At 67.0% G+C, this 54,668-nt stretch carries 58 protein-coding genes (2 of these 58 running past the window's edge); 28 read left to right on the top strand and 30 right to left on the bottom strand.

Translation table 11 applies throughout. From position 1 onward, the window contains the following. On the bottom strand, nucleotides 1-242 hold the 5' portion of the coding sequence (locus QZ749_RS15170; RefSeq protein WP_296948527.1) for a hypothetical protein. It extends 4 nt beyond the left edge of the window; 242 of the gene's 246 nt are visible here — the first part of the coding sequence; it begins with the start codon at nucleotides 240-242; its stop codon lies off the left edge, out of view. Between the two features lie 74 nt (nucleotides 243-316). Here QZ749_RS15170 and QZ749_RS15165 point away from each other — a divergent pair, with 74 nt between their 5' ends. Next, nucleotides 317-2,413, top strand: a complete 2,097-nt coding sequence (locus QZ749_RS15165) for a TonB-dependent receptor domain-containing protein (RefSeq protein WP_296948526.1) — start codon at nucleotides 317-319, stop codon at nucleotides 2,411-2,413. A 131-nt stretch (nucleotides 2,414-2,544) separates the two neighbouring features. On the opposite strand, the gene QZ749_RS15160 is transcribed toward QZ749_RS15165, so the two are convergent. Genes QZ749_RS15160 through QZ749_RS15150 form a run of 3 tightly spaced genes read right to left on the bottom strand, consistent with a single transcriptional unit; the run spans nucleotide 2,545 to nucleotide 3,982 of the window. After that, the gene (locus QZ749_RS15160; RefSeq protein ID WP_296948525.1) at nucleotides 2,545-2,913 is read right to left on the bottom strand and encodes a Fur family transcriptional regulator; all 369 of its coding nucleotides are present in this window, start codon (nucleotides 2,911-2,913) and stop codon (nucleotides 2,545-2,547) included. A gap of 3 nt (nucleotides 2,914-2,916) precedes the next feature. Then, nucleotides 2,917-3,165 (bottom strand): MbcA/ParS/Xre antitoxin family protein, encoded by a 249-nt coding sequence (locus tag QZ749_RS15155; RefSeq protein WP_296948523.1) that lies wholly within the window; start codon nucleotides 3,163-3,165, stop codon nucleotides 2,917-2,919. 31 nt (nucleotides 3,166-3,196) lie between these two features. Further along, complete coding sequence (locus QZ749_RS15150; protein WP_296948522.1) at nucleotides 3,197-3,982, bottom strand: PhzF family phenazine biosynthesis protein; 786 nt, start codon at nucleotides 3,980-3,982, stop codon at nucleotides 3,197-3,199. Between the two features lie 92 nt (nucleotides 3,983-4,074). Between QZ749_RS15150 and QZ749_RS15145 the strand changes: the two genes are divergently transcribed. Next, entirely contained in the window at nucleotides 4,075-7,260 is a 3,186-nt protein-coding gene (locus tag QZ749_RS15145; RefSeq protein ID WP_296948521.1) for an error-prone DNA polymerase, read from the top strand. A 37-nt stretch (nucleotides 7,261-7,297) separates the two neighbouring features. On the opposite strand, the gene QZ749_RS15140 is transcribed toward QZ749_RS15145, so the two are convergent. After that, the gene (locus QZ749_RS15140; protein ID WP_296948519.1) at nucleotides 7,298-7,771 is read right to left on the bottom strand and encodes a hypothetical protein; all 474 of its coding nucleotides are present in this window, start codon (nucleotides 7,769-7,771) and stop codon (nucleotides 7,298-7,300) included. A 130-nt stretch (nucleotides 7,772-7,901) separates the two neighbouring features. Next, nucleotides 7,902-9,653, bottom strand: coding sequence for a methyl-accepting chemotaxis protein (locus tag QZ749_RS15135; protein WP_296948517.1), 1,752 nt, complete (start codon nucleotides 9,651-9,653; stop codon nucleotides 7,902-7,904). Between the two features lie 318 nt (nucleotides 9,654-9,971). Between QZ749_RS15135 and QZ749_RS15130 the strand changes: the two genes are divergently transcribed. Beyond that, entirely contained in the window at nucleotides 9,972-11,282 is a 1,311-nt protein-coding gene (locus tag QZ749_RS15130; RefSeq protein WP_296948515.1) for an amidohydrolase, read from the top strand. Nucleotides 11,283-11,437: 155 nt separating this feature from the next. On the opposite strand, the gene QZ749_RS15125 is transcribed toward QZ749_RS15130, so the two are convergent. The 4 genes from QZ749_RS15125 to QZ749_RS15110 form a co-directional block, all read right to left on the bottom strand. Further along, nucleotides 11,438-11,839: a PRC-barrel domain-containing protein gene (locus QZ749_RS15125; protein WP_296948513.1), complete on the bottom strand. Its 402-nt coding sequence runs from the start codon at nucleotides 11,837-11,839 to the stop codon at nucleotides 11,438-11,440. 88 nt (nucleotides 11,840-11,927) lie between these two features. Beyond that, nucleotides 11,928-13,532: a methyl-accepting chemotaxis protein gene (locus QZ749_RS15120; protein WP_296948512.1), complete on the bottom strand. Its 1,605-nt coding sequence runs from the start codon at nucleotides 13,530-13,532 to the stop codon at nucleotides 11,928-11,930. 151 nt (nucleotides 13,533-13,683) lie between these two features. Then, on the bottom strand, nucleotides 13,684-14,664 hold the full coding sequence (locus QZ749_RS15115; protein ID WP_296948510.1) for an IS1595 family transposase: 981 nt from the start codon (nucleotides 14,662-14,664) through the stop codon (nucleotides 13,684-13,686). Between the two features lie 156 nt (nucleotides 14,665-14,820). Further along, nucleotides 14,821-16,572 (bottom strand): methyl-accepting chemotaxis protein, encoded by a 1,752-nt coding sequence (locus QZ749_RS15110; protein ID WP_296948707.1) that lies wholly within the window; start codon nucleotides 16,570-16,572, stop codon nucleotides 14,821-14,823. A 274-nt stretch (nucleotides 16,573-16,846) separates the two neighbouring features. Here QZ749_RS15110 and QZ749_RS15105 point away from each other — a divergent pair, with 274 nt between their 5' ends. The 6 genes from QZ749_RS15105 (at nucleotide 16,847) to QZ749_RS15080 (ending at nucleotide 22,068) form a co-directional block, all read left to right on the top strand. After that, nucleotides 16,847-18,541: a CTP synthase gene (locus tag QZ749_RS15105; protein ID WP_296948507.1), complete on the top strand. Its 1,695-nt coding sequence runs from the start codon at nucleotides 16,847-16,849 to the stop codon at nucleotides 18,539-18,541. Next, nucleotides 18,538-19,389 carry a 3-deoxy-8-phosphooctulonate synthase gene (gene kdsA / locus QZ749_RS15100; RefSeq protein WP_296948505.1) on the top strand — a complete coding sequence of 284 codons (852 nt, stop codon included), beginning with the start codon at nucleotides 18,538-18,540 and terminating at the stop codon, nucleotides 19,387-19,389. The genes QZ749_RS15105 and kdsA overlap by 4 nt, the downstream gene beginning before the upstream one ends. 160 nt (nucleotides 19,390-19,549) lie before the next feature. Beyond that, complete coding sequence (eno, locus tag QZ749_RS15095; protein ID WP_296948503.1) at nucleotides 19,550-20,836, top strand: phosphopyruvate hydratase; 1,287 nt, start codon at nucleotides 19,550-19,552, stop codon at nucleotides 20,834-20,836. Between the two features lie 91 nt (nucleotides 20,837-20,927). Next, on the top strand, nucleotides 20,928-21,287 hold the full coding sequence (gene ftsB / locus QZ749_RS15090; RefSeq protein WP_296948500.1) for a cell division protein FtsB: 360 nt from the start codon (nucleotides 20,928-20,930) through the stop codon (nucleotides 21,285-21,287). A 4-nt stretch (nucleotides 21,288-21,291) separates the two neighbouring features. Further along, nucleotides 21,292-21,561, top strand: a complete 270-nt coding sequence (locus tag QZ749_RS15085; RefSeq protein WP_296948497.1) for a hypothetical protein — start codon at nucleotides 21,292-21,294, stop codon at nucleotides 21,559-21,561. Between the two features lie 189 nt (nucleotides 21,562-21,750). Continuing rightward, nucleotides 21,751-22,068, top strand: a complete 318-nt coding sequence (locus tag QZ749_RS15080) for a hypothetical protein (protein ID WP_296948494.1) — start codon at nucleotides 21,751-21,753, stop codon at nucleotides 22,066-22,068. Nucleotides 22,069-22,084: 16 nt separating this feature from the next. On the opposite strand, the gene QZ749_RS15075 is transcribed toward QZ749_RS15080, so the two are convergent. The 5 genes from QZ749_RS15075 to QZ749_RS15055 form a co-directional block, all read right to left on the bottom strand. Beyond that, the gene (locus QZ749_RS15075) at nucleotides 22,085-22,516 is read right to left on the bottom strand and encodes a PAAR domain-containing protein (protein WP_296948490.1); all 432 of its coding nucleotides are present in this window, start codon (nucleotides 22,514-22,516) and stop codon (nucleotides 22,085-22,087) included. Nucleotides 22,517-22,756: 240 nt separating this feature from the next. After that, the gene (locus QZ749_RS15070) at nucleotides 22,757-23,536 is read right to left on the bottom strand and encodes a hypothetical protein (RefSeq protein ID WP_296948489.1); all 780 of its coding nucleotides are present in this window, start codon (nucleotides 23,534-23,536) and stop codon (nucleotides 22,757-22,759) included. A 156-nt stretch (nucleotides 23,537-23,692) separates the two neighbouring features. Next, complete coding sequence (locus QZ749_RS15065; protein ID WP_296948486.1) at nucleotides 23,693-24,178, bottom strand: Dps family protein; 486 nt, start codon at nucleotides 24,176-24,178, stop codon at nucleotides 23,693-23,695. Nucleotides 24,179-24,392: 214 nt separating this feature from the next. After that, complete coding sequence (gene hslO / locus QZ749_RS15060; protein ID WP_296948483.1) at nucleotides 24,393-25,349, bottom strand: Hsp33 family molecular chaperone HslO; 957 nt, start codon at nucleotides 25,347-25,349, stop codon at nucleotides 24,393-24,395. A gap of 3 nt (nucleotides 25,350-25,352) precedes the next feature. Beyond that, on the bottom strand, nucleotides 25,353-25,877 hold the full coding sequence (locus tag QZ749_RS15055; protein ID WP_296948482.1) for a gamma carbonic anhydrase family protein: 525 nt from the start codon (nucleotides 25,875-25,877) through the stop codon (nucleotides 25,353-25,355). A gap of 181 nt (nucleotides 25,878-26,058) precedes the next feature. On the opposite strand from QZ749_RS15055, the gene QZ749_RS15050 reads away from it, so the two are divergent. The 8 genes from QZ749_RS15050 (at nucleotide 26,059) to bamC (ending at nucleotide 33,133) form a co-directional block, all read left to right on the top strand. Then, nucleotides 26,059-26,937, top strand: coding sequence for an alpha/beta fold hydrolase (locus QZ749_RS15050; RefSeq protein WP_296948480.1), 879 nt, complete (start codon nucleotides 26,059-26,061; stop codon nucleotides 26,935-26,937). 107 nt (nucleotides 26,938-27,044) lie between these two features. After that, nucleotides 27,045-27,875 (top strand): 3',5'-nucleoside bisphosphate phosphatase, encoded by an 831-nt coding sequence (locus tag QZ749_RS15045; RefSeq protein ID WP_296948478.1) that lies wholly within the window; start codon nucleotides 27,045-27,047, stop codon nucleotides 27,873-27,875. A 110-nt stretch (nucleotides 27,876-27,985) separates the two neighbouring features. After that, complete coding sequence (gene htpX, locus QZ749_RS15040) at nucleotides 27,986-28,885, top strand: protease HtpX (RefSeq protein ID WP_296948475.1); 900 nt, start codon at nucleotides 27,986-27,988, stop codon at nucleotides 28,883-28,885. A gap of 27 nt (nucleotides 28,886-28,912) precedes the next feature. Further along, the gene (locus tag QZ749_RS15035; protein ID WP_296948473.1) at nucleotides 28,913-29,536 is read left to right on the top strand and encodes an L-threonylcarbamoyladenylate synthase; all 624 of its coding nucleotides are present in this window, start codon (nucleotides 28,913-28,915) and stop codon (nucleotides 29,534-29,536) included. A gap of 188 nt (nucleotides 29,537-29,724) precedes the next feature. After that, entirely contained in the window at nucleotides 29,725-30,381 is a 657-nt protein-coding gene (locus QZ749_RS15030; RefSeq protein WP_296948470.1) for a site-2 protease family protein, read from the top strand. A gap of 43 nt (nucleotides 30,382-30,424) precedes the next feature. Further along, a complete protein-coding gene (locus QZ749_RS15025; RefSeq protein WP_296948468.1) occupies nucleotides 30,425-30,994 on the top strand; it encodes a bifunctional 2-polyprenyl-6-hydroxyphenol methylase/3-demethylubiquinol 3-O-methyltransferase UbiG in 570 nt (189 codons plus the stop codon). Between the two features lie 64 nt (nucleotides 30,995-31,058). Next, the gene (gene dapA / locus QZ749_RS15020) at nucleotides 31,059-31,955 is read left to right on the top strand and encodes a 4-hydroxy-tetrahydrodipicolinate synthase (protein WP_296948465.1); all 897 of its coding nucleotides are present in this window, start codon (nucleotides 31,059-31,061) and stop codon (nucleotides 31,953-31,955) included. A gap of 44 nt (nucleotides 31,956-31,999) precedes the next feature. Continuing rightward, the gene (gene bamC / locus QZ749_RS15015; RefSeq protein ID WP_373896825.1) at nucleotides 32,000-33,133 is read left to right on the top strand and encodes an outer membrane protein assembly factor BamC; all 1,134 of its coding nucleotides are present in this window, start codon (nucleotides 32,000-32,002) and stop codon (nucleotides 33,131-33,133) included. 320 nt (nucleotides 33,134-33,453) lie between these two features. Here the strand turns inward: bamC and QZ749_RS15010 are convergent, their stop codons facing one another. The 3 genes from QZ749_RS15010 to QZ749_RS15000 all read right to left on the bottom strand — a co-directional run bounded on the left by QZ749_RS15010 (nucleotide 33,454) and on the right by QZ749_RS15000 (nucleotide 35,632). Then, complete coding sequence (locus QZ749_RS15010; protein ID WP_296948460.1) at nucleotides 33,454-33,738, bottom strand: hypothetical protein; 285 nt, start codon at nucleotides 33,736-33,738, stop codon at nucleotides 33,454-33,456. Between the two features lie 275 nt (nucleotides 33,739-34,013). Beyond that, on the bottom strand, nucleotides 34,014-34,493 hold the full coding sequence (locus QZ749_RS15005) for a hypothetical protein (RefSeq protein ID WP_296948457.1): 480 nt from the start codon (nucleotides 34,491-34,493) through the stop codon (nucleotides 34,014-34,016). 17 nt (nucleotides 34,494-34,510) lie between these two features. Further along, nucleotides 34,511-35,632, bottom strand: coding sequence for a cupin domain-containing protein (locus tag QZ749_RS15000; protein ID WP_296948454.1), 1,122 nt, complete (start codon nucleotides 35,630-35,632; stop codon nucleotides 34,511-34,513). A gap of 81 nt (nucleotides 35,633-35,713) precedes the next feature. Between QZ749_RS15000 and QZ749_RS14995 the strand changes: the two genes are divergently transcribed. Further along, nucleotides 35,714-36,262, top strand: coding sequence for a peptidylprolyl isomerase (locus tag QZ749_RS14995; protein WP_296948453.1), 549 nt, complete (start codon nucleotides 35,714-35,716; stop codon nucleotides 36,260-36,262). 53 nt (nucleotides 36,263-36,315) lie between these two features. On the opposite strand, the gene QZ749_RS14990 is transcribed toward QZ749_RS14995, so the two are convergent. Continuing rightward, the gene (locus QZ749_RS14990) at nucleotides 36,316-37,332 is read right to left on the bottom strand and encodes a hypothetical protein (protein ID WP_296948452.1); all 1,017 of its coding nucleotides are present in this window, start codon (nucleotides 37,330-37,332) and stop codon (nucleotides 36,316-36,318) included. After that, entirely contained in the window at nucleotides 37,332-39,983 is a 2,652-nt protein-coding gene (gene mutS, locus QZ749_RS14985; protein WP_373896824.1) for a DNA mismatch repair protein MutS, read from the bottom strand. Before mutS ends, QZ749_RS14990 begins: the two co-directional genes overlap by 1 nt. 557 nt (nucleotides 39,984-40,540) lie before the next feature. Between mutS and QZ749_RS14980 the strand changes: the two genes are divergently transcribed. Continuing rightward, entirely contained in the window at nucleotides 40,541-41,854 is a 1,314-nt protein-coding gene (locus QZ749_RS14980) for an integrase arm-type DNA-binding domain-containing protein (RefSeq protein ID WP_296948446.1), read from the top strand. 5 nt (nucleotides 41,855-41,859) lie between these two features. On the opposite strand, the gene QZ749_RS14975 is transcribed toward QZ749_RS14980, so the two are convergent. From QZ749_RS14975 to QZ749_RS14930, 10 genes are all read right to left on the bottom strand, one after another. Then, the gene (locus QZ749_RS14975; protein ID WP_296948443.1) at nucleotides 41,860-42,165 is read right to left on the bottom strand and encodes an AlpA family transcriptional regulator; all 306 of its coding nucleotides are present in this window, start codon (nucleotides 42,163-42,165) and stop codon (nucleotides 41,860-41,862) included. Nucleotides 42,166-42,249: 84 nt separating this feature from the next. Then, nucleotides 42,250-42,798: a hypothetical protein gene (locus QZ749_RS14970; RefSeq protein WP_296948441.1), complete on the bottom strand. Its 549-nt coding sequence runs from the start codon at nucleotides 42,796-42,798 to the stop codon at nucleotides 42,250-42,252. Nucleotides 42,799-42,903: 105 nt separating this feature from the next. After that, the gene (locus tag QZ749_RS14965) at nucleotides 42,904-43,731 is read right to left on the bottom strand and encodes a DUF932 domain-containing protein (protein WP_296948438.1); all 828 of its coding nucleotides are present in this window, start codon (nucleotides 43,729-43,731) and stop codon (nucleotides 42,904-42,906) included. Nucleotides 43,732-43,816: 85 nt separating this feature from the next. Next, complete coding sequence (locus tag QZ749_RS14960; RefSeq protein WP_296948435.1) at nucleotides 43,817-44,314, bottom strand: hypothetical protein; 498 nt, start codon at nucleotides 44,312-44,314, stop codon at nucleotides 43,817-43,819. A gap of 24 nt (nucleotides 44,315-44,338) precedes the next feature. Further along, nucleotides 44,339-45,379 carry a relaxase/mobilization nuclease domain-containing protein gene (locus QZ749_RS14955; protein ID WP_296948433.1) on the bottom strand — a complete coding sequence of 347 codons (1,041 nt, stop codon included), beginning with the start codon at nucleotides 45,377-45,379 and terminating at the stop codon, nucleotides 44,339-44,341. Beyond that, complete coding sequence (mobC, locus tag QZ749_RS14950) at nucleotides 45,369-45,932, bottom strand: plasmid mobilization relaxosome protein MobC (RefSeq protein WP_296948431.1); 564 nt, start codon at nucleotides 45,930-45,932, stop codon at nucleotides 45,369-45,371. The genes QZ749_RS14955 and mobC overlap by 11 nt, the downstream gene beginning before the upstream one ends. 193 nt (nucleotides 45,933-46,125) lie before the next feature. Beyond that, nucleotides 46,126-46,452, bottom strand: a complete 327-nt coding sequence (locus tag QZ749_RS14945) for a hypothetical protein (RefSeq protein WP_296948429.1) — start codon at nucleotides 46,450-46,452, stop codon at nucleotides 46,126-46,128. Then, on the bottom strand, nucleotides 46,453-47,562 hold the full coding sequence (locus QZ749_RS14940; protein WP_296948427.1) for a ParB/RepB/Spo0J family partition protein: 1,110 nt from the start codon (nucleotides 47,560-47,562) through the stop codon (nucleotides 46,453-46,455). Beyond that, nucleotides 47,559-48,344: a ParA family protein gene (locus tag QZ749_RS14935; protein WP_296948426.1), complete on the bottom strand. Its 786-nt coding sequence runs from the start codon at nucleotides 48,342-48,344 to the stop codon at nucleotides 47,559-47,561. Before QZ749_RS14935 ends, QZ749_RS14940 begins: the two co-directional genes overlap by 4 nt. Next, complete coding sequence (locus QZ749_RS14930) at nucleotides 48,341-48,658, bottom strand: TrfB-related DNA-binding protein (RefSeq protein ID WP_296948424.1); 318 nt, start codon at nucleotides 48,656-48,658, stop codon at nucleotides 48,341-48,343. Before QZ749_RS14930 ends, QZ749_RS14935 begins: the two co-directional genes overlap by 4 nt. Before the next feature lie 154 nt (nucleotides 48,659-48,812). Here QZ749_RS14930 and QZ749_RS14925 point away from each other — a divergent pair, with 154 nt between their 5' ends. The 9 genes in view from QZ749_RS14925 to QZ749_RS14885 are tightly spaced (at most 29 nt apart) and all read left to right on the top strand, a layout consistent with a single transcriptional unit that may run on beyond the window. Further along, nucleotides 48,813-49,250, top strand: coding sequence for a hypothetical protein (locus QZ749_RS14925; RefSeq protein ID WP_296948422.1), 438 nt, complete (start codon nucleotides 48,813-48,815; stop codon nucleotides 49,248-49,250). Beyond that, entirely contained in the window at nucleotides 49,247-49,540 is a 294-nt protein-coding gene (locus QZ749_RS14920; RefSeq protein WP_296948420.1) for a TrbC/VirB2 family protein, read from the top strand. The genes QZ749_RS14925 and QZ749_RS14920 overlap by 4 nt, the downstream gene beginning before the upstream one ends. A gap of 1 nt (nucleotide 49,541) precedes the next feature. Further along, entirely contained in the window at nucleotides 49,542-49,922 is a 381-nt protein-coding gene (locus tag QZ749_RS14915) for a type IV secretion system protein VirB3 (RefSeq protein WP_296948418.1), read from the top strand. Then, nucleotides 49,909-52,383 carry a VirB4 family type IV secretion/conjugal transfer ATPase gene (locus QZ749_RS14910; protein ID WP_296948416.1) on the top strand — a complete coding sequence of 825 codons (2,475 nt, stop codon included), beginning with the start codon at nucleotides 49,909-49,911 and terminating at the stop codon, nucleotides 52,381-52,383. Before QZ749_RS14915 ends, QZ749_RS14910 begins: the two co-directional genes overlap by 14 nt. Continuing rightward, nucleotides 52,380-53,033, top strand: coding sequence for a type IV secretion system protein (locus QZ749_RS14905; RefSeq protein WP_296948413.1), 654 nt, complete (start codon nucleotides 52,380-52,382; stop codon nucleotides 53,031-53,033). The genes QZ749_RS14910 and QZ749_RS14905 overlap by 4 nt, the downstream gene beginning before the upstream one ends. A 29-nt stretch (nucleotides 53,034-53,062) precedes the next feature. Then, nucleotides 53,063-53,344: an EexN family lipoprotein gene (locus tag QZ749_RS14900; RefSeq protein WP_296948410.1), complete on the top strand. Its 282-nt coding sequence runs from the start codon at nucleotides 53,063-53,065 to the stop codon at nucleotides 53,342-53,344. Between the two features lie 9 nt (nucleotides 53,345-53,353). Beyond that, nucleotides 53,354-54,355 carry a type IV secretion system protein gene (locus QZ749_RS14895; RefSeq protein WP_296948407.1) on the top strand — a complete coding sequence of 334 codons (1,002 nt, stop codon included), beginning with the start codon at nucleotides 53,354-53,356 and terminating at the stop codon, nucleotides 54,353-54,355. 7 nt (nucleotides 54,356-54,362) lie between these two features. Continuing rightward, a complete protein-coding gene (locus QZ749_RS14890) occupies nucleotides 54,363-54,512 on the top strand; it encodes a hypothetical protein (RefSeq protein WP_296948405.1) in 150 nt (49 codons plus the stop codon). A 9-nt stretch (nucleotides 54,513-54,521) separates the two neighbouring features. After that, nucleotides 54,522-54,668: the 5' portion of a virB8 family protein gene (locus QZ749_RS14885; protein WP_296948403.1), read on the top strand. It continues 720 nt past the right edge of the window; the window shows 147 of its 867 coding nt (coding positions 1-147); the start codon lies at nucleotides 54,522-54,524; its stop codon lies off the right edge, out of view.

The following is a 54,668-nucleotide window of genomic DNA, read 5'->3' as shown; positions in this document are numbered from 1 at the left end:
CGGACCCGGCGGCGCCTGCGGCGGCGCTTGCGGCGTGTGCGGTCGCGCCGCCGTGCCGCCGCGCCGCGCCGGCTGGTCCAGATGAACCAGGCGCCCAGCAGCAGGTAGCACAGGACGATCCACCCCGCACCGTCCATTTCCGCGTCGGACAGGACATGGGAATGGGGCGTGCCGGCGTGCGCATCGCCGGGATGCGGAGGCGGGGGGATGGGCGGCGTGGTGGGCGGCATGGTGGCAATCATGGCGGGCGATGGCTTGAGCCTTTAATGATAATGACTTATCATTACCAAATACAATCGTAAAAGGAAGCCACCTCATGCACGTCCCGACCTGCCAACCGAAACCGCTCGCGCTGGCGATCCTGTTCGCCTTCGGCGTTCCCCTGGCTGCGCACGCCCAAACCGATGGCCGCCTGCAGGGCGACCCCGACAGCGTGCCCACCGTCGTGATCTCGGCCAGCGCGCTCGGCCTGGTGGACGACGACATGGTCACGCCGGTGACGTCGCTGTCGGGCGGCGCCCTGGTGCGCGCGCGCGAATCGACGCTGGGCGAGACGCTGGCCAACCAGCCCGGCATCACGTCGAGCCACTTCGGCGCCGGCGCCAGCCGTCCGGTGATCCGCGGCATGGATGGCCCGCGCGTGAAGATCCTGGCGGACGGCGCCGAGGTGCAGGACGCCTCCACGATCAGCCCCGACCACGCGGTGGCGTTCGAGCCGATGCTGGCCGAGCGCATCGAGGTGCTGCGCGGCCCGTCGGCGCTGGCCTATGGCGGCGGCGCCGTCGGCGGCGTGGTCAACATCATCGACCGCAAGATCCCCACCGGCATGCCGGGCAAGCCGGTGGAGGGCAGCGTCGAGCTGCGCGCCAATTCGGCGGCGCGCGAGAAGGCCGGCGCGTTCGAGCTGACCGGCGGCGCCGGCAACGTGGCGGTCCATGCCGAGGGCGTCAAGCGCGATGCCGATGCCTACAAGGTCGGCCGCGGCTGGAGCGAGGGCGGGCGCGTCCTGGGCAGCGACAAGGAGACCGAGACGGGCAGCGTCGGCCTGTCCTGGATCGGCGCGCGCGGCTACCTGGGCGCGGCCTTCACCAAGGAGCGTACCGAGTACGGCATCCCCGGCCACAACCACGAGGCCGAGGGCTGCCATCCGCACGGCGACCACCTGCATTGCGGCGGCCACGGGGACGAGGAGGGCCACGACCACGAGGGCGAGGACCACGAGCACGAGCACGAGCACGCGCATGGCGAGGTCCCGGTGGTGAAGCTGGACAGCAATCGCTGGGACGTGCGCGGCGAATACCGCGATCCGCTGGCCGGCATCCGGCGCGTGAGCCTGCGCGCCGCGTTCACCGATTACCGGCACGACGAACTCGAGGACGGCGCCGTCGCGACGCGCTTTCGCAACAAGGGCCACGACGTGCGCGTCGAGGCCGAGCACGCACCGCTGCAAGGCTGGCGCGGCGTCGCGGGCCTGCAGACCACGCGGCGCGACTTCGACGCGGCGGGCGAGGAAGCCTACGTGCCGCCGACGCTGACGAAGAAGCACGCCGCCTTCCTCACCGAGGAATACCGCGTCGGCGCCTGGCGCTTCGAAGCGGCCGCGCGCCACGAATGGCAGGACATCGACGTCGACAGCGCGACGCGCAAGGACACCAGCGCCAGCGGCACGTCGCTGTCGGCGGGCGGGGTCTGGAAATTCCATCCGCAGTATTCGCTGGGCGCCTCGCTGTCGCGCAGCCACCGCCTGCCGACCGCCGAGGAGCTGTATGCCGACGGCGCGCACCTGGCCACCAGCACCTACGAGATCGGCAACGAGAACCTGGGCAAGGAGACGTCGAACAACGTCGACGTCACGCTGCGCAAGTTCGCCGGCGCGACCACGTTCTCGCTGAGCGCCTTCCACAACCGCATCGACAACTACATCTATGCGCACACGCTCGACAGCCACGAAGGCTTCCAGCTGATCGAATACGCCCAGCGCGACGCCACGTTCACGGGCCTGGAGGGAGAATTGCGGCACAAGTTCTCGCCGTCCTTCGCCGGCACGCTGTTCGGCGACTATGTGCGTGCCCGCTTCGACGACGGCGCCGGCAGCCGCGACATCCCGCGCACCCCGGCCGCGCGCCTCGGCGTGCGCCTGGACGGCGAATGGCAGGCCTGGCACGGCATGGTCGAGGCCTACCGCGTCGGCAAGCAGGACAAGGTGGCGGACTACGAAAGCCCGACGGCCGGGTACAACATGCTCAACATCGGCACCCACTACACGACGCGCATCGGCGGCGTGCCGGCGCAGTTCTATGCGCGCGTGAACAACCTCACCAACCAGCTGGCGTTCAGCCATACCTCGTTCATCAAGGATGCGGCGCCGCTGGCGGGGCGGAACCTGACGGCGGGCGTGCGCTTGCTGTTCTGAGTCCGCGAAGGGCCGGTGCGTACTACGACTCCGTTCAACACCGGGGTCAGAGCCCTTGGAAAATCAACACCGGGATCTGACCCCCGGGTGCGCTCCCCGAGCGCGCCCTGCGTGGCGTTATCGGCCGGTACCTACCGGCACTGGCTGCACAAGCCGTACAAGGTCAGCTCGTGCGACTCCAGCTGGAACCCGTCCGGCGCCAGTTTCTGCATGTCGCCCGGGCAGGCGTGCACCTCGTACACGCGGTCGCAGCCGCGGCAATGGAAATGGTGGTGGTGGCCGTGGCCGGCGATCTCGTAGCGGTCGCCGCCGCCCGGCAGCGCCACGGCCGCGATGTCGCCCGCCTCCAGCATGATCTTGATGTTGCGGTAGACCGTCGCCAGGCCCATGCCCGGCACGGCGCCCTGCGCCGCTTCCAGGATTTCCTGCGGCGACAGCGGGCGGCCGGCATCGACGAGGCATTGCTGGATCGCCTTGCGTTGGCGGGTATTGCGTTCCATGGCTCAGCCCAGCGTGCGCACGTGCGCCAGCACCTCGTCCTGGCGGCCCTGGCCGACCAGTTGCGCCGGCGTGGCGCCGTCGAAGGCGGGCAGGGGCGTGTTCATCCAGGCGTCGGCGGCATCGTCGCCGCCCAGGATGGCGCGCATCGCGTGCATGACGGTGTAGTAAGCCTGCGCCTTGCGCGACTGTTGCTGGAAGCGTTCGCGCAGCGCGGCGAAGGCGTCGGGATGGAGGGGTGCGTCGTTGGCCATGCCGCAGTGTAGCAGAGCGCCGCGCGCGAGCCTACCCGGCCGGCTGCGCGGCGCCGCCGACCAGCAGCGCCGCGCCGTCGATGCGCGTGCGGATCAGGCAGTCGCGGCCGGCCGCGCGGCCCTGGCGCAACACCAGGTCCGTTCCCAGCGATGCGGCGAGCGCGCCCGCCGCCACGCCCGTCGCGGCGTCTTCCAGCGCCGGGTCGAGGTGGTTGAAGTTGCGTCCCTCCAGCGCGCCGTCGGCGCGCCGGCACCAGGCGTAGATGCCGTTCACCCCATGTTCCTTGCCCCAGGCCGCGATGCCGGCCAGGTCCGGCGCCAGCGCGTACAGCGCGTCCGTATCGGCCACTTCGACCAGCAGCTTGGGACTGCCGACCGATGCCGTGCGCGGCGCGGCGGCGGGCACGAAGCCCGGCGCGCGCAGCAGCGCCGCCAGTCGCGCCGGTGCGATGTCGACGGCCGGCGCCGGCTGCGGCGCGAGGCGCACGAAATAGTCGCCGCCGTCGCGCAGCAGCGCCAGGCGCTGGCCGTGCATGGCCGTCTCGACCGCGATCGCGGCGGCGTCCGGCCGGCGCGCGAACAGCAGCGCCGCCACCGCCAGCGTTGCGTGCAGGCACAGCGGGCTGCGCGCGTGCGGATACCAGTAGTCGACGCTTCGCGTGCCGTCGGCGCCGGTGTCCACGAAGACGCAGGTGGTGTCGCGCGCGTGCGCCAGGCGCCGGCGCGCGTCCGGGTCGGCGGGCGCGCCTTCTACCACCAGCGCCGGATTGCCTTGGCCCGGGCGCGCGCCGAAGCAGATCAATTCTTGGGTGTGCATGGTTCTCGATTGTCGGGTTCGCAGTATATACTGTGTTTTTATACAGTATTCCATGATGCCAACATCATTCTAGCGCTCGAGCGACCCGTACGATGCCCACCGACCCGCCACGCCTGCCAGGAACGCAGGGACTGCCCGCCTACGCGGAGCTGTTCTGCCTGACGAATTTCTCCTTCCTGCAGGGGGCCTCGCATGCGGAGGAACTGGTGGCGCGCGCGGTGGAGCTGGGCTACTCGGCGCTGGCGGTCACCGACGAGTGCTCGCTGGCCGGCGTGGTGCGCGCCCATGCGCAGGCGAAGCGGGCGAAGCTGCCGCTGATCATCGGCGCCCACTTCCACCTCGAACACGCGGACGGCACGCGCGCCCTGTCGCTGCTGCTGCTGGCGCAGAACCGCAACGGCTACGGCAACCTGGCGGAACTGATCACCCTGGGCCGCATGCGCAGCAGCAAGGGCAGCTACCTGCTGCGCCCGGCCGACCTCGACGCGCCGCCGGATGGGGCGGTCCACCTGGCCGGCATGCCGGACTGCCTGGCCATCCTGCTGCCGGCCTATCCGGGCCACGAGGCGGCCGACGTCGACCGCCTGCACGCGCAGGCCGCGTGGATGTCGCAGACCTTCCCGGGCCGCGCCTGGATCGGCCTGAACCTGCTGCACCGCGCCGTCGACGAGGCGCACCGCATGGCCGTCGAGGAAGTGGGCTGGCAGCACGGGCTGCCGATCGTCGCGCTGGGCCACGTGACGATGCACGTGCGCTCGCGCAAGCCGCTGCAGGACACGCTGTCCGCCATCCGCATCGGCAAGCCGGTCGGCGAGTGCGGCTACCGGCTGGCGCAGAACGCCGAGCAGCACCTGCGCTCGCGCCTGCGCCTGGCCAACATCTATCCGCGCAAGGCCCTGCTGGAGACGCTGCGCATCGCGCGCCTGTGCACGTTCTCGCTCGACGAGCTGCGCTACGAATACCCGGACGAAGTGGTCCCGCCGGGCCACACGGCGGCCAGCTGGCTGCGCCGCGAAACCTGGAACGGGGCGCACCGGCGCTTCCGCGCGGGCATCCCGGCGCGGGTGCAGGCCCAGATCGAGCACGAGCTGGCGCTGATCGCCGAAAAGGCCTACGAGCACTACTTCCTGACCGTGTACGACATCGTGCGCCACGCGCGCTCGCAGGGCATCCTGTGCCAGGGGCGCGGCTCGGCCGCCAACTCGGCGGTGTGCTACTGCCTCGGCATCACCGAGGTCGACCCGGCCAAGGGCAACCTGCTGTTCGAGCGCTTCATCTCGCGCGAGCGCAACGAGCCGCCCGACATCGACGTCGACTTCGAGCACCAGCGCCGCGAGGAAGTCATCCAGTACATCTACGCCAAGTACGGCCGCGCGCGCGCGGCGCTGGCGGCGGTGGTCATCAGCTACCGTCCGCGCAGCGCGCTGCGCGACAGCGGCCGCGCGCTGGGCGTGGACCTGGCCATCGTCGACAAGGTCTGCAAGCAGCACCACTGGTTCGACGGCAAGGCCGACCTGCTGAACCGGCTGGCCGAGAGCGGCCTCGATCCGCAGGCGCCGCTGTCGCAGCAGTGGGCCGCGCTGGCGCAGCGCCTGCTGGGCTTTCCGCGCCACCTGTCGCAGCACCCGGGCGGCTTCGTGATCTCGCGCGGGCCGCTGTCGCGCCTCGTCCCCATCGAGAACGCGGCCATGGAAGAGCGCAGCGTGATCCAGTGGGACAAGGACGACCTCGAGGAGCTGGGCCTCATGAAGGTCGACGTGCTGGCGCTGGGCATGCTGTCGATGCTGCGCCGCGGCCTCGAGCTGGTCGGGCAGCGGCGCGGCGCCGCGTTCGAGATGCAGGACATCCCGCACGAGGACCAGGCCACCTACGACATGATCTGCCGGGCCGACACCATCGGCGTGTTCCAGATCGAGTCGCGCGCCCAGATGAGCATGCTGCCGCGCATGAAGCCGCGCGCGTTCTACGACCTCGTCATCGAGGTGGCCATCGTGCGCCCCGGACCCATCCAGGGCGGGATGGTGCATCCCTACCTGCAGCGGCGCGCGCAGCCGCGCCTGGTGCGCTATCCGAGTCCGGCCATGAAGACGGCGCTCGAGCGCACGCTGGGCGTGCCCATCTTCCAGGAGCAGGTGATGCAGGTGGCGATCCTGGCCGCCGGCTTCACGCCGGGCGAGGCGGACGAACTGCGCCGCGCGATGGCGGCCTGGAAGCGAAAGGGCAACCTCGAGCACTACTACCAGCGCATCGTCGGCGGCATGCTGGAGCGCGGCTACGAGCAGGCGTTCGCCGAACAGATCTTCCAGCAGATCCAGGGCTTCGGCGAATACGGCTTTCCCGAATCGCACGCGGCCAGCTTCGCGCTGCTCGCCTACGCCAGTTCCTGGCTGAAGTGCCACGAGCCGGCCGCCTTCCTGTGCGCGCTGCTGAACAGCCAGCCGATGGGCTTCTACAGTCCCGCGCAACTGGTGCAGGATGCGCAGCGCCACGGCATCGAGGTGCGTCCCGTCGACGTGGCCGTGAGCGGCTGGGAATCCACGCTGGAAGAGCGCGGCGACGATCCGCGGGTCCAGCCGGCCGTGCGCCTGGGCCTGCACATGCTGCGCGGGATGGGCCGCGCGGCGGCCGAGCGCATCGAACTGGCGCGCGCCGTGCGCCCGTTCGCCGGCGTGGCCGACCTGGCCCGGCGCGCCGCGCTGGAACGCCACGACCTGCAGGTGCTGGCCGGCGGCAATGCGCTGCTCGGCCTGGCCGGCCACCGCCGCCAGGCCCTGTGGGAGGCGGTAGGCGCGGTGCCCGACCGCGACCTGCTGCGCCCTACGCTGCCGGACGAGGAAACCCCGGTGCTGCCGGCGCCGGGCGAGGGCGCCGAGATCGTCCACGACTACCGCGCCCAGGGCCTGACGCTGGGCCGCCATCCGCTGGCGCTGCTGCGCAAGCAGTTGCTGGCCAGGCGCTTCCTGCCGGCCGACGTGCTGATGGATTTCCAGAACGGCCAGCTGGCGCGCGCCTGCGGCATCGTCACCGTGCGCCAGCGCCCCGGCACGGCCAAGGGCGTGCTGTTCCTCACCATCGAGGACGAGACCGGCAACGTCAACGTGATCGTCTGGCGCACGCTGGTCGAGCAGCAGCGGCGCGAGGTGCTCAATGCCGCGCTGCTGGGCGTGTACGGGATCTGGCAGCGCGAAGGGGAGGTGCGCCACCTGGTGGCCAAGCGCCTGGTGGACATGTCGCACCTGCTCGGTGGGCTGGATACGCGCAGCAGGGATTTTTGCTGATCGCGGCGGCGTGGCGGCGCCGTTCACGTCCGGTGCGCTATTGCAGCCTGTCGGCCGCCTCGTTCAGGGCGCGCAGGCCGTCCTCGTTGTCGTCGACCCACTGCTTGATCCGTTCACGGGTACGCTGCCCGCGCTCCCGTCGCGCCGCGTCCGCGCGGCGCTGGTCCCATAGCTCCGCCAGTTCGTTCCAGCGCCGGGTGGCCTGCGCTGCCTCGCGGGAGCCGTGCGCGATGCGGCACTCCCTGAGGAAGCCCGCGAGATCGAGGTCGGCGTCGCCGGACAGGCGCAGCCGCGTGGATTCGTTCTTCACGGCGAACAGCCGGGGCGGGGCGCCGTCCGCTTCCACCTCGCCGCAGACGGCATCCGATTCCGCCGGGGCCAGCGAGGTCGTCGTGATGGTCGCGATGGGAAAGCGCTTGAGGACCACGGCCTTCGCGTGCTGTTCCGGGCGCACCGTGCAGCCGGCGGCGGCGACGGTCGCCGCGAGTAGGAAAAAGACGATTCGGTTCACGATTGTTGGGCGGGCTTCTGCGTGGCCATGCCGTCGTACTGTAGCACGGTATGGTTGCCCCAAAAGCCTGCCAGACATAAAAAGCGCCGCACGATGGCGGCGCTTCGGGCACGTCGTACGGCGTGCGGGATCAGAATTCTTCCCAGTCGTCCGCACCGGCCGCGGCCGCCTGCTTGGCCGGCTTGGCCGGCTTGTCCCGGTTGGTCGCACGCGCCGCAGGTGCCGCCGGTGCCGTCTTGACGGGCTGCGATCGCGCCACGACGGCGCGGCCCGCCGCCGGCCTGGCCAGCGCGCGCTGCACCGGCGCCACCGGCGCCGCCAGGCCGTGCGCCCGGTCCAGCTTGAACACGCTGACCACGTCCGCCAGCTTGCCGGCCTGGTCTTCCATCGATGCCGCCGCGGCGGCCGCTTCCTCGACCAGCGCCGCGTTCTGCTGCGTCACCTGGTCCATCTGGCCGATGGCGCCGTTGACCTGCTCGATGCCGCCGGTCTGTTCCTGGCTGGCGCTGGTGATCTCGCCCATGATGTCGGTCACGCGGCGGATCGACGTCACCACCTGTTCCATCGTGGTGCCGGCCTGGTCGACCAGCTTCGCGCCGGTGTCGACGTTCGCCACCGAATTGCCGATCAGTTCCTTGATTTCCTTGGCGGCGGCGGCCGAACGCTGGGCCAGCGTGCGCACCTCGCCGGCGACGACCGCGAAGCCGCGGCCCTGCTCGCCGGCGCGCGCCGCTTCGACGGCCGCGTTCAGCGCCAGGATGTTGGTCTGGAAGGCGATGCCGTCGATGACGGTGATGATGTCGACGATCTTCTTCGACGATTCGTTGATGGCGCTCATCGTGGAGACGACCTGGCCGACCACGGCGCCGCCCTGGGTCGCGACCTGGGAGGCGGCGATGGCCAGCTGGTTGGCCTGGCGCGCGTTCTCCGCGTTCTGGCGCACGGTGGTGGTCAGCTCTTCCATCGCGGCGGCCGTCTCTTCCAGGCTGCTGGCCTGCTGCTCGGTGCGGGCCGACAGGTCCAGGTTGCCGGCGCTGATCTCGCGCGACGCGGTGGCGATGGTGTCGGTGCCGCTGCGGACCTGGCCGACGATGCCGACCAGGCTGTCGTTCATGTGGCGCAGGGCGCGCAGCAGGGCGCCGGTCTCGTCCTTGCCGTCGGCGTCGATCACGTGGGTCAGGTCGCCGCCGGCGACGGTCTCGGCCACGATGACGGCATCCTGGATCGGGCGCACGATGCCGCGGGTCAGCAGCCAGGACAGGATGGCGCCGGCCACCACGGCGCACACGCTCAGCACCACGATCATGCGCGTGCTGCGCATCGCGTTCTCGTCGATGGCGCGGGCGGTGGCGTCGATGCTGGCGCGCTGCATCGTCACCAGGTCCTGCAGCAGGTCCTGGTAGACCTTGGCGGCCGGGGTGAATTTCTGCTCGAGGATGGCGGCGGCTTCCTCGACGTTGCCGTCGGCCTTGGCCTTGACGGCGCCGTCGCGGCCCGCGCTGTAGGCCTTGCGCTGCTCCAGGATGCGCGCGAACAGGTCGTGCTCCGGACCTTCGGTGGCGATCAGCGGCTCGATGCCCTTCATCAGTTCGGCGGCCTTCTTGACCGAGGCGGCCGAGTCTTCCTTGAAGTAGGCGCCCAGCGACGGGTCCGAGCTCTTGACGATCGCGGCGGTGCGGCGGATCGACGCGAAGTTCAGGCTGTACCAGTCGGTGATCATGCGTTCCTTGGCCAGCGGCGCGTCCATCATGGCGCGGGTCGAGCCGGCGACCTCCACCAGGCGCCAGACGCCGACGACGGCGATGACCACCGTCATCGCGAGGATCAGGGAGAAGCCCAGTCCAAGGCGCTTACCGATCTTGATGTTTGCAAATAGACCCATTACGACAATCCTTAGTTATGCGAAGACGGTGCCAGCGGCGCGTGCAGGATCCTGCTCGAATCTCGGGAGCATGGGACACGGAAGGGGCTGGCAGGAAGGTGAACATTCTACGATGCCAAGTTCCTTAAGGATATATAAAATGCTGTTGGGAATCTTTTTTGCCACATTTATGTAGGTATTTTCCGACATTTCCCATAGGAGATTGTTAAATCATGCTTCAGCTGTTAGGCTGGAAATGAGGCTCCCAGCTATTCGAGCCTTTTATGGCACCTTTCTTTCCCCTCGCTGAAGTGAAATAACCTGATGACGTCATCCCGCATGCTCCGCAACGCCCTGTTCCTCGCCGGCCTCGCCGGCGCCGCCGCCCACGCCGCCTCGCTGCCGGCCCCGTTCGCGGCCCAGCTGAACGCCGACTACCCGAAACTCGAGACCTTCTACCAGGACCTGCACGCCAATCCGGAACTGGGTTTCAACGAGCACCGGACCGCGGCCAAGCTGGCCGAACACGCCAAGGCGCTCGGCTTCGAGGTCACCACCGGCGTCGGCGGCACCGGCGTGGTGGCGATCCTGCGCAACGGGCCCGGCCCGACCGTGATGCTGCGCACCGAGATGGATGCGCTGCCGGTGCTGGAAAAGACCGGCCTGCCGTTCGCCAGCAAGGTCACCACCAAGAACGCCGCCGGCGACACGGTGCCGGTGGCGCACGCCTGCGGCCACGACCTGCACATGTCGGCCTGGTACGGCACGGCCAAGCTGCTGTCGGAAAACCGCAAGGCCTGGAGCGGCACGCTGATGCTGGTCGGCCAGCCGGCCGAGGAACCGCTGACCGGCGCCGCCGCGATGCTCAAGGATGGCCTGTTCACGCGCTTCCCGAAGCCGGACTACGCGCTGTCGATGCATGACGACGCCAGCATGCCGTCGGGCACCATCATGTGGCATGCCGGGCCGTTCCGCGCCTCGGCCGACACCGTCACCATCACCATGTTCGGCCAGGGCGGCCACGGCGCCGTGCCGCACGAGACCCGCGATCCGGTCGTGATGGCGTCGCGCCTCGTGCTGGCGCTGCAGACGCTGGTCTCGCGCGAGAACAATCCGCTGGATCCGGTCGTCATCACCGTCGGCAGCATCCAGGGCGGCACCCAGGCCAACATCGTGCCGGACCAGGTCAAGCTGGCGCTGACCGTGCGTACCTTCCGTCCGGAAGTGCGCCAGCGCGTGCTGGCCAGCATCGTGCGCGAGGCGAAGGGCGAGGCGATGGCGGCCGGCGCGCCGAAGGAACCGCAGGTCGACATCAAGCCGGGCACGGATTCGGTCTACAACGATCCGGAACTGATGGCGCGCGCGGTGAAGGCCGTGACGGCGGCCGTGGGGCCGGAATTCGTGAAGGAGATGCCGGCCAAGATGACGTCGGAAGACTTCGCGATGTATGGCCAGCAGCCGGGCGTGAAGGCGCTCCTGATCCACGTCGGCGGCGTCGACGCGGGCCGCCTGGAAGCGGCGAAGAAGGCGGGCCAGCCGCTGCCGGGCACCCACTCGCCGCAATGGGCGCCGGACCTGAAGCCGACGCTGACCAATACCATCAAGGCCGAGACGGCGATCCTGCTCGACCTGATGGCGCCGAAGAAGTAATCCTGCCGCGCGCCGTCGCACCTGGCGGGTACGCGACGTGATATTGCACGTCGTCCCGGCGCAGGCCGGGACCCGACGTGCAAGCGTCGCGGCGGCGCCCGGAAACTGGGCCCCGGCCTGCGCCGGGGCGACGGCTTGCGCTCAGCGAGCGTCGGTCACGCCGGCGCGGTGCCGTAGTAAGCGTGCACTTCCCCCATCCAGCGCTGGTCGGCCATGTCCGGCCAGTGGTCGGTGTCGAATCCCGGCGCCTGCTCGATGCGCTCCTTGGCGATGTCCATCGTGAAGCGCTTGTGCGCGGGATCGAGCGTCAAAGCCTGCCAGGGCACGGCGAACAGCTTTTCGCCGAGTCCCAGGAAGCGGCTGGCCGACATCACGGCATAGGCGATCGCGCCGGTGCGCATGTCCACCATGAATTCCTTGATCACGCCCAGGTGCTCGTTCTGCAGGTTGTGCACGTGGTCGCCCAGCAGCGTGTGCGCGCCCATCAGTTCCGGTCCCGGTCCCTTGCCGTGCTTGTTCTTGTACATGCCGTAGTCGTCGCGTTCCTCATAGGACATATTTTTCTCCTGTGTTCGGAAGCGCAAGGATAACGCTTGCGGGCGGAAATTCGGTTCGGGCGCACACAGAGCGCGCCCGGGACCGCGCCTAGGCGCGCGCGAGCGCCAGGCGGTCCGGCCGCGCCGCCCGCGGTCCGGCCGCGGCCACGTCCATGCGGAACACGCCGACGGCCTCGGCCAGCCGTGCCGCCTGGTCCTGCAGCGAGCCGGCGGCGGCGGCGGCCTGTTCGACCAGGGCGGCGTTCTGCTGCGTGGTCACGTCCATCTGGCCGATCGCCTGGTTGACCTGCTCGATGCCGTCGGTCTGTTCCTGGCTGGCCGCCGAGATCTCGGACATGATGTCGGTCACGCGCTGGATCGACTCCACCACCTGGGCCATCGTGGCGCCGGCCTGGTCGACCAGCCGGGTGCCGGCGTCGACCTTGCCGACCGAGGCCGTGATCAGTTCCTTGATTTCCCGGGCGGCGGCGGCCGAGCGCTGCGCCAGCGTGCGCACCTCGCCGGCGACGACCGCGAAGCCGCGGCCCTGTTCGCCGGCGCGGGCCGCTTCGACGGCCGCGTTCAGCGCCAGGATATTGGTCTGGAACGCGATGCCGTCGATGACGGTGATGATGTCGACGATCTTCTTCGACGATTCGTTGATCGAGCCCATCGTCTGGATCACCTGTCCCACCACCTGGCCGCCCTGGGCGGCGACGCTGGATGCGGCGATGGACAGCTGGTTGGCCTGGCGCGCGTTGTCGGCGTTCTGGCGCACGGTGTCGGTCAGGTGGGCCATCGAGGCGGCCGTCTGTTCGAGCGCGGCGGCCTGCTGTTCGGTGCGGCTCGACAGGTCCAGGTTGCCGCTGGCGATCTCGCCGGCGCCGCCGTGGATGGCGCCGGTACCGCCGCGCACTTCGCCGACGATGGACACCAGGCTGTCGTTCATGTGGGCGAGGGCGCGCAGCAGGGCGCCGGTCTCGTCCTTGCCGCGGACGTCGATGCGGCGCGTCAGGTCGCCCCCGGCCACCGCCTCGGCCAGTTCGACGGCCTCGCGGATCGGACCGACGATGCCGCGCGTGAGGCGCCATGCGCAGACGACGCCGGCCACCAGCGCCAGCGCGCTGAGCACGCCGATCGTGCGGGCGCTGTCGGTGATCGTCGTCTCGATCTCGTCGGCGCTGGCGGCGATCTGTTCGCGCTGCATCTCGACCAGCCGGCCCACCGCGTTCTCGTAGGCCTTGGCGGCGGGCATGAATTCCTGTTCGAGCAGGCGCGCCGCCTCGTCGGCATTGCCTTCGGACTTGGCCTTGACGGCGCTGTCCTTGGCCACGGTATAGACCTTGCGCAGTGCGTTGATCTTGCTGAACTGCTCCCGTTCCTGCTCGTGCGACAGCAGCGGTTCGATCTGCTTGATCAATGCGCTGGCGCGCGCGGCGGTGGCGTCGGCATCGGCCTTGAAGAACGCGGCCAGGCTGGTGTCGGAACTCTTGACGACGGCGATCGTACGGCGCACGGCCCCGAAGGTCTGGGTGCGCCAGTCGGCGATCAGCGCCTGCTTGGCCATCGGCACCTCCAGCATCGTGCGCGTGCTGGCGGCCATCCTGTGCAGGTGCCAGACGCCGGCGGCGGCGATCACGAAGGTCATCGCCAGCACGAGGGCGAAACCGGCGCCCAGGCGTTTGCCGATATTGAGCGTTGCGAATACGGCCATGATTGTCCCCGGTAGATGTTGTAAATACTTTCGTCCATTCTACGGTTGTTTCTGGGAATAAACGTACTCAAACGTCGTGGCGTTACGTGGTTACAACAAAATTGCGAGTGACCGTTTCCGCAGCGCCCAAAAAAGGCGCTGTTCGCGTAAGTTAGTGAAGGGCGCCGCGGTCCGGCCGCTTGCCGAACTGGACCGCGGCCCGCAAGAGCAGCGCCGGTGTCGTCAACCGCTTGTCGTCCAGCATCCGCTGCCAGCCCGAGTAGTCGATCAGGTAGCGGCTGGCCACGCCACGAAAGCGCAGCAGCCAGGTCTTGAAGCGGCTGTGCCAGCCGTTCACGTTCTGCAGGTGGACCGCGCCGCGCGTGCGGATGCCGGCCCGCAGGTTGACCGCCTCGTGCGTGATGCCGGCCCTGGCGGCAAAGGTCTTGTAGGCTTGCGCTGCATCGCTGACCAGCAGGACATCCGGCGCCAGCACGGGCCGCAGGCAGCGCTCCAGCTGCGCCGCCGTCACCGGTCCGCGGCCGGTATGGAAATCGAGCGTTTGTCCGCTGCGATCGCGCGCTACCAACAGGCAGTCGTGTTCACGATTGACGCCACGGCGGCGCGCGACCCCGCCACGCTTGCGCGCCGGACGGTCCAGGGTGCGCGATCCCTTCTGCGACTCGAGCAGGTAGGTCTCGTCCGCCTCGACGATGGCCGACAGCGTCGGCGCGCGTGCGTGCATGGCGCCCGGAATGAAGCGGTGGCGCCAGCGAAAGCTGGTGGTGCGGTGCACGCCGGTGACGGCCGCGGCGTCGCGCACGGTACGCGATTCCAGCACGCACTGCAGGTATGCCAGCCATTTCTCCTTGAGGCGCAGGCGCGCCAGCGGCGTGCCGCTCAAGGCGTTGTAGCTGCGCCCGCAGCGGCAGCAACGATAACGCTGCAATCCGCTGGCGCTGCCGCAGCGATGGACGCGCGTGGCGCGGCAACGTGGACAGGGTGGCCGGCCGGCGGCCTGTTCGATGAGGGCGATGCATTCGCCGGGATCCGCGATGGAGGCCAGCAAACTGCGCAGGCGTGCGAGATCCTGCGTGCACAGCGGCAACGCTTCGAGCGCGGCAAGCACGTCGTCGAACGCCAGAGCCTGCATTGCTGCCTCCCCATGAGTTACCTCGACAACGGGTAAGACAGCCAGGACCGGATCCGGTTCGCACAATTAACGCGAACAGCGCCAAAAAACACCGCCGACCCCGGGCGGGGAGGGCGGTGCGTTCGCGCTGTCCCGGTCAGGCCGCCGGGCTGGCGTTCAGAATTCTTCCCACTCGTCGCCGCTGGTGGCGGCCGGGCGCCTGGCCGGTGCCGGGGCAGGCGTGGCGGCGGCCGGCTTCGGCGCGGCGATGGCCGGGCGCGGCGCCGCAGTCGGTGCGGGATCGGCGGCGGCGGCCGGCGCGGCCGGCGCCGCAGGCACGGCCCGTGCGGCGGGCGTCGTCATGCGGGCGGGCGCCGCGTGGCGGTCGACCTTGAACACGGCGACGGCCTGCGCCAGCTTGGCCGATTGTTCCTGCAGCGAACCGGCGGCGGCGGCCGCCTGTTCGACCAGCGCGGCGTTCTGCTGGGTGCCTTCGTCCATCTGGCCGATGGCGCCGTTGACCTGCTCGATGCCATCGGTCTGTTCCCGGCTGGCGGCAGCGATCTCGGACATGATGTCGGTCACGCGCTGGATCGCGTCGGCCACGTCGCCCATGGTGGCGCCGGCCTTGTCGACCAGGCGCGCGCCGGTGTCGACCTTGGCGACCGAGGCGGTGATCAGTTCCTTGATCTCCTTGGCGGCGGCGGCCGAGCGCTGCGCCAGCGTGCGCACCTCGCCGGCGACGACGGCGAAGCCGCGGCCCTGCTCGCCCGCGCGGGCCGCTTCGACGGCCGCGTTCAGCGCCAGGATGTTGGTCTGGAACGCGATGCCGTCGATGACGGAGATGATGTCGACGATCTTCTTCGACGACTCGTTGATCGAGCCCATCGTCAGGATCACTTCGCCGACGACGTTGCCGCCCTCGTTGGCGATGTTGGAGGCGGCGATCGAGAGCTGGTTGGCCTGGCGCGCATTGTCGGCGTTCTGGCGCACGGTGTCGGTCAGGTGGGCCATGGAAGCGGCGGTTTCCTCGATGGCGGCGGCCTGCTGCTCGGTGCGGCCGGACAGGTCCAGGTTGCCGCTGGCGATCTCGCCGGCGGCGCCGTGGATCGCGTCGGTGCCGCTGCGCACTTCGGTCACGATGCGCACCAGGCTGTCGTTCATGTGGCCGAGGGCGCGCAGCAGGGCGCCGGTCTCGTCGTTGGTATGCGCCTCGATGCGGCGGGTCAGGTCGCCGGCGGCGACGGTCTCGGCGAGCTCGACGGCATCGCGGATCGGCCCCACGATGCCGCGCGTGAGCAGCACGGCGCTGACGGCGCCGAGCGCCACGGCGAGGCCGGTCAGCGCCATGATCAGGGTGCGGTTGCCGGAAGTATCGTCCTGGAGGGCGGCGGCGGCCTTGCCGATGTTTGCCTGCTGCATCGCCACCAGTTCCTGCACGGCGTCCTGGTAGGCCTTGGCGGTCGGGGTGAACTTGCTGTCGAGGATTTGCGCCGCTTCCTCGACGTTGCCGTCGGCCTTGGCCTTGGTGACGGCGTCGCGCGCGCTCGAATAAGCCTTGCGCAGTTCGCCGATGCGGTCCCACAGCGCCTTTTCGGCGCCCGCTGCGATCAGCGGCTCGATCTGCTTGACGAGGTCGGCGGAGCGCTTGCCGGTGGCGGCGGCGTCGTCCTTGAAATAGGCGTTCAACGATGGATCGCTGCTCTTGGCGATCGCGGCGGTGCGGCGCACGGCGCCGAAGATCTGCATGTACCACTCGGTGACCAGGCGCTCCTTGGCCAGCGGCGCGGCCAGCACGGCGCTCGTGTGGTCCGCCGCTTCCTGCAGGCGCGACATGGCGAAGCCGGCGATCAGCACCGCCATCGCCAGGGTCACGGAAAAGCCGATCGCCAGGCGCTTGCCGATGTTGAGGTTGCTAAACAGTCCCATCATTGTCCCTATCCAGAAAATTCCATGTGGAAATACCTTTGAAATTGTACTGGTTGCGTGCGGGCAAGGTGACTTTTGGTGCACGCGCACACCAGGGTAGTGCGCATTTCCAACACTTTTGTGTTGTAAAGACTATGAATGCCATGCAGCATGACTTGAAACGCGCGGGCGGCCATGGAAGCGCAGTGGCTTGCCAAAGTGCAATGAGGAAGTATCGGCGCGATTAGGGTATAATTTCTATTTCCCGCGCGTGCCGTTCGGCACCTTCTGCACAATGACCAAATTCGTATTCGTCACTGGCGGCGTCGTGTCTTCCCTGGGTAAAGGGATCGCGGCCGCTTCCCTCGCCGCGATCCTCGAATCGCGCGGCCTCAAAGTCACCATGCTCAAGCTCGACCCGTACATCAACGTGGACCCGGGCACCATGAGCCCGACCCAGCACGGCGAGGTGTTCGTCACCGACGACGGCGCCGAGACCGACCTCGACCTGGGTCACTACGAGCGCTTCATCAGCACCCGCATGAAAAAGGTGAACAATTTCACCACCGGCCAGATCTACGAATCGGTGATCCGCAAGGAACGCCGCGGCGAGTATCTCGGCAAGACCGTGCAGGTGATCCCGCACATCACCAATGAGATCCAGGACTACATCCGCCGCGGCGCCGAAGGCGTCGATGTCGCGCTGGTGGAAATCGGCGGCACCGTCGGCGACATCGAATCGCTGCCGTTCCTGGAAGCGGCGCGCCAGCTGTCGCTGCGTTCGGGCCGCAAGTCGACCGCCTTCGTGCACCTGACCCTGGTGCCGTACATCGCCTCGGCGGGCGAGCTCAAGACCAAGCCCACCCAGCACTCGGTGCAGAAGCTGCGCGAGATCGGCATCTCGCCGAACGCGCTGCTGTGCCGCGCCGACCGCCGCATCCCGGACGACGAGCGCGCCAAGATCTCGCTGTTCGCCAACGTCGAGGAACAGGCCGTCATCTCGGTGTGGGACGTGGACACCATCTACAAGGTGCCGCAGGTGCTGTGCGACCAGGGCCTGGACGACATCATCCTGGACGCCCTCGACATCAAGGCCCCGCCGGCCGACCTGTCGATGTGGACCAGGCTGATCCACACGCTGGAAAACCCGAAGCACGAAGTAACCATCGGCATGGTCGGCAAGTACGTCGACCTGATCGAGTCGTACAAGTCGCTGACGGAAGCCCTGCGCCACGCCGGCATCCACACGGAAAGCCGCGTCAACATCGAATACATCGACTCGGAAGAGATCGAGTCGACCGGTTGCGCCAACCTGTCGAAGTACGACGCGATCCTGGTGCCGGGCGGCTTCGGCAAGCGCGGCGTGGAAGGCAAGATCATGGCCGCCCGCCATGCCCGCGAAAACAAGATCCCCTACCTGGGCATCTGCCTGGGCATGCAGGTCGCGCTGATCGAGTACGCGCGCCACATGGCCGGCCTGCCGAACGCCAATTCGACCGAGTTCGATCCGGAAACCGACCAGCCGGTCGTCGCCCTGATCACCGAGTGGCAGAACCACGACGGCAAGGTCGAGAAGCGCGACAACAATTCCGACCTGGGCGGCACCATGCGCCTGGGCGCCCAGACCTGCGCGGTGAACCCGGGCACGCTGGCCGCCGAGATCTACGGCAACGTCGTGACCGAGCGTCACCGCCATCGCTACGAGGCGAACAATTTCTACCTGCCGAAGGTCGAAGCTGCCGGCCTCGTGGTGGCCGCGCGCACCCCGAACGAAGACCTGTGCGAGATCATGGAACTGCCGCGTGAAGCGCACCCGTGGTACGTCGGCGTCCAGTTCCACCCGGAATTCAAGTCGACCCCGCGCAACGGCCACCCGCTGTTCAGCTCGTTCATCCGCGCCGCGCTGGCCCACCAGGCCGGCAACGCCCACCAACAAGCGGCCAACGGTCCGGCGCATGCGTCGGACGCCCTGCAAGGAGATGCAGCATGAAACTGTGCGACTTCGAGGTCGGTCTCGACCAGCCGATCTTCCTCATCGCCGGCACCTGCGTGATCGAATCGCGCCAGATGGCGATGGACGTGGCCGGCCAGCTCAAGGAAATCACCAGCGCGCTGGGCATCCCGTACATCTACAAGTCCTCGTTCGACAAGGCCAACCGGTCGTCGGGCAAATCGTTCCGCGGCCCGGGCATGGAAAAGGGCCTGGAGATCCTGGCCGACGTGCGCAAGGAAATCGGCGTGCCGGTGCTGACCGACGTGCACGACGAAGAGATGATCCCGCACGTGGCCAGCATGGTGGACGTGCTGCAGACCCCGGCCTTCCTGTGCCGCCAGACCGACTTCATCAACGCCTGCGCGCGTTCGGGCAAGCCGGTCAACATCAAGAAGGGCCAGTTCCTGGCGCCGGGCGACATGAAGAACGTGATCGAGAAGGCGCGCGCGGCCGCCGCCGAGGCGGGCCTGCCGGACCAGTTCATGGCCTGCGAGCGCGGCGTCTCGTTCGGCTACAACAACCTGGTGTCGGACATGCGCAGTCTCGCCATCATGCGCGAATCGAACTGCCCGGTGGTGTTCGACGCGACCCACTCGGTGCAGCTGCCGGGCGGCCAGGGCACCTCGTCCGGCGGCCAGCGCGAACACGTGCCGGTGCTGGCGCGCGCGGCCGTGGCTGCGGGCGTCTCGGGCCTGTTCATGGAAACCCACCCGAACCCGGCCTGCGCGCTGTCGGACGGCCCGAATGCGGTGCCGCTGGGCCGCATGAAGGAACTGCTCACGACGCTGGTCGACATCGACCGCATCGTCAAGAAGGCGGGATTCATCGAGTCCAACTTCGAATAAGTACTACACGCAAAACCGTCGCCCCCACGCAGGCGGGGGCCCAATTTTTACGCGCTGCCGTGATGCTCGCAAAATTGGGCCCCTGCCTGCGCAGGGGCGACGGTATCGAAGCCCAGGCTTCGATACCGTCGATTTCTTACTTTCTGGAGACTGAAGAACCATGAGTGCTATCGTTGATATCATCGGCCGCGAAATCATCGACTCGCGCGGCAATCCGACCGTCGAGTGCGATGTGCTGCTGGAATCGGGCGTGATGGGTCGCGCCGCCGTGCCGTCGGGCGCGTCGACCGGCTCGCGCGAAGCGATCGAACTGCGCGACGGCGATCCGAAGCGTTACTTCGGCAAGGGCGTGCTGCAGGCCTGCGAGAACATCAACACCGAGATCAGCGAAGCCATCATGGGCCTGGACGCCAACGAACAGGCCTTCCTGGACCGCACCCTGATCGACCTGGACGGCACCGAGAACAAGAGCCGCCTGGGCGCGAACGCGATGCTGGCCGTCTCCATGGCCGTCGCCAAGGCCGCCGCGGAAGAAGCGGGCCTGCCGCTGTACCGCTACTTCGGCGGTTCGGGCGCGATGCAGATGCCGGTGCCGATGATGAACGTCATCAACGGCGGCGCGCACGCCGACAACAACCTGGACATCCAGGAATTCATGATCATCCCGGTCGGCGCCCCGTCGTTCAAGGAAGCCATCCGCTACGGCGCCGAGGTGTTCCACACCCTCAAGAAGATCCTGCACAGCAAGGGCCTGAACACGGCCGTCGGCGACGAAGGCGGCTTCGCCCCGTCGGTGGCGAACCACGAGGAAGCCATCAAGCTGATCATGCAGGCGATCGAGCAGGCGGGCTACGTGGCCGGCCAGGACATCGCGATCGGCCTGGACTGCGCCGCCAGCGAGTTCTACAAGGACGGCAAGTACGTCTTGGCCGGCGAAGGCGGCCTGCAACTGTCGGCCCAGGACTTCACCAACATGCTGTCGACCTGGTGCGACAAGTACCCGATCGTCTCGATCGAGGACGCCATGGCCGAAGGCGACTGGGAAGGCTGGGCCACGCTGACCGCCGCGCTGGGCAAGAAGGTGCAACTGGTGGGCGACGACCTGTTCGTCACCAACACCAAGATCCTCAAGGAAGGCATCCAGAAGGGCATCGCCAACTCGATCCTCATCAAGATCAACCAGATCGGCACCCTGACCGAGACCTTCGCCGCCATCGAGATGGCCAAGCGCGCCGGCTACACCGCCGTGATCTCGCACCGCTCGGGCGAGACCGAGGACTCGACCATCGCCGACATCGCCGTCGGCATGAACGCCCTGCAGATCAAGACCGGCTCGCTGTCGCGCTCGGACCGCATGGCCAAGTACAACCAGTTGCTGCGCATCGAGGAAGACCTGGGCGACATCGCCAGCTACCCGGGCCGCGACGCGTTCTACAACCTGAAGTAACCGCCGTCGACGGAGAGGAAAGCGGTCCGACCGGCCCAGGCCGTGCGGACCGCTTTTCCGTATCCATCGGCGCATCACGTTTTCCGATTTCATGCGCATCATCTCGCTTGCCCTCGCCGTCCTGCTGTTGCTGATCCAGTACCCCCTGTGGCTGGGGAAGGGCGGTTGGCTGGCCGTGGCCGACCTGGAGGGGCAGCTCGACGCGAGCCGCGCCCGCACCGCGCAGCTGCAGGCGCGCAATGCCAAGCTCGAGTCCGAGGTGCGCGACCTGAGGGACGGCCTGGGCGCCGTCGAGGAGCGCGCGCGCTACGACCTGGGCATGATCAAGTCCAACGAGATCTTCGTGCAGGTGTTGCGCAAGGACGAGAAGCCGGCCGTCATGATGACCGTGCCGCCCCCGCCTCCGCCGCCGAAGGACAAGAAGAAACCGCAAGTGCCCCTCGACGACTGATGCCATGAACGACCAGCATACCTCCGACCCGGCGCCGCCGCTCGACACGCTCGACGCTATCGCCGCCTTCCTCGCCGCCGCCTTCGAGCGCGGCGATCCCGACGCCATTGCCGCCGCCCTGGCGGCCGTGGCGCGCGCCGACGGACTGCCGCACCTGGCCGCGGCCGCCGGCCTGCCGCGCGCCGGACTGGCCGCCGCGCTCGCATCCGGCGAGCTGGGCCTGGACGCCACGCTGGCGATCATGAAGGTGGTCGACCTGCATATGCCGGGATGATGTCGGCATGCATATGCCGACGACTTTTTGATAGCCCAATACACTTGTTCCCAAGATAAATAATTCTTGGGGAAACATGTCCAATCGCTGTTTCCACGCCTCGCTGCCCGTAGGGTGCCTGGTGTTCGCTTGCGTCGCCTCTGCCCGGGACAGAGGCGCCAGCGCAAATCCAGGTCCGGGCCAGGAAGAATGGGCAACCTGCCTTGCCGTGTCTTCCTGGACGCCCAGCGGCGCCTGCTGGGCTACCTGCCGCCGGAACCGCGCATGCTCGACGTCATGTACCGCGTCCGAGCGCGACGCCCGCTACGACGGCCTGAAGGCCTGCTTTCGCGACGGCGGCGGCAGCCTGCTGGTCGACGGCCGGCCGCCGATGCAGCGGTCGGCAGTGGCGCCGTGCCGACGTTCGATCCGGGCAAGGCGGCGGACGCAGCGGTGATCGAGTTCGCCGGGCCGCTCGACATCGTGACGATCGTCGGGACGGCGCCTTGCCTGGACGCCGGCGGCTGAGCGGGGCCGCCGCGACTCAACCGCCGGATTCCCTGGCCGGGAGCGCGTAGCCCGGATCCAGCAATCCGGGAATCGCGTCGCCTTCGTAGACGACGATCTCGCCCATGCTCTGCGCGCGCGCGACGATGCGGTCGCCATTGGCGACGTGGCTGCCGACCAGCGCGATCGGACGGTCGGCGAACGTCGAGGCATGGCCGGCGCCGGAGACGATCACGCTCTCGCTGCCGTCGGGATAGCGCACGCGGTCGCCCACGCAGGCGATGCGGAAATCGTCCGCATGCGGGTCGTGGCTGGCGAGCACCACTTCGCCGCCGCGGTCGGTGCGCGAGCCGAGCGTGGCGATCGGGTAACGGGCGACGACCTTGCGCGCCACCGTGGCGGCGCCGACGTCGATGGGTTTGCTTGTCTGTCCTGGTTCGCTGTCGTCGGCTGCGTAGGTTTGTTTCATCCTGGATCTCCAAAGCTGAATGGAAATGACCGCAATCATGTTTCCTTTGTATAAAAGCGACATGATGCCGGCACCTGATGCACGTACTCGTACACCGGTTCACATTGGAGCGCGATGTTGATTTTAGCCAATTGATTTTGCGCAAGTTAGCGCCCAACATCCGACGGATTCAGCACATTCCGACACCGGCCTTGCCGAGGTGCCGTAGCTCAACTACAACCGCTACCCATCCGCCGCGGCTCAGTCGACCAGCGTCTTGACCATCACGCGCCCGTCCGGCATCGGACTTTCCTGGCGCACCATCAGCTGGCTGCCTTTGGCGAACCAGAACGTCGACGCCGCGCCCGGCTGGTTGTAGTCGGTCTCGAGCACCCAGCAGTCCACGGGGCCGGCCGGGCCGGCGATCGAGGCCGAACCCGTCACGCGGAAGGTGTAGCGCTGCGGCGCCGCCTTGCCGCCCGGGTGGTAGAAATTGATGCGCGCGACGTAACCGTCGGCCAGGGGCAGCGCCTGCAGGAGTTCGATGTCGGTCTCGAAGTTGTAGGTCGGCTCGGGCGAGTGCACTGCCAGGTCCTTCTGGGTGTTGTCGGCCAGGCCCGGCAGGCCGGTGATCCTGTCCGGCGCAAACGCGAAGCCTTCGACGCTGCGCTTGCCGTCCTTGTCCAGCACGCGCTCGTGGGTGAGCGGGCGGAAGGTGCCGGCCTCGAACCAGGAATCGAAGGTGCGTACCGACGGCGCCGGCAGCACGGCGTCCCAGCGCTGCACGACATGCAGTTGCCGCTTGCCGTCGCGGTCCTCGAAGCGGACCTCGCGCATCCAGATGTCGATCGGCTGGCTGGCCCCGGTCGCGGGCACGCGCAGGAAGCGCAGGTAGTGGTGGGCGCCCGGCTTGAGCAGGTCGTAGCGCGGCAGCGGCGTGCCGACGTCGACGTCGTGCGGCGCGGCGAGGGCGGCGAAGGGAGAGGACAGGCCCAGGCTGGCGGCGAACGCGGCCAGCAGGCGTTGCGACGGGAAGGACATGGCGGCTCCATCGAAAGGGATGCCGACGAGTATCACGCCGAACGTCTTGCTATCGCAACAAAAAATGGATATGCATGCGGAGGAAGCGGCGCCGGACCCGGGGTCCGGCGGCTGCCGCCCGGGCTGGACCGCCCGGACGAGGGGGACGATGCGGAATTACGCCGGCTGGCCGCCGTTTTCCAGGAAGGAGCGTAGCATCCACGCGTTCTTTTCGTGGATTTCCATGCGGTCGCTCAGCATGCCGGCGCTCGGCTGGTCATTCGCTTCGTCGGCGATGCTGAAGGCATTGCGCACGGTGCGGATCACGGCTTCCTGGCCTTCGACCAGCTGGCGGATCATTTCCTGGGCGTTCGGCACGCCGGCTTCTTCCTTGATCGACGACAGTTCGACGAAGCGGGCATAGGTGCCCGGCGCGAAGTGGCCCAGCGCGCGGATGCGCTCGGCGATGTCGTCCAGCGCGTTCCACAGTTCGGTGTACTGTTCCATGAACATGACGTGCAGCGTCTGGAACATCGGACCGGTCACGTTCCAGTGGAAGTTGTGGGTCTTCAGGTACAGCATGTAGCTGTCGGCCAGCACGTGCGACAGGGCGTCAGCGATCTTTGCGCGGTCTTCGGTGGAAATGCCGATATTGATGCTCATTTGATGTTCTCCATGGCTGTTGAAGCTGCGGCAAAAACGCCGCGCCGATGAATGAAAGCTTATCACTATTGGCAAAGCGCGGTGGTTTATATTGCCAATCCGGAAGATAGGGTTTTTCGATGATCGCGCACGAAACAGCGGGGTCAGAGGCTTCGTTTGGGCAATTGCCAAAAACCGGGCTCTGACCCCGGCTCTGACCCCGGTTTGGGGGATGTCAATGCTTGACGTCGGATGCCGGCGCCACCGCGTCGGCCGTCGTGTCGCTGGCGAACAGCTGGGCGCAGTCGACCGCGTCGAAGCCGTAGTGCTTGCCGCAGAAGTCGCAGTTGATGCCCAGCTCGCCCAGGTCGTGCAGCGCGGAATCGACTTCTTCCTTGCCCAGCATCTTGAGCATGTTGCCGACCTTCTCGCGCGAGCAGCTGCAGTGGAATTCCGGGTGCAGCGGGTCGAACACGCGGATCGTCTCTTCCCAGAACAGGCGCTTGAGCAGGGTGGCGACGTCGGTGGTCAGCAGTTCCGGCTGCTTCAGGGTCTGGCCAAGCATCACGGCGCGGTTCCAGGTCTCGAGGTCTTCTTCCTCGGTGGCCTGCTTGACCTGGCCTTCGATCGCGCTGTTGCGCGGCAGCTTTTGCAGCAGCAGGCCGCGCGCCACCTGGTCGTCGGCCGCCAGCCACAGCCTGGTGTCCATCTGTTCCGAGCGCAGCATGTAGTTCTCGATGATGGTCGCGATATTGTCGCCCACCAGCGGCACCACGCCCTGGTACGGCTGCTGGCCCGGTACCTTGTCGCGCGGGTCGAGCGTGATCACGAAGCGGCCCTTGCCGCCGGCATTGAGCAGGTCGGTGACGGAGGCGTCGTCGGCCACCATGGCGCCGTCGCGCAGCTTGGCGGTGGCGCGCAGGTGCAGGTTGGCGTCGCAGTCGACCACCAGCAGCTTGACCGGGCCGTCGCCATGGATCTGCATCACGATCGAGCCGTCGAACTTCAGGTTGGCCGACAGCAGCGCGGCCGCGGCGACCATCTCGCCCAGCAGGGCGCGCACGGCCTTCGGGTAGTCGTGGCGCGACTGGATCTCGCGCCACGCGTTGGAAATCTCGACCAGTTCGCCGCGCACGGCGGCGTTGTCGAAGATGAATTTCTGCAGGATGTCCTTGCTGGTATCAGTCGTCATTCTTTATCCGATTTTCTTGAGTTCCGCCTTGAAGCGGCGGCCGCGTTCGACATAGTTCGCGGCGTTGCCTTGCAGGCGGAGCAGGTCTTCTTCCGTGAGGGTACGCACGGCCTTGGCCGGGCTGCCGATGATCAGCGAGTTGTCGGGAAATTCCTTGCCCTCGGTGACCAGGGCGCCGGCCCCGACCAGGCAACCCTTGCCGATCTTCGCGCCGTTCAGCACCACCGCCTGGATGCCGATCAGGGCACCGTCGCCGATCGTGCAGCCATGCAGCATCGCCTGGTGGCCGACGGTGACGTTCTTGCCGAGCACGAGCGGAAAGCCCATGTCGGTATGCATCACCGTGCCTTCCTGCACATTGCTGTTGGCGCCGATCGTGATGCGCTCGTTGTCGCCGCGGATCGTCACCCCGAACCACACGGTGGCGTTGGCTTCGACCGTCACCTTGCCGATCAGGTTGGCCGAGTCGGCGACATACGCCGATGCGTCGATCTCGGGCGCATGTTCGCCCAGCTGGTAAATCGCCATGGATGTGCTCGCGAAGAGTGGAAGGGTTGAATTGCCGCTATTTTACGTCCTCGCGTCCGCCACGGCCTCGTCTACGATCACCGCCATATGGGGCCATGCGGCGCGGCTTCAAGCGCTGCCTGCGTTCGCGCCGGGTTCGCGGGTATAATGCGAACGGTCGTACTTTTATTCGAGGCCCGCCATGACGCCATCCCGTTCCGACTTCCTGACCATCCGCGGGCTGCGCCTGCACGTGCGCCACTGGGGCAGGGAAGGGGCGCCGAAGCTGTTCATGGCCCATGGCTGGATGGACATGTCGGCGTCGTTCCAGTTCGTCGTCGACGCGCTGGAAGGCGACTGGCACGTGATCGCGCCCGACTGGCGCGGCTTCGGCCTGAGCGAGCGCACCGGTGCCGACACCTACTGGTTCCCGGATTATTTCGCCGACCTGGAGCGCATCCTCGACCACTATGCGCCGGACATCCCGGTGAACCTGCTGGGCCACAGCATGGGCGGCAACATCGTCAGCGTGTACGCGGGCGTGCGGCCGGAGCGGATCGCGCGCCTGGTGAACCTGGAAGGCTTCGGCCTGCCGGCCACGCGGCCCGAGCAGGCGCCGGGGCGCTATGCCAAGTGGCTCGACGAGTTGCGCACGCCGCCGGCGATGCGCGGCTATGCCAGCCTGGACGAGGTGGCGGCGCGCCTGCAGAAGACCAACCCGCGCCTGCCGGACGCGCGCGCGGCGTTCCTGGCCGGCCACTGGGCCGCGCGCAATGCCGAGGGCCTGTGGGAAATCCTGGGCGACCCCGCGCACAAGATGACGAGTCCGCTGCTCTACCAGGCCGAGGAAGTGCTGGCCTGCTGGCGCCGAATCACGGCGCCGGTGCTGTGGGTCGAGGCCGAGCATACGGACATGTGGCGCTGGATGGGCCCGAAGGAGCAGGCGCGCGCCGAGGTCGACCGCCGGCTGGCGCAGATCGCCGACGTCACGCCGCGCATGATGCCGGATGCGGGGCACATGCTGCACCATGACCAGCCCGCGTTGCTGGCGCGCATGATCGAGGAATTCCTGGCGGCGTAGGGGCGGCGGCGCTGCCGTCCACCCTGCGTCCCTGCCGGCGATACGTACACGTCCCGGGCGTTGCGCGTACAATGGGCTGTCCCGTCATCCGAACCGATCAGCTTGCCATGAAAGTCGACCTCCACTGCCATTCCAACGTCTCCGACGGCGTGCTCGCGCCGGCCGCGGTGGCCGCCTATGCGCGCGCGGCCGGCGTCGATGCGTGGGCGCTGACGGACCACGACGAAGTCGGCGGCATCAAGGAAGCGCGCGCCAAGGCCACGGAACTGGGCATGCGCTTCGTGGCCGGCGTCGAGATCTCCATCACCTGGGCCAACGAAACCGTGCACCTGGTCGGCCTGCAGGTCGACGAGGACGATCCGGTCCTGCAGCGCGGCCTGGCCGCCACGCGCGCCGGCCGCGATGCGCGCGGCCGCGAGATCGCCGCCCAGCTGGAGCAGGCCGGCATCCCGGACGCCTACGAGGGTGCGCTGAAGTTCGTCGCCAACCCCGACCTGCTGTCGCGCACCCATTTCGCGCGCTACCTGTGCGAAGTGGGCATCTGCGGCACGACGGCCGAGGTGTTCCGCAAGTTCCTGACCGAGGGCCGGCCCGGCTTCGTCCCGCACCGCTGGGCCACGCTGCCCGACGCGATGGGCTGGATCCGCGCCGCCGGCGGCATCCCCGTGATCGCCCACCCGGGCCGCTACCGCTTCGACGATACCGCCCAGGGCGCGCTGTTCGACGCCTTCCGCCAGCTGGGCGGCAATGCCATCGAGGTCGTCACCGGCAGCCACACGCCGGAGCAGTACGGCATCTACGCGGAGGTCGCGCGCCGCTACGGCTTCCTGGCGTCGCGCGGCACCGATTTCCATGCGCCGGGCGAAGCGCGCGTCGAGTTCGACAAGCTGCCGCCGCTGCCGTCGGACCTCAAGCCGGTGTGGCACGACTGGTTCTGAACGGGTACGCGTTCCGGACTGGATCGATCCTGCCTTGAATTTCCGGCAACCTGGCCTTATCTTGGCGGTCTGACAAGCAGTATCCACGATCAGCCCGGAGGTCAGCCACCATGAAACGCATCGTCCTGTTCCTTGCCACCAACCTCGCGGTGGTGCTCGTCCTGTCGGTCGTCCTGAACGTCCTCGGCGTCGCGCGTCCCGTCACCGGCGCCGGAATCGATGTGAACGCCTTGCTGGTGTTCTCGCTGGTGGTCGGCTTCACGGGTTCCTTCATTTCCCTGTTGCTGAGCAAGCCGATGGCCAAGTGGTCGACCGGCGCGCGCGTGATCGAGCAGCCGGCCAATGCCACCGAGCTGTGGCTGGTGAACACCGTGCGCGCGCTGGCCGAGCGGGCCGGCATCGGCATGCCGGAAGTGGCCGTGTACGACGGCGAGCCGAACGCCTTCGCCACCGGCGCCTTCCGGAACTCGGCCATGGTCGCCGTCTCGACGGGGCTGCTGGCGACTATGCAGCGCGACGAGATCGAGGCCGTGCTGGGGCACGAGGTCGCCCACGTCGCCAACGGCGACATGGTGACGCTGACGCTGATCCAGGGCGTGGTGAACACCTTCGTCGTGTTCCTGGCGCGGGTCGTCGGCTTTTTCGTCGACAATATGCTGTTGCGCAAGGGCGAGGGCGACCGCGGTCCCGGCATCGGCTACATGATCACCGTGTTCGTCTGCGAGATCGTGTTCGGCCTGGTGGCGTCGATCATCGTCGCCTGGTTCTCGCGCCAGCGCGAATTCCGCGCCGACGCCGGTTCGGCGCAACTGCTGGGTTCGCCGGTGCCGATGCAGCATGCGCTGGCGCGCCTGGGCGGCATGGCGCCGGGCGCGCTGCCGCAATCGATGGCCGCGTCCGGCATTACCGGCGGCGGCAGCGGCTGGGGCGCGTTGTTCGCCTCGCACCCGCCGATGGAAGCGCGCATCGCCGCCCTGCAGGCGCTGCGCCAGAGAGGATATGCACAATGAGCGCAACGAGCGCACGATGAAGGCACGATGACCCAATATTTCGAAATCCATCCCCAGAACCCGCAGCAGCGCCTGGTACGCCAGGCCGCCCAGATCATCGAATCGGGCGGCATCGTCGCCGCCCCGACCGATTCCGCCTATGCCCTGGTGTGCCGCCTCGACGACAAGAACGCCGTCGAGCGCCTGCGGCGCATCCGCGGCGTCGACGAGAAACACCACCTGACGCTGCTGGTGCGCGACCTGTCCGAGATCGCCCAGTACGCCCGCGTCGACAACCAGCAATACCGCCAGCTCAAGGCCGTCACGCCGGGACCCTACACGATCATCCTGGAGGCGACGCGCGAGCTGCCGCGCCGCGTGTCGCATCCGTCGCGCAAGACGATCGGCATCCGCGTGCCCGAGAACGCCATCCTGCTGGCGCTGCTCGACGAACTGGGCGCGCCGCTGATCGGCACCACGCTGCAGTTGCCCGACGACGAGCACGTGCTGTCCGATCCGGAAGAGGTGCGCGAGCGCCTCGGCAAGCAGATCGAGCTCGTCATCGACGGCGGCGCCGGCACGCTGGACCCGACCACGATCGTCGACCTGACCGGGCCCGAGCCGGTACTGCTGCGCGCGGGGCGCGGCGATCCGTCCGTGTTCGGCCTTTAGCATCGTCGTCCCGGCAAGGGCCGGGAGCCACGTGTGCATGCGTCTCGTCCGCGCGCGAGGAATCGGGGTCTGGCGAGGGCGGCCGGCGGGGTCCGGGGCGACGGCGATGACCGCGCCATCCGCCTCTTTAGTTGCTTTTACTTACCACTTGCGGCCGTCCGGCCCGCACGCTCTGATAGAATCGCGGAATGGATGAACTCATACGCAACCTAGCGGTCTACGCACTTCCCGTCCTCTTTGCGATCACGATGCACGATGCCGCCCAGGCTTTCGTCGCCAAGCGTTTCGGAGACAATACCGCCCACGCCGCCGGCCGGACCACCCTGAATCCGCTGGCCCACATCGATCCCATCGGCACCGTCGTCATTCCGGCCGTCATGTACCTGATGAGCGGCTTCGTGTTCGGCTACGCCAAGCCGCTGCCGCTGAACTATGGCCAGATGAAGCATCCCAAGCGCGACATGGCCTTCGTCGCGCTGGCCGGTCCGGGCGCTAACTTCCTGATGGCCTTCATGTGGATGGTGCTGGCGGTCCTGCTGCACATCTTCGACGTCCAGGAAGAATTCCCGAACCTCGTCGCTTCCGCCGGTGTCAAAACCAACCTGTGGCTGATGGCGTTCAACCTGCTGCCGATCCCGTCGATGGACGGCGGGCGCATCCTGTTCAGCGTGCTGCCGCACAAGGCCGCCTACCAGTTCGCGCGCCTGGAGCCGTACGGCTTCCTGATCCTGCTGGCGCTGATCCTGCTGAAGGTCGTCGGCTACTGGCTGTTCTTCGTCGAGTCGATCGCCGGGGTCGGGCTGCGGATCCTGATCACGCCGCTGCTGATGCTGGTCGGCGGCTGAAGCCGCCGCGCCCGGCTGGCCCGACAGAGCAAGGAACGTATGCATGCCTAACCGATTCGCCGACGCCTCCCCCTGGGTGCGCCGCTGGGCGCCCTTGATCCCGCAGGGAGAGGTGCTCGACCTGGCCTGCGGCAGCGGGCGCCACGCGCGCCTGCTGGCGGCGTTCGGCCACACCGTCATCGCGCTCGACCGCGACCCGCAGGCGTTGCTGGCGGCCCGGGGCGAGGGCATCGAGACGGTCGAGTACGACGTCGAGGCGCCCGGCAATCCGTGGCCGTTCGCGCCGCGCAGCCTGGCCGGCATCGTCGTCACGAACTACCTGCACCGCCCGCTGTTCGGAGCGCTCGCCGCGTCGCTGGCGCCGGACGGCGTGCTGGTCTACGAAACCTTCGCGCGCGGCAACGAAGCCTATGGCAAGCCGTCGAATCCGGACTTCCTGCTGATGCCCGGCGAACTGCTCGGCCTGGCGGGGCGGGGCGGCCTGCGCGTGGTCGGCTTCGAGGATGGCGTGCTGCGGGAGCCGCGCCAGGCGCGCGTGCAGCGCGTGTGCGCCGTCGGTCCCGCGTTCGATCCGGCGCGGGCGCAGCTCGACCATTTATCTGGGCGCGAATGAACCATAACCGCGGGCTATCCATTACAATCGGATTTTTATTTATCAACGGCACGACCAACTGATTATGATTAAGGGCAGCATAGTAGCAATCGTCACTCCGATGTTCGAGGACGGCAGTTTGGACAGGGATTCCCTGCGCAAACTGATCGACTGGCACGTCGCGGAAGGCACGGACGCGATCGTCATCGTCGGCACCACCGGCGAATCGGCCACCGTCAGCCCGGAGGAACACTGCGAACTGGTCAAGCTGGCCGTCGAGCATGTTGCCGGACGCATCCCGGTCATCGCCGGTACCGGCGGGAATTCCACCGTGGAAGCGATCGCGCTGACCCGCCATGCGAAGGACGTCGGCGCCGACGCTACGCTGCAGGTCGTGCCGTACTACAACCGTCCGACCCAGGAAGGCATGTACCGTCACTTCAAGGCGATCGCCGAAGCGGTCGACCTGCCGGTGATCCTGTACAACGTGCCGGGCCGTACCGTGGCCGACATGAGCAACGAGACCGTGATGCGCCTGGCGCCGATCGACAACATCGTCGGCATCAAGGACGCGACCGGCAACCTCGGCCGCGGCATCGAGCTGCTGCGCGACGTCGACCGCTCGTTCGCCGGGGCGAACAAGTCGTTCGCCGTCTACTCGGGCGACGATCCGACCGCGATGGCGCTGATGTTCTGCGGCGGCGCCGGCAATATCTCGGTCACCGCCAACGTGGCGCCGCGCGCGATGCACGCGCTGTGCGTGGCGGCGATGGCGGGCGAGATCGCCCGTGCGGTCGAGATCAACAACCGCGTGCTGTCGCTGCACGCCAAGCTGTTCGTGGAACCGAACCCGGTGCCGGTGAAATGGGCGCTGGCCGAGATGGGCAAGATGCCGGCCGGCCTGCGCCTGCCGTTGGCGCCGCTGTCCGCGCAATACCATGACACCGTTCGCGCGGCATTGCGCGAAGCCGGCGTCCTTTGATGAACGGTCTCCGGACCCTTGGATCTGCCTTACCAGCTTTAACTATGACGAATCGCAAGATGATGACTTCCAGCGCGACACGCACCGTGGCGCTGACTGCACTGGCGCTGAGCCTGGCCGCGTGCACGACCGTGTTCGAATCGGACAAGGTGGATTACAAGGCCGCCAAGAAGGCGGCGCCGCTGGACATCCCGCCGGACCTGACCCAGCTCCAGAAGGACAACCGCTACGCCGTGCCGGATGGCCGCGGCGTCGCCACCGCGTCCGGCTTCCAGCAGCAGCACACCGTGCAGCAGCCGGGCGCCGTCGCGCCGGGCGGCGAACAGATCGGCCAGGCGTCGACCGACAACATCCGCATCGAGCGCCAGGGCAACCAGCGCTGGCTGGTGGTCAAGCAGACCCCGGAACAGCTGTGGCCGCAACTGCAGGCGTTCTGGGCCGACTCGGGCTTCACCGTCGAGACCGAATCGCCGCAGACCGGCATCATGGAAACCAACTGGGCCGAGAACCGCGCCAAGATCCCGCAGGACTTCATCCGCCGCACGATCGGCCGGGTGTTCGACTCGGCCTACTCGACCGGCGAGCGCGACAAGTTCCGCACCCGCCTGGAGCGCCGTGCCGACGGGTCGACCGAGGTCTACATCAGCCACCGCGGCGCCGAGGAAGTGCTGACCGGTCCGCAGAAGGAAATCGCGACCTGGACCACGCGTCCGAACGATCCGGAACTGGAAGCCGAATTCCTGAGCCGCCTGATGGCGCGCCTGACCGGCACCAAGGTCAAGGAGGCCACCGCCTTCGTCGCCAACGCGCCGATGGAAGCCCAGCACGCCAAGCTGGAAGGCAGCAAGGTCGTCGTCGACGAGGGCTTCGACCGCGCCTGGCGCCGCGTCGGCCTGGCGCTGGACCGCGTGGGCTTCACCGTGGAAGACCGCGACCGCGTGCAGGGCATCTACTTCGTGCGCTACGTCGATCCGGACGCCGTCAAGAAGGAAGGTTTCTTCAGCAAGCTGTTCGGCGGCGAGGACAAGAACAAGGAAGCGCAGAAATACCGCGTGCTGGTCTCGGCCGTGCCGGGCGCGACCACCAGCGACGTGACCGTGCAGACCAACGACGGCAAGCCGGAAGCATCGGCGACCGGCGAGAAGATCCTCAAGCTGCTGGTGGACGAGCTGAAATAACGCGGACTTCGCGTCCAGGGAAAACCGGCCTGCGTGGCCGGTTTTTTTATGGCGCTGTTCGCGTCAATCGTGCGAGCCGGATCCGGTCCTGGGGGGGGCTTGCCCGTTGACGGGCATCATGCACGAGGCGGTCAACCGGCGGGCGGTCGACTGCGGGCGGGCGTTCGCACGCGCGGCGCGATCCACCTGCGGGACGCGCGACGCGGCCGCCCATGCGCTGCCTGGACGCGTGGAGGGGACCCGTCCACGCTGCGCGCTGCGCGCCGTAGGGACGAAAAAAAACCGGCCTTGCGGCCGGTTTCCTTTCGACCGGAGTCGAATTACTTGGTTGCCGGAGCAGCAGCAGCCGAAGCGGCGTCAGCAGCAGCCGAAGCAGCCGAAGCGGCAGCCGAAGCGGCGGTAGCAGCAGCGTCAGCAGCGGCCGGAGCAGCCGGAGCGGTTGCGTCGGTTGCCGGAGCAGCGACCGGAGCGGTTGCGTCAGCAGCCGGAGCAGCAGCCGGAGCTGCGGTTTCAGCAGCCGGAGCGACCGGAGCGGCTTCTTCTTTCTTCGAGCAAGCAGCCAGGGCGACGGCCAGCAGGGAAACGATCAGCAGAGATTTTTTCATGGTTTTTTCCTTAATATTCAAAAAGGTGGTGCGATGAATAATTACCGGTAATTATCGCTCGTCAGGAATTCTCGTAGCTTCAATACTTTGGAAAAAGTGCCTACAGACAACGGGAACCTTCCTAGCCCGATATTATAGCCAAATTTACTGAATCGCAATAGAAAACTCGTGTCAAGCTGTAACTATTGCCCAGCCCGATAATCTTCATATTGTTACAAGATGTGACTACATGTCACAGAGGCATTTTTCACAGTGAAAATGCCCAAAAAACCGGCTCACAGGCCCGTCGTGGCGGCCCGCAAGCCGGGCAGGGACTCGCCCCAGATCGCCGAAAATCGCTCGCGAGAAACGTCTATTTCTTGCGGTGCATCAAACGCCGCCTCGCCCCGCCAATGGTCGGCGTGGAAGCGGCGCACGATGTGCAGGTCGTCGGCGATGCAGAAGGAATCGGTGAGGTCGCGCAATGCGCGCGGGGTCAGCCGGCAGGCGATGGCATGCTCGTAGTCGCGCAGCAGGCGCAGGAAACGCGGCGCCGTGCGCTCCAGCGCCGTCGCCGTGTGCATCGCCAGGCGCAGCCGGCCGCCATGGCGCAGGAAGCCGCGCAGCAGCGCATCGGTCTCGGGGGCGCCGAGCGCGAATGGCGTGCAGTCGGGGTCGAACAGGTCGAGCGTGGCGCGTGCCCGCCCGAACGCCGTGCCCAGGTGGGCCTGGAACGCGGCGCGGGTGTCGAAGCGCTGGATCGCGGGCGCGGCCATGTCGTCCCGTCCCGCCGTCAGCCCAGTTCCAGCCAGCCGTCCTGGTACCAGGTGTACAGCGCTTCCAGCACGTCGTCGGAAGCCTGCGCCAGCATGGCGCCGTCCAGGCCGCGCTGGTTCGCCAGCACGTCCAGCACCGCCTTGTCGGCGCGCCCGACGGCGAAGGACTCGCCGTTGATGAACACGTGCTTGCCGCGGTACAGCATCAGCGTCTTGGCCGACAAGGCCAGTCCGCGCTTGGCGGCCTGCTCCATGAAGCGGCCCACGGTCAGCGGCTTGGCCACCGGCGTGAAGAACACATTGTGCTTCGGCTCGGACAGGTATTCGCCCAGGAAGATCGTCACGTCTTCCTCGTCCCAGCGCACCTTGTTGAGTTCCTCCGTGACCGTCGCCAGCATGTCGCGCGGGATCTCGGCCGGGTTCTTGGCCGGGGTCAGTTGCGGATCGGCATAGCGGCCCGGCAGGTCGATCGCGTCGGCCATGAACTGCAGGAAGGCTTCGCCCAGTTCCTGGAAGGACGGCGAGCGGAAGCCGATCGAATACGTCATGCACTCGCCTTCGGCGATGCCGTCGTGGGCGTAGTGCGGCGGCAGGTAGAGCATGTCGCCCGGCTCCAGCACGAATTCCTGTTCCGGCTGGAAGTTCGCGAGGATCTTCAGCGGCAGGCCCTCGACCAGCGCCAGGTCCTGCTGCGCGCCGATGCGCCAGCGGCGCTTGCCGTGCGCCTGCAGCAGGAACACGTCGTAGGAATCGTAGTGCGGACCGACGCCGCCGCCGTCGGTGGCGTAGCTGATCATCAGGTCGTCCAGGCGCGCGTCCGGGGCGAAGCGGAACTGGCGCAGCAGCGCATCGGCCTTCGGCTCGTGCAGGTTGACGCCCTGTACCAGCATGGTCCACTCGCGCTGCGTGCGCGGCGGCAGGTCGGTGAGCGGGCCGTGCTGCATGTCCCAGTGGCCGTCGACCAGGGTGATCAGGCGCGACTCGACGTGGTTCAGGCGCGCCAGCTCGGCCAGCTTCTCGAACTTGAGCAGCGGCTTGAAATTGGGGATGGCCTGGCGGATCAGCAGGGGTTTCTTGTGCCAGTAATCGCGGAGGAACTGGGCGGGGGTAATGTTCCCGAGGAGCGGTAGTTTTTGCATGCGGTCATTATACCCATGCGCGCGGCAAGGAATACCGGCGCTGGGGTTATAATCACTACCTTACCCTTGAAAGGAAGCGCAATGAAGATTGCCAAGAACACGGTTGTGTCGGTGAACTACAAGTTGTCCGACGCCCAGAACAACCTGATCGAAGACGGCGCCCAGCCGATGGTCTACCTCCATGGCGGCTACGAGAACACGCTGCCGAAGATCGAAGAAGAGCTGGACGGCAAGGAAGTCGGCTATGCGTCGACCCTCCAGATCGAGCCGGACGATGCCTTTGGCGACTACGATTCGAACCTGGTCAAGGTGGAGGACCGCAAGCGCCTGCCGGAGCCGATCGAAGTCGGCATGCAGTTCGAAGGCGTGGCCGAAGGCGCCGAGGACGAGCCGGTGATCTTCACCGTCACCGACGTGGCCGACGACAAGGTCGTGCTGGACGGCAACCACCCGCTGGCCGGCATGGCGCTGCGCTTCGAACTGTCGGTGATCGACGTGCGCGCCGCGACCGACGAAGAGATCGCCCACGGCCACGTGCACGGCGCCCATGGCCACCACCATGGCGACGATCATCCGGACATCGAGGACAACGAGCCGGGCGACCATTTCCGTAGCCAGCCGCTGCAGTAATACCGTCCGCAGCGCGCAACGATACGGCCCCTGCCGGCGCAGGGGCCGCGTCGTCACTGTCGTTCGCGCTTCCCGCCATCCGCCTTCGGATGGTCCTCTTCCTTCCCGCTCGTCCCCTCCACCCGGAACAGTGCCCGCGTGGCCGGCTCCACCGCCACCTCGACGGCCTGCGCGCCGGTCGACAGGTGGCCGACGTTGCCGCGCCATTCGATCGCCGGCCGCACCCCCTTGCCCAGCCGGCCGCTGTCGACCAGCAGCACCTTGCCGCGGAATTTCTGCGCCAGCGCCATGACCTGGTGGCGCGTCTCGGCGAAGCCGTCGTTCTCGGGCAGCGCGCGGCGCAGCAGGGCCTGCAGGCCCGTGGGTTGCGAGAACGCTTTCAGGTCGCCTTCGGAAAACAGTACCAGCGCCTCGAGCTTGTCGCGCCGGGCGATCGTGAACAGGCGGTTCAGCCAGAAACGGTTGGCGACGAGCCGGTCCTCGTACTCGCTGTTGCGGCCCGCCTCGGTGAGGTAGTGGTTGTTGTTGGCCGGGAGGTTGACGGCGGCGTACAGCACCTTGCCGACCGACCAGTGGGCATTCTCGGCATAGCTGCGAAAGCGCGGGCTCATCGACAGGCGCGTGAGCGCCAGCTTGCCGCTGCCCAGCGCGGCAGGTTCGCCGTAATACAGTTCGCGCAGGCGGTTCAGGCGCTCGATCGCGTTCGAGCGGCCCGCGCTGTTGCGGCAGGCGGTCCAGTCGCTGCCGGCCGGCAGCACCACGACCGGACGGCGCGCCGCGTCGACCAGCGCGCGTCGCTGCTGGTACAGCCGGTCGCTGCACGGCTCGTTGCTACCCTTGATGCCGGTGACGACGAGGAAGGCGACCGACTTGTCGTCGTTGTCCGCGATCGCCTGCTTCAGGCGCTTGTCGCCGTCCTCGGCCTGGCCGTGCCCGATCACCGCGAAACGGTGCGCGGCATCGGCTCCGTCCTGCGCGCCGGCGCCGGCTTTCGTGGCGCCGGCCGTCGTGGCGACGGCGCAGCACAGGACGGCGCCCAGCAGGGCGGCGATCGCGCGGACGCGGCGCATCAGCCGGCCGTCGCGGTGGCGGCCAACCGCTTCAGTTCGTACAGGCGTTCGAGGGCTTCGCGCGGGCTCAGCGCATCGGGATCGATGTCGTCCAGCAGCGCCAGCGCGGGCGAGGGCGCCGGGGTGGCCGCGGTGGCCGCGGTGGAATCCATGGCGCCCGGCGCATTGCCGGCATCGGCCGCATCGTCGCACGGCGGCGCGGCGAACAGGTCGAGCTGCGGCGTGGCGTCGAGCGCCTGCGATTCCAGGCGCGCCAGGTGCTTGCGCGCGGCGCGGATCACGGCCGGCGGCACGCCGGCCAGCTGCGCCACCTGCAGGCCGTAGCTCTGCGAGGCGGGACCGTCCTGGACCGCGTGCAGGAACACGATGCTGTCCTTGTGCTCGACGGCCGACAGGTGCACGTTGACGGCGCTCGGATGCGCCTCGGGCAGCTGGGTCAGTTCGAAGTAGTGGGTGGCGAACAGCGTGAAGCTGCGGCTGGCGTCGATCAGGTGGCGCGCGATGGCCCAGGCCAGCGCCAGGCCGTCGAAGGTCGAGGTGCCGCGGCCCACTTCGTCCATCAGCACCAGCGAATGCTCGGTCGCGCCGTTCAGGATCGTGGCCGATTCCGTCATCTCGACCATGAAGGTCGAGCGGCCGTTGGCCAGGTCGTCGGACGCGCCGATGCGGGTGAAGATGCGATCGATCGGGCCGATCGTCGCGCTCGCCGCCGGCACGTAGCTGCCGATGTAGGCCAGCAGCGTGATCAGGGCCACCTGGCGCATGAAGGTCGACTTGCCGCCCATGTTGGGACCGGTGATCAGCAGCAGGCGGCGCTCGTTCGACAGGCGGCAGTCGTTGGCGATGAAGCGCTCGATCTGCTTCTCGACGACCGGATGGCGGCCTTCGGCGATGGTCAGGCACGGGTCCGCGACCAGCTGCGGCGCGCACCAGTTGTGGCGCACCGCGTGGCCGGTCAGGGCCGCCAGCACGTCGACCTGGGCGATGCCGGCGGCGACGCGCTGCAGGCACACGATGTGCGGCGCCAGGTCGGCCAGCAGCAGGTCGTACAGCAGCTTCTCGCGCGCCAGCGCGCGGTCCTGCGCCGACAGGGCCTTGTCCTCGAAGGCCTTGAGTTCCGGCGTGATGTAGCGCTCGCAGTTCTTCAGCGTCTGGCGCCGGCGGTAGTCCTCGGGCACCTTGTCGGCCTGGCCGTTGGTGACCTCGATGTAGAAGCCGTGCACCTTGTTGTACTCGACGCGCAGATTGGCGATGCCGGTGCGGGCGCGCTCGCGCGTCTCCAGGTCGACCAGGAACTGGCCGGCGTTCTCGGACAGCGCGCGCAGCTCGTCCAGCTCGGCGTCGAAGCCGCGCGCGAACACGCCGCCGTCGCGCACCATGGCCGCCGGTTCCTCGGCGATGGCGCGCGCCAGCAGCGCGGCGCAGGCTTCGGGCACGGCGATGGCGTCCCAGATGTCGCGCAGCAGGCAGGAGTCGCCCGGGATGAAGCAGCGCGCCACCTGGTCGCGCAGGGCCGGCAGGTGCTTCAGGCCGTCGCGCAGGCTGGCCAGGTCGCGCGGCCGCGCGCTCAGCAGGGCGATGCGGGTGGTGATGCGCTCGACGTCCGGCATGTGGGCCAGCGTGGCGGCGATGTCGCCCAGTATCCCGTGGTTCGCCTCGTGCAGGGCCAGCGCGCCGATGGCCTCGTGGCGCGCGCGCGCCACCGACTGGTCGCGCCTGGCGTGGTGGATCCAGTGGCGCAGCAGGCGCGATCCCATCGCCGTGCGGCAGCCGTCCAGCAGCGAGAACAGCGTGGGCGACTCGTGGCCGCGGATGGTCTCGGTCAGTTCGAGGTTGCGTCGGGTGGCGGCGTCCAGGCCGATGAATTCGCTCTCCGATTCCACCGACAGGCTTTTCACGTGCTGCAGGCCGCGTCCCTGCGTCGACTGGGCATAGCGCAGCAGCGCGCCGGCCGCGCCGAACGCGGCGCCCAGGCCGTCCGCGCCGAAGCCGGACAGCGTCGCCACGCCGAGCTGGTCGAGCAGCGCCTTGTGGCCGTGCACGACGTCGAAATGCCATTCCGGCACGCGCTGGGTATGGCCGACGGGGCTGGCCTCGACCAGGTCGGCATCGGCATCCGCGCGCAGCACCTCGGCCGGCGCGATGCGTTCCAGTTCCTGCACCAGGCGGGCGGCGGCGGCGCGCGCGTCGCCGGCGAACTCCATCAGGCGCAGCGCGCCGCTGGCCAGCGACAGCCAGGCCAGGCCCGTGGTGACCACCTTGCGCTGCATGACCGTGCACACGGCCAGCAGGGGCCGCTCGGCCTTTTCCGGCAGCAGGTCGGCATCGGTCAGCGTGCCCGGCGTGACCACGCGCACCACCTTGCGCTCGACCGGGCCCTTGGACAGCGCCGGATCGCCGATCTGCTCGCAGATCGCGCACGATTCGCCCAGCTTGACGAGCTTGGCGAGGTAGGGATCGAGCGAGTGGAACGGCACGCCCGCCATCTTGATCGGATTGCCGCCCGAGCTGCCGCGCGCGGTCAGGGTGATGCCCAGGATGCGCGAGGCCTTCTCGGCATCGTCGAAGAACAGCTCGTAGAAGTCGCCCATGCGGTAGAACACCAGCATCGTGGGGTAGTCGGCCTTGATGCTTAAATATTGCTGCATCATGGGAGTGTGCTGGCTCTTGCCCGATTTGGTAACTTGCTGATCTAACGGCATGTTGTCGCCTAACTTCATGATTTCTTTGTGGATTTATTGCTGTGGTCGCTATGCGGGCGGCATCACGCGACATCAAGCGACGTCACTGCACTGCACGGATTGGCGTAGCTTCTAACTTCACCGGGAGCGGAAGCTACGCCGCGGTGTCTAAGCAGTGTACGAGCGCCGCCAGAAGCTACGCCAAACCTACGCTGGAAGAGTGAAATGTCGCTCGGCGCCGGTTGGCCGGGCAGCTGTCGCCAAGCGAGCACTTTACCATGTCCGCCAGGTCGATTGGCAGTGCGGGATGCCCAGGGGCGCCAGTATAGGAGAAAAGGCGCGCCGATTCTACGTCGGTGCCGGGCTTGCGGCGAGGCGACGGCGGTCAACTTGAACTCCCTAGGCGCGCACTACACTTGTTCGCGCGCTGGCAGGTTCTGCCAGCGCACGACGAGGGTAGCCGGCTAACTCCAGAAGCTACGCCTAACCTGCTACGAACCTACGCTGAGCCTACGCCGGGAGAAAACGTGACGGCATTCGATGCAAGAGCGGCCAAGTTACTGCAACCAGGCGATCATTACACGATGCCCGACTGTCCCGGGCTACGCTTTGAGGTATCGGCGACGGCGCGTGCCTGGATCTACAGGTACAAAAGTCCCGTCGATGGCAAGATGCGCCAGGTGAAGATCGGCGATTGGCCCGGCGTATCGGTACATGCTGCGAAAGCCGAATGGGAGAAGCTGCGAGACCAGCGGGCGAAAGGCGGAGATCCCGCCGTCGAACGGCGTGCCAAGCGTGCCAAGGAGGCGGAGGAAAAGAAGGAGGCCAGCGCACGGTCGGCGAGAAAGCTGACGGTACAGGCGCTGGTCGAGCTGTATTTGAAGGGGCATGTCGAGAGGAACCGGAAGCAAAAAGGCATCGACGAAACGCGGCGCACCTTGAATCACGCGCTGCGTGCCGTTAGCCCGGACAATTGGCCGGGTGAATTCGGCCGGCTCGATCCGGAAAAGGTGACGCGTGCGCAGGCCTTCAGTCTGCTGCAAGCGTTCATCGAGACACCGGTTCAGGCCGGGCGCGTCCGCCTGGAACTGGGGGCGGCCTGGGATTACGGTCATGATGCTGGCAAGCTTGGCGAGGAGGTGCCGAACTGGTGGCGCGTCATCCTGCGCGGCAAACTGCGTAGCAAAGGACGCAAGCGCGAAGGAGTGTCGATAGGGACGGGCAAGCGTTTCCTGACGCCGGCGGAGCAAGGAGCCTTGATTCGTTGGCTTCCCAATTTCTCCAAGAACGTCAATGATCTGATTACTCTTTATATGTGGACCTGCGCAAGGGGCGCTGAAATCGTGGCGATGGAGGTCAGCGAGATAACCGAAGAGGCGGATGGGCTTTGGTGGACGGTACCCAAATCGAAAACCAAGAACGAGCGACACGAGAAAGCCATGGACCTACGGGTACCGCTGGTTGGCCGCGCCGCCGATGTCGTTCGGCGCCGGATCGCCCTGGTGGAGAAGGGCTACCTGTTTCCGTCGCCTGGAAAGAGCGGGCATATGGAGCAGAAGGTGGTAGGGGTGGCGGTATGGACGCACCAGCCGTATTCGCAAACGCGTCCGGAACAGGCCAGGCCGCGACTGCCCGTGACGCATTGGGCACCTCACGACTTGCGCCGGACAGGCCGTACCCAGTTGTCCGCATTAGGGTGCCGCAAGGAGGTCGCCGAGGCCGTGATTGGACACATGCCGGACGGTATCGCAGGGGTGTACGACAAATACACATACGATCGCGAGCGGCGCGAATGGCTGACCAAGCTTGCTGAGCATTACGAGCAGATGGCGCGGGGATAGCGGCCTTACCTTTCGTCGATCTTGGTTCGCGACGTGTTCGAAGGCGGCGGCAAGTCCGAAATCGGCCGCTGCTCTGCCCATTCTTCTATTTCTCGAAAGAGCCAAGCCACACGGCGGTTCGACAATTGCCGCGGCTTCGGAAAACTACCATCGCGGACAAGGCGTTGAATGGTCGCGATGGCCAGCCCGACAATGAACGAAACCGCATCCAATTCGAGATACAGTGGTTTGAGTAGAGGCGCTTGTTTCACTCGATCGTTCGATTTCGTGGTCGCCTTGGCTGCCGGGTGTGCGCTCATCGGATCATCCATTCGATTCGGGTGTTATTCGTATGGTATAAAACTGCAGGCGCTTAAAGATGTGTTCGCTCAATGAGTGAAACTTATTCGCTCAGCTTATTGATATCCGTGACTGTCCAGGACGCGCAGGAGATTCGCGCCTTCCCATGATCCAGGCCGACTGTGCGTCATGGCTGCGTCCTCGGCCAGCATGGCAATCAGCTTTGGAACGTCCAGCTTTCCGTGCGTTGTAGCTCCATGGTTTTTGTTATCGGCCCGATTGCAACGATTGACCACGGCAAGAAGATCTGCGTACATACCTGCGGCCAAGCCGATGGCAACTGCAATCGGCGTGCCCATGGCAATTGCGGGATTGGCAGAATGAGAGGCCTGTAAGGTCTGCATGTCTGCTGGAGCTTGATTGCGCCTGGATGCCGCGATGCGTTGCGTGTCTTTTTCGGCCAGAGAAATGTGGACGCGATCGCTTTGTGATGCATCGGATTTCGAGAATAAGAAGTTGATCGTCGGTTCGAAACTGTATTCGATCTCCCCGCGTTGCTCCTCGGCATATAGCAACGCACCATTCAGGTTAATGGACACGGTGCCCTCAGGATTGCAGCCTTGAAGCGCGGTAACCAGGTCGCCGATTCTCATGATTTTTTCCATCGCCATCTCCATTCGCAAAGGTGCAAGTGATACAGCGTGTATTTTGGAATGCCGTTGGATTCATGCAGGCAGCTTTGTCGTGAAAGGCCGGCATTGTCTTCGTCTTCAATGCTTCAACAACTTCATTTCCGCAGCCAAGACCCAAAGCGCACGATTCAGCCTCAGGTCCTGGTCGATGCCGGTAACTGCCCGCGTCGTGACGCGCCGTCCATCGGAGGTACGACCACGGACGCCGCCCTTCAGCATCTTTTCCTGTACGCGGTTGAAGGTCTTCCAAAGGTCGTTTCCGACGTCCTCGGAACGCCAGGGCGCGAGGATCTGCTGACCGGTGACCGGCGCAGGCTCGCCATGCGGGTCATACTTCAGGGCCAGCGCCGCCCTGGCGAACGCCAGCTGTTCGCCTTCGTCCAGCGGCAGCGACTTCATATCGTCGATGTGCGAGTCGATTCGCTCGAAGTCCTCGACCACGCGGAACGCTCCTTCGATCACGTTGTCGACGATATTGCCCTTGTGGGTAACGCGGATGTCATTCTGCATGTCGCCGCACACCATGCCATTGCAGCAGACGAAGCGGAACGTCCCGGCCAGCATCTGGTAGCTGCTGGTGCCGTCGTGCGAATTCAGCAGGATGATCTCGTTGGCCTCGCTGCTGGCGATCTGGCCCGCATGGCGCAGGCGCAGCATGTGCTTCGTGTGTTCGCGCTTGCCCTCGTCCCTGCACCTGGCCTGGCATGCCATGAAGGGCATGAAGCCTTCGCTGCGCAGCTTCTCCAGGACATGGATCGTCGGGATGTAGGTGTACCGGTCAGACCGGCTGTCGTGTTTCTCGGTCGCGAAGATCGACGGCGCGACCCTTGCGATTTCCTCGTTGGCGAGCGGCTCCTCGGAGCGGACCGACGTGCGGCCGCGGCCGAAACGCGTTGCAAGTTTCATGTCAATCTCCCTAACGTGAGTTAAACAAGATCTGGAAACCGGGCATTCGGGACCGGGAGCCATACGCGGGCGTGAACCGATACGTTCACTCGTCCTTCGAATAATGCGTGTCCGGCTGTCGATCTTCGGGAACGTGCCGAGGACTTGTCGCCGACTGCTTCCCCGTCAGATTCAGTATAGGTCTTTTAGACCTAATCGCTTTGGCATGCATCAAGGGTTTGGGCGGCTCGACGAGACCTGCCTCGAGCAGCATCAGGCGCCAGGTCGCGTAGTCGATCTGAGCATGGGATCTTGCGGACGGTGGTGCGAGCCAGCGCCGGACGGCCCGGCCATTCTTCACGCCGACAAGGAGGGCAAGTTCCTCGGCGGTCGTTCCCAGCAGATGCATGACGGTGCGCACATCCTCCGGCCCAGGCGGACGATATCCGGGGTCCGCATAGAGGCACAGGGCCTCTCCCGCCAATTGCCATGCCGGACCGGGTTCCTTCCCTCCATCCTGGCGGACCTTCTTGGCGCCTGTACCTGAAGTTTTATCCATGATTGCCCCCTTGTTGTTCGATGCGTCGATATGGCGCGGCCGCATGGCCTGCCGCCTGCTACGCCGGGTCTAATGCATGTCCGGCAGGGGCGGAGGCAGGTCCTCCGCCCGTTCCCGCCTGACACGTGCGTTGACCTGTTCGACGAGGGCACGCTGCATCCTGCGTCGCTCCGTGTCGAGCGCTGGCAGTTCGCGGGCGAAGCGTTCCACCTTCTCGGCGAGCTCCGTATCGCCCTCCTGGCGCAAGGTGGCGGCGTTCCTGGCCAGTTCCTTCAACACGTCCCGCCGACGCGCGGCCATCGCTACTTCCCATGGCTTCGGTTCGGTCTCGTTCCTGCGAAGGTCGCCCGTCGCTTCGGCGAAACGCCGTGCCTCGGCGGTGGATACCTCGCCCCGTTCCCGGATGTGGTATTCCGCGCTGCCACGCGCCTTGAGCGATACCCCCCGTTCCGCCCTGGAAGTGGCGTTCGCCTCGATGCCCCGTGAGCGAAGCTCCGCCGCGAATGCCTCCCGCCAGGCACGCAGGGTTGTCTTGCGGATGTGGAGCCGTTGCCCGTCCTCGTCCTCGGCACGCACGATCACATGGACGTGAGGATGCGGCGGCGGACTGTCGCTGGGGTCGGTCTCCGGCGTGTGCAGCACCATGAGGTACTGGCGCCGGACGAAATTCTCCTGGGCGAAGGACTGGACCGCGGCGAACAGCTTGCCAGGATCCGTCCTTGCCGGCATCGAGAAGATCACGTTGAACGACTGGTGCATCTGCTCGCCTTTCCGGTCATGGGTACGCTGCAGGTCGAGATCCCAGGAGGCATGCGTCGTCCTGATGTTCTCGCCGCCCTGGATACGTTCACCTCTCTCGTTCGCCGCGATCAGCATGCCCTTGCGCGAGATGTAGTTCATGTATCGCATGACGCCAGCAATGGTCGTGCCGCCGCCCTTGACCTTGATGACGACTTCGGGAACACGCGCCACGGTACGCCGCAACCGTTCCTTGGTCGCTTGCCAGTCGCTGCCGCCATGCCCGGGACTGGCCTGCGGCCTGTAGACAAGCCGGCGCAGGCCCGACTTGCGTCCGCCGCGCTCGGGTACGATCTCGCGTTCACTGGACATCGGTCGCTCCCCAGGTTCGCAGGTTGGCATGGACCAGGTCCTTGACCGCCGCCGTCTCGACGTCGAGCAGCATCCTGACCAGCTCGAAGTCGAACGCGGACAGGTCGGCACGGTCGGGATCGATGTTGACTTTCCTGGCGATCTGGTTGACGTTGCGACCGATATCCGCCAGCTGCCGCGCGACCTGCCGCACCGCGTTGACCTCGTCATGGCACAGCACCGGGAGGCGGTCGACATGCGCGTACAGGAGATTTGCCAGATAGGCGCTGCGATACCACCGGCGCTGCGCCGCCAGGCGCCCCAGCTCGTCGTAGTAGTAGGGTTCGAGCCGGACATACACCTGTTCCGTCTTCGCGCCGGCATGGGCAGCCGCATGGCCCATCGCCGGCAATCCAGGCGCCTTCGTGGTTACGACCTGGCCGCCTTTCTCCGCCCTGATGAAATCCGTAATCAACGCACCAGCGAGGCGCGATGTCGTCACGGATCGCGATCGTGCGATCGCATCGAATACCTGCTTCGTCTCGCTATCGACTGCTGCTCCGATCACTGCCATGACAGTTCTCCCGGTTGGCCAGCCTTGGAAATCGGGCTGCTCCCGTTTCTTGCCGGCGTTTGCGTTCAACGGTTCTTTGCTGCTTTCGGTTTTAGGTGGGCAGGATAGACTATCGTCTGGGGTTGTTAATCCTCGCGGATTAACAGACCGGTCCTCGTCCCTTCGGGACTGCGGGACAATCTCGCCATGGCGCTCACACCTCGGTAATCACGACGACATCGGACGGCGCCAGTGCGCGAATCGCCGCGCCCAGCGCCAGTTCCAGTGCGACCGCGGCAAATGCAAGCGCCGCGCCCGCCCACATGGGCGTGCCCAGGTCACGCCTGAACAGTGCGCAAAAGCCAAAGAGCAGGACCCCACCAGCCGCCCCCAGGCGCAGCACCGGCAGAAGCAACCTCGACACCAGCACCAGGAGCACGAACGCGGCCGACCGCAAGACCTTCACCGTAGCCCTGGCCGACATCCCGAGCAGGGAATCCTCTCTTCGCACGACAGCCTCCCGGCATTCGCGTTGCAACATTCAATGGCCGGCGACGACCGCCACGACGAGGGTATCCGCGAGACGAACCTCCGCGACTTCCCCGTCGCCGTAACGGATCCTCACGACGCTTTCCTCGTCCACCATCGCCTCGCGTCCGCTGTGTTTCACCTTGACACGCAGGCTCCTGTCCGACTGGCCGACCCGCGGGGCACCGGCATGCCTTTCGCGCCGCGTATCGTCGTTCGGCGAACCTTCCCCGCCAGTTCGCCTCGCGGTTGAATCCGCCGGCGCAGCACCGTGTTCCTTATCGATTGCCGCCGTTCCGGCATCGTTGGAGGAAGGCTCCGGCACCGTGAGAGCGACAGAAGCGGACTCCGCCAAGGGCGGGGCACCAGGCGAATCAGCATGCCCCGCAACGGCCAACTGTTCGTCATGACGAACTATGTTGTCGCACTCCACGACGGTCCCGAGCGTATCCCCGATGGCGCCGGCCTGTCCCGCCAACTGTTCGTCATGACGAACTCTTTGCCCTAACTCGAAAATGGCTTCACGTGTCACTTCGATCCCGCTGGCGCACCACGCATCCACCTGTTCCGGAAACTCGTCGTGCAGCCGGCGCAGGTCGTACAGCGTGCGCGCCGACGCCACGCCGTTCGCGTACGCCTTCTCGACGCAGGCCGGCGACTCCAGCAGCGCGAGGTGCTCGGTGACATAACTCTTCCCGTAGCCCAGCCGAGCCGCGATCGCACTGCGCGTCTCGCCCGCGTCCATGCGCCGGCGAATGAACAGCGCCATCTCCATGGGCGACAGGTCGGCCCGGTGGAGGTTTTCCGTCACCTGCGTGTAGCTGTCCGGTGTCCTGTGCACGAACGCCGGAATCGCCCGCAGGCCGGCGATCAGCGCCGCGCGAAACCGCCGCTCACCGTAGTTGATGATGTAGCGTCCGGGCGCTGCCGGATCGGGCTTCACGGAGATCGGCTGCACCACACCTTCGGCGCGGATGCTCTCGGCCAGTTCCTGCAGCGCGGCCTCGTCGAAGTGCTGGCGCGGCTGGCCGGCATCGCGATCGATGGCATCCAGCGGCACCATCAACGGTTCGCCGGCGGCGGGCTGGGCGACTTCCGCCAGGCCGGTCAGGTCGAGGTTCATGATTGCGCCTCCATCCGGTCAAGCAGCATGCGGAACACGGCGCGCATCTCGACGGCCGCCTCGCGGGCGGACGTCTTGGTGCGACCGTCCGTCTCGCTTTTCAGGCGCCAGACCGGCGTCTTCGCGGCAGACGCCTCGCGGTAGGCCGAGCGGTCGGCGATATAAGCCGGGAAGATATGCTGCGGATACCTACCGAGCAGGGCCTTCAGGCTCTTCACCTGCGCCGGCTGGCGCGAGTCGTATTCGTTCGGCAGGATGCCCAGGTTGACCAGCCCCGGATTCCAGCTGTTCCTGATGGAGACGACACGCTTGAGCACCTCGACCGACACGTCGATGCTGTCCTGGTCGATCTTCGTCGGGATGACAGCGAAGTCGCTGACGAAGAGGAGGGCGTTGGCGATGCGGCTGTTCGATCCGGCCGAATCGATCACGAGATAGTCGAAGCGCGGCGCCAGTTCCGCCAGGCGCATGCGCAGGTTCGATACGAGCTGTGCGTCGCTCGCGCCGGCACGCTCCACGGCGCGCAGTTCCGCCTTGTCCGCCGGGAGGACCGTGATCGCGCCGGTCACGTCCGGCAGCACGACCGGCGCGTCGCCGAACAGCTGGCTCGCGCCCGCGCCCACCTGCACGTACTCGCTCATCACGCGACTGTAGTTGCCCTGTTCGTCGCCGTCGACGCCGAGTACGCGCTTGCCTTCCTCGGCAAGGTAGTGGGTGAAGTTGAACGCGGTGTTGGTCTTGCCGACGCCGCCCTTCTGGTTGGCCGGGATGAATGTCTTCACTTTTTCGCCTTTAGATTTTCACGTGCGTTACGTTCCATCTCCCTGACGAGTTGCGCCATCTCCGGAGGCAGGACCACGCTGACGCTGACCCATCCTTCCGGCCTTGCGCCGTGCGTGATGTGGTATTCCCAGGCGCTGCGCACCATCGAGCTCACCGCCACCGCCGACACATCCAGTTCCGCCGCCACATCCTTCTGCGGACGGCCGTCCACGAGGATGGCCCTGATCGCTTCCACGTTCCTGTCCTTCATGCGCGCCAGCTGCGGGCGGATGGCCTCGAACTCCTCCGTGGTCAGCCTCTTGTTTTTCCTCATACACACCTTTCTGTGGCAGGGAAGGCGCTGATCCATGACGCCCAAGTGTACTTAAATAAGGTGTTAATTAAACACCTGATTGAATGATACTCATCAAGGGTAACGGCGAAGACTTAGCCTATCGTCAGGGCCATGTCACCGCAAGGAGCCAACCATGAGTTTGCTTCCAAGATCGCTGATCTTCTGCGCAATATCAGTGTGTTCATTGGCAGCGGGTAACGAACCGTTCCCCGTTGTCGACAAAGCCGTACAGCAGGCGCGCGACATCGATCGCCGCGCCATCCTCGAGACCGAACTCGCCGCCGAGGAACAGGCACTGGGCTTGGCGCGCGCGGCGCTGGCCAAGATGCCGGGGGATCGGGCCCTTGCCGACGCGCACCGCCACGAGGAGAACGTCAAGGCATTGCGGCGGGAACTCGCACGCCTGCAGGAGGCAATGCCCGTCCGCGTGAATGCCCGCAAGGCGCCGGCCGGCGACACCGTCGCCGCGCCGGCCAGGCATCAATCCTCCCAGGCACCGTTCTGGGATGTCTACCGGCGCAACGCGCCACCTGTCGATGTTCAACCACCACCTGCAAAGGAACTGCCATGAAAACCGCTCGTACGTTGCAGCCCGTCCTGTCGCGCGCCGTCGTCGCCTGCGGCCTGATTCCCGGACTGGCGTTCGCCGCGCCGCCGTTCGCCAACTCGGGAACCCTGCTGAAGACGGACCTGATCCAGACGCTCACGCCGTTCGCGGGCATCGCGGTGCTCGTCGTCGGCGTGCTGTGCCTGATGGGACGCGTGAACTGGGGCTGGTTCATCGGCGGCCTGGTCGGCGTCGCCATGATGTTCGGCAGCGACCAGATCGTGACGTGGTTCCGGACCCTGATGGGAGTCTGACATGGATGACGACGGCATCAAGATCGATCCGCTTGCCGTCGGCCTGACGCGACCGGCAATGAAGTGGGGTGTCCCGTATCCGGCACTGATGCTCAACCTCATCGCCTCGGTCGAGGCCCTGGTCTGGACCAGGAGCCTGCTGTGGATGCTCATCTGCGTTCCGCTGCACGGCATCTGCTACCTGGTCTGCCTGAAGGATCCGCGCGCCTTCGAGCTGCTCCTGCTGTGGCTGCGCACCAAGGCCAACTGCATGGTCGCGACGCTCGGCTACTGGGCCGCCTCGTCATACAGCCCGCTGGAACCGGGCGGGCGCATCACCTTCATCCAGCGCTGGCGCGTCCAGTCGCGCCTGAAACGGGAGAACAAGCATGCCGAATCCTGAACGGAAAGGCGGGCGCCGCGCCGGCGCGGCCCGCCGCGACCTGCCGCAGTCGCGGAACATCCCCTACGATTTCCACCTGACGCCCGACGTCGTGCTGACCGGCGACGGCGACTATGTCTGCGTGCTGCGCCTGGGCGGCGCGGCGTTCGAATGCGCGTCCAACGCAGAACTGAACAGCCGCCACGACCGGCTGAACCGGATCATCCTGAGCCTTGCCGATCCGCGTGTCACGCTATGGCAGCACATCGTCCGGCGCGAGGAAAACCAGTACCCGGACGGCGCCTATGCGCCCGGATACGCAAACGACCTGAACGAGCGCTATGCCGGGAAGATCGGCCGCGAACGGTTGATGGCGAACGAACTGTACCTGACCGTCGTGTTCCGGCCCAGCCCGTGGTGGACCGGCGGTGGCCTGGGCAGGCTGTTCTTCGCACGCACGCCCGAGGCGATCGAGGCGGAGCGGCGCGAGAACGTCGAGGAGCTCGACGCGATCGTCGACGGTCTCGTCGCGGCGCTGCGCCATTACGACGCCGAACGGCTGGCGTTGTACGAGCGCGGCGGCGTGTGGTTTTCCGAACCCGCCGAGTTCTTCGGCTACCTGGTCGGCGGCACGTGGGAGCGCATTGCGCTGGCGCCGTGCCGGCTGCGCTCCCTGGTCGGCACCGCGCGACCGCTGTTCGGCGCCGAGACCATCGAGATTCGGAAGGCGGGAGAGACCAGCTTCGCCGCGATGCTGGGCATTAATGGCTATCCGGCCGAGACGCACCCGCTGTTCCTGGAAAGCCTGCTGACCCTGCCGTGCGAGCTGGTGGTCACGCAGTCCTTCACCTTCTCGCGCAAGGATGTCGCGCTGGAGGCCATGCGCACGGCCGGAACGCGGATGGAAAACGCGGGCGATGCGGCCGTGTCGCAGCGGGAGGAGCTGCCCGACGCGGCGGACGACCTCGCATCCCGCCGCACGGCCATGGGTGCGCATCACTACAGCATCCAGGTCAAGGGTACGACCCTGCGCGAGCTGAACCAGAACGTCGACAAGGTACGGGCGGTGCTGACGGAAGGCGGCATCGTCACGGCCCGCGAAGACCTCGCCTGCGAGGCGGCGTACTGGGCACAGCTTCCGGGGAACCACCGCTACCGGCCGCGCCTGTCGCTGGTCAGCAGCCGCAACGCCTGCGGCTTCATGCCGCTGCATAACTTCCCGCTCGGACGGCGCAGCGGTAACCACTGGGGCGATGCCGTCACGATGCTGGTCACGGCGGCGGGTACGCCGCACTACCTGAACCTGCACGCCGCCGACCCGAAGGCCCCGAACGGCGGCAACAAGAAGGACGTCGGCCACTCGATGTTCCTCGGCCCGACCGGCTCCGGCAAGACCGCGGCGGCCATGTTCGTGCTGACCATGATGCAGAAGTTCGGCATGACCTCGATCCTGTTCTCGAAGGACCGCGATACCGAGATCGCGGTGCGCCGCCTGCGGGGCCGGGTCTACCGGATCGAGCCCGGCGTGCCGACGGGCTGGAATCCGTTCAGCCTGGATCCGGAGGAGACCGGGACCCTGCCGTACCTGCGGCGCCTGGTACGCAGGCTGGTGTCGCGGCCGATGCTGACGGAGGACGGCATCGAGGTCGACACGAGTCCGTTGACCGTGTCCGAGGAAAAGGAACTCGACTACGCGATCGACGCGGTGGTGCGCCTGTCCCACGAAAACCGGCGGCTCGGCCGCGTGCTCGACTACCTGCCGAAAGGGGCGGAGAGCGTGTACGAGCGCCTGCACAAGTGGTGCCACGCACGCGAACCCGGCCGGAAGGACGGCACGCTGGCCTGGGTCTTCGACAACCAGGCGGACACGCTCGCGTCCAGCCTCGGCTCGATCCGGATCACGGCGTTCGACGTCACCCGCTTCCTCGACGACCCGGAGTTGCGCACGCCCATCAACATGCACCTGTTCTACCTGACCAGTCGCCTGATCGACGGCCGCCGCCTGTCGGTGTGGATCTCGGAGTTCTGGAAGGCGCTGGGCGATGCCAGGTTCGCCGCCTTCTGCGACGACATGCTGCGCACGCTCAGGAAGATGAACGGCTTCGTCGCGCTCGATTCGAACTCGCCCGGCGACGCCATCAACCACAGGATCAGCCGGACCCTCATCGAACAGGTCGCCACCCTTTTCCTGTTCCCGAATCCGGGCGCCCGCGAGAAGGACTACGTGGACGGACTGGGCCTCTCAGGGCGGGAGTTCGAGATCGTCAAGACCGAGATGCCGGAGGGCAGCGGCATGTTCCTGTTCAAGCAGGGACACCACTCCGTGGTCCTGCGGCTGCCGCTCGACGGCATGGACGAGGACCTTGCCGTGCTGTCGGCACGCACGTCGAACCTCCAGTTGATGGACCGCCTGATGGAGCAGTACGGCGAGGACGTCGACGACTGGTATCCGCACTTCATCAACGAAAGGAGAACGTCATGAAATCGAGGAACCTCTTTATCGCAATCGCGCTGGCGGCCGGCACGCTCCCGGCGCACGCCCAGCTAGCGGTCATCGACCCCGCCGCCATCGCCGAGGCGGCCAAGCAGGTGAGGGCATGGGAACTGCAGTACGGCCAGATGCGCACGCAGATCGAATCGATGACCGGCAGCCGCGGCATGGCCGGGCTGCTGCCGGCAGCGGTGCGCGTGCTCCCGCCCGACTGGACGCAGTCGATGACCCAGCTGTCGGCGCTGGCGCAGGAGATCCGCTCGGCCCAGGCCATCCTGACGCCCGGGCAGGCGGCGAGCCTGTCTCCGGCGCTGCAGTCCTTCCTGGCCCAGTCGCAGAACCTGTCCGCCGCGACCCAGGCGATGGCGCAGGCGGCCTACAACGACGCCAGTGCGCGCGAACAGCGCCTGCGCACGCTGACGGCGGCACTGGCGACGACGAACGATCCGAAGGCCGCCTACGACCTCGCCAATGCGATTGCCATCGAGCATGCCGCCCTGGTGAAGGACCAGAACCAGCTGACGGCGGCGGCGAACGGCGCGGCCGCACAGGGCGAGGCACAACGGCTGATGACCAACCAGATGCGCGCCGCCGCGTCCGGCCAGGGAAACTTTCCCAGGATCGATACCAGTCTCCCCTGATACCACACCGACAATCCAAGGAGCCATCCATGAAGGAATTCCAGTACACCGTCGCCGCGCTCGTCCTCGCAATGCTCGCCTGCGCCGCCGGCGGATGTTCGAAGGAGGGCGTCGCGGGCAAGGCCGCGGCGGAGACCCGGGTGCTCACGGTCGACGAGTTCCTGCAGCAGCCGCAGCTGCGCAGGAAGGTGTTCGACGAGTGCGCCAACGATCCGGGCCGCAAGGGCGACGACCCCAACTGCGTGAACGCCCTGCGCGCGGAACGCATCGCGGCCGCCGGCACCGGCCGCTTCCCCGGCGTGACGCCATAGGAGCGCAGCATGGCCGCGCCGACCAACTTCTTCACCGCCAACCTGCAATACATCGAGGCGGTATGCGACGCCTACGTCGGCGAGCAGGTCGCCGTCGTCGCACGCGCCATCGAACCGGCGGCGTTCACCTTCCTTGGCGTGTACGTCGTGCTCTGGGGCTTCGCCAGCATGCGCGGGCTCATCAAGGAGCCGCTGATGGACATGGCCGAGCGGGTGCTGAAGGTCTCGCTGATCTTCGGTGTCGGCATCGGCCTGGCCGAGTACAACACCATCATCACCGAGACCTTCCTGCACGGCCCCGGCGAGCTGGCGGCGGCGATGGCGCGTTCGCCGGATACCGGCGGGTTCACCGGGGGCCTCGACACGCTGTTCAGCCAGGGTTTCGACATCGGCAGGCAGTTCTGGGCCAAGGCGGGGCTGTTCAACGGCGACATGGGGCTGTACTTCATCGCGCTCGCCATATGGACGCTGACCATCGTGGTGACGGCCTACGGCTTCTTCCTCATGGCGCTGTCCAAGGTCGCGCTGACGGCGATCCTGGCGCTGGGTTCGCTGTTCATCCTCGGCCTGCTGTTCGAGAGCACGGCCGGGTACTTCAACTCCTGGATCCGCCAGCTTAGCAACTACTTCCTCGTGCCGATCCTCGTCATGGCCGTCAACCTGCTCGTGCTCAAGCTGTTCTCGCGCGCGGCCTCTGACGCGGCCATCGCGAACGCCGGCGACGTCGACCAGATCTTCCCGTTCATGGCGATGGGCCTCGTGTCGCTGCTGGCGCTGGCGTCGGTGCTGACCATCGCGGCCGGGCTGGCGGGCGGCGTGTCGCTGTCTTCGTTCGGCGCGGGGCGGCTCGCCGTGGGCGTCATGCAGCGCCACGCCATGCCGCTCGTCGGCAAGGGCGTCGACTACTCCACGCGTCCCGTCCGGTACGCCGGCCGCAAGGCGTGGAGCGCGACGCAGGGCGCCTACCGGGGCCGGGCACGCAATTCGATCTCCCTGACCAAGAAGAAGTGAGGACACCATGCGCAAACTGACCCTGCTCGTTGCCATCGCGGTATCGCTGGCCGGCTGCGCCACCAGGCCACCCGGCTGCGACGGCAAGGACCGCCGTCCCGTCAACGTGCCGGCGCAGGCCGGCATCACCCATCCAAGCTGCGGCACGGCCGCATAGGAGCATTCCATGAAGACCACGCAAGCCCAGGACGCGCTCGCTGCACACCTGAACGAGCTGCGCCGGTTGATCGAAACGCACGACGACATACAGACCCTGCTACGGCATTCGGCGGCCGAATCGGACCGCAAGACCGAGATGGAACAGCGTTCGCGC

The sequence above is a fragment of the uncultured Massilia sp. genome, from assembly GCF_913773735.1.
GTDB lineage: Bacteria > Pseudomonadota > Gammaproteobacteria > Burkholderiales > Burkholderiaceae_D > Telluria.
This window is presented reverse-complemented; position numbering and strand designations above follow the sequence as displayed.

Bases quoted from the DNA above. Each gene is read 5' to 3' on its own strand.
- QZ749_RS15110 (WP_296948707.1), bottom strand. From the start codon at position 16,572: ATGGGACTGTTTAGCAACCTCAACATCGGCAAGCGCCTGGCGATCGGC.
- QZ749_RS15165 (WP_296948526.1), top strand. From the start codon at position 317: ATGCACGTCCCGACCTGCCAACCGAAACCGCTCGCGCTGGCGATCCTG.
- QZ749_RS15080 (WP_296948494.1), top strand. From the start codon at position 21,751: ATGGGCAACCTGCCTTGCCGTGTCTTCCTGGACGCCCAGCGGCGCCTG.
- QZ749_RS14895 (WP_296948407.1), top strand. From the start codon at position 53,354: ATGGCCGCGCCGACCAACTTCTTCACCGCCAACCTGCAATACATCGAG.
- dapA (WP_296948465.1), top strand. From the start codon at position 31,059: ATGATTAAGGGCAGCATAGTAGCAATCGTCACTCCGATGTTCGAGGAC.
- QZ749_RS15000 (WP_296948454.1), bottom strand. From the start codon at position 35,632: ATGCAAAAACTACCGCTCCTCGGGAACATTACCCCCGCCCAGTTCCTC.
- QZ749_RS15120 (WP_296948512.1), bottom strand. From the start codon at position 13,532: ATGGCCGTATTCGCAACGCTCAATATCGGCAAACGCCTGGGCGCCGGT.
- QZ749_RS14940 (WP_296948427.1), bottom strand. From the start codon at position 47,562: ATGAACCTCGACCTGACCGGCCTGGCGGAAGTCGCCCAGCCCGCCGCC.
- QZ749_RS15125 (WP_296948513.1), bottom strand. From the start codon at position 11,839: ATGTCCTATGAGGAACGCGACGACTACGGCATGTACAAGAACAAGCAC.
- QZ749_RS14975 (WP_296948443.1), bottom strand. From the start codon at position 42,165: ATGGATGATCCGATGAGCGCACACCCGGCAGCCAAGGCGACCACGAAA.
- QZ749_RS14920 (WP_296948420.1), top strand. From the start codon at position 49,247: ATGAAAACCGCTCGTACGTTGCAGCCCGTCCTGTCGCGCGCCGTCGTC.
- QZ749_RS15065 (WP_296948486.1), bottom strand. From the start codon at position 24,178: ATGAGCATCAATATCGGCATTTCCACCGAAGACCGCGCAAAGATCGCT.
- QZ749_RS14960 (WP_296948435.1), bottom strand. From the start codon at position 44,314: ATGCGGCCGCGCCATATCGACGCATCGAACAACAAGGGGGCAATCATG.
- QZ749_RS15105 (WP_296948507.1), top strand. From the start codon at position 16,847: ATGACCAAATTCGTATTCGTCACTGGCGGCGTCGTGTCTTCCCTGGGT.
- QZ749_RS15075 (WP_296948490.1), bottom strand. From the start codon at position 22,516: ATGAAACAAACCTACGCAGCCGACGACAGCGAACCAGGACAGACAAGC.
- QZ749_RS14930 (WP_296948424.1), bottom strand. From the start codon at position 48,658: ATGAGGAAAAACAAGAGGCTGACCACGGAGGAGTTCGAGGCCATCCGC.
- QZ749_RS14965 (WP_296948438.1), bottom strand. From the start codon at position 43,731: ATGAAACTTGCAACGCGTTTCGGCCGCGGCCGCACGTCGGTCCGCTCC.
- hslO (WP_296948483.1), bottom strand. From the start codon at position 25,349: ATGACGACTGATACCAGCAAGGACATCCTGCAGAAATTCATCTTCGAC.
- QZ749_RS14890 (WP_296948405.1), top strand. From the start codon at position 54,363: ATGCGCAAACTGACCCTGCTCGTTGCCATCGCGGTATCGCTGGCCGGC.
- QZ749_RS15160 (WP_296948525.1), bottom strand. From the start codon at position 2,913: ATGGAACGCAATACCCGCCAACGCAAGGCGATCCAGCAATGCCTCGTC.
- QZ749_RS15115 (WP_296948510.1), bottom strand. From the start codon at position 14,664: ATGCAGGCTCTGGCGTTCGACGACGTGCTTGCCGCGCTCGAAGCGTTG.
- QZ749_RS14970 (WP_296948441.1), bottom strand. From the start codon at position 42,798: ATGGAAAAAATCATGAGAATCGGCGACCTGGTTACCGCGCTTCAAGGC.
- QZ749_RS14915 (WP_296948418.1), top strand. From the start codon at position 49,542: ATGGATGACGACGGCATCAAGATCGATCCGCTTGCCGTCGGCCTGACG.
- htpX (WP_296948475.1), top strand. From the start codon at position 27,986: ATGAAACGCATCGTCCTGTTCCTTGCCACCAACCTCGCGGTGGTGCTC.
- QZ749_RS14995 (WP_296948453.1), top strand. From the start codon at position 35,714: ATGAAGATTGCCAAGAACACGGTTGTGTCGGTGAACTACAAGTTGTCC.
- QZ749_RS15045 (WP_296948478.1), top strand. From the start codon at position 27,045: ATGAAAGTCGACCTCCACTGCCATTCCAACGTCTCCGACGGCGTGCTC.
- QZ749_RS15010 (WP_296948460.1), bottom strand. From the start codon at position 33,738: ATGAAAAAATCTCTGCTGATCGTTTCCCTGCTGGCCGTCGCCCTGGCT.
- QZ749_RS15155 (WP_296948523.1), bottom strand. From the start codon at position 3,165: ATGGCCAACGACGCACCCCTCCATCCCGACGCCTTCGCCGCGCTGCGC.
- QZ749_RS15050 (WP_296948480.1), top strand. From the start codon at position 26,059: ATGACGCCATCCCGTTCCGACTTCCTGACCATCCGCGGGCTGCGCCTG.
- QZ749_RS15145 (WP_296948521.1), top strand. From the start codon at position 4,075: ATGCCCACCGACCCGCCACGCCTGCCAGGAACGCAGGGACTGCCCGCC.
- QZ749_RS14905 (WP_296948413.1), top strand. From the start codon at position 52,380: ATGAAATCGAGGAACCTCTTTATCGCAATCGCGCTGGCGGCCGGCACG.
- QZ749_RS15055 (WP_296948482.1), bottom strand. From the start codon at position 25,877: ATGGCGATTTACCAGCTGGGCGAACATGCGCCCGAGATCGACGCATCG.
- QZ749_RS14900 (WP_296948410.1), top strand. From the start codon at position 53,063: ATGAAGGAATTCCAGTACACCGTCGCCGCGCTCGTCCTCGCAATGCTC.
- QZ749_RS15135 (WP_296948517.1), bottom strand. From the start codon at position 9,653: ATGGGTCTATTTGCAAACATCAAGATCGGTAAGCGCCTTGGACTGGGC.
- eno (WP_296948503.1), top strand. From the start codon at position 19,550: ATGAGTGCTATCGTTGATATCATCGGCCGCGAAATCATCGACTCGCGC.
- QZ749_RS14955 (WP_296948433.1), bottom strand. From the start codon at position 45,379: ATGTCCAGTGAACGCGAGATCGTACCCGAGCGCGGCGGACGCAAGTCG.
- mobC (WP_296948431.1), bottom strand. From the start codon at position 45,932: ATGGCAGTGATCGGAGCAGCAGTCGATAGCGAGACGAAGCAGGTATTC.
- QZ749_RS15130 (WP_296948515.1), top strand. From the start codon at position 9,972: ATGCTCCGCAACGCCCTGTTCCTCGCCGGCCTCGCCGGCGCCGCCGCC.
- QZ749_RS15085 (WP_296948497.1), top strand. From the start codon at position 21,292: ATGAACGACCAGCATACCTCCGACCCGGCGCCGCCGCTCGACACGCTC.
- QZ749_RS15030 (WP_296948470.1), top strand. From the start codon at position 29,725: ATGGATGAACTCATACGCAACCTAGCGGTCTACGCACTTCCCGTCCTC.
- mutS (WP_373896824.1), bottom strand. From the start codon at position 39,983: ATGATGCAGCAATATTTAAGCATCAAGGCCGACTACCCCACGATGCTG.
- QZ749_RS15035 (WP_296948473.1), top strand. From the start codon at position 28,913: ATGACCCAATATTTCGAAATCCATCCCCAGAACCCGCAGCAGCGCCTG.
- QZ749_RS14910 (WP_296948416.1), top strand. From the start codon at position 49,909: ATGCCGAATCCTGAACGGAAAGGCGGGCGCCGCGCCGGCGCGGCCCGC.
- QZ749_RS14925 (WP_296948422.1), top strand. From the start codon at position 48,813: ATGAGTTTGCTTCCAAGATCGCTGATCTTCTGCGCAATATCAGTGTGT.
- QZ749_RS14990 (WP_296948452.1), bottom strand. From the start codon at position 37,332: ATGCGCCGCGTCCGCGCGATCGCCGCCCTGCTGGGCGCCGTCCTGTGC.
- ftsB (WP_296948500.1), top strand. From the start codon at position 20,928: ATGCGCATCATCTCGCTTGCCCTCGCCGTCCTGCTGTTGCTGATCCAG.
- QZ749_RS15025 (WP_296948468.1), top strand. From the start codon at position 30,425: ATGCCTAACCGATTCGCCGACGCCTCCCCCTGGGTGCGCCGCTGGGCG.
- kdsA (WP_296948505.1), top strand. From the start codon at position 18,538: ATGAAACTGTGCGACTTCGAGGTCGGTCTCGACCAGCCGATCTTCCTC.
- bamC (WP_373896825.1), top strand. From the start codon at position 32,000: ATGACGAATCGCAAGATGATGACTTCCAGCGCGACACGCACCGTGGCG.
- QZ749_RS15150 (WP_296948522.1), bottom strand. From the start codon at position 3,982: ATGCACACCCAAGAATTGATCTGCTTCGGCGCGCGCCCGGGCCAAGGC.
- QZ749_RS14945 (WP_296948429.1), bottom strand. From the start codon at position 46,452: ATGTTGCAACGCGAATGCCGGGAGGCTGTCGTGCGAAGAGAGGATTCC.
- QZ749_RS15005 (WP_296948457.1), bottom strand. From the start codon at position 34,493: ATGGCCGCGCCCGCGATCCAGCGCTTCGACACCCGCGCCGCGTTCCAG.
- QZ749_RS15070 (WP_296948489.1), bottom strand. From the start codon at position 23,536: ATGTCCTTCCCGTCGCAACGCCTGCTGGCCGCGTTCGCCGCCAGCCTG.